General features: G+C 73.2%; 54 protein-coding genes (2 of these 54 running past the window's edge). 32 read left to right on the plus strand and 22 right to left on the minus strand.

What is annotated here, in order from left to right:
• On the minus strand, positions 1–346 hold the 5' portion of the coding sequence (locus AB0B66_RS20255) for a response regulator transcription factor (protein ID WP_360531701.1). The gene continues 311 nt to the left of window position 1, outside the view; 346 of the gene's 657 nt are visible here — the first part of the coding sequence; it begins with the start codon at positions 344–346; its stop codon lies beyond the left edge, outside the window.
• Positions 343–1,527: a histidine kinase gene (locus AB0B66_RS20260; RefSeq protein WP_360531704.1), complete on the minus strand. Its 1,185-nt coding sequence runs from the start codon at positions 1,525–1,527 to the stop codon at positions 343–345. The genes AB0B66_RS20255 and AB0B66_RS20260 overlap by 4 nt, the downstream gene beginning before the upstream one ends.
• Positions 1,528–1,658: 131 nt before the next feature.
• Here AB0B66_RS20260 and AB0B66_RS20265 point away from each other — a divergent pair, with 131 nt between their 5' ends.
• The 3 genes from AB0B66_RS20265 (at position 1,659) to AB0B66_RS20275 (ending at position 4,490) form a co-directional block, all read left to right on the plus strand.
• Complete coding sequence (locus AB0B66_RS20265; RefSeq protein ID WP_360531706.1) at positions 1,659–2,222, plus strand: hypothetical protein; 564 nt, start codon at positions 1,659–1,661, stop codon at positions 2,220–2,222.
• A gap of 138 nt (positions 2,223–2,360) precedes the next feature.
• Positions 2,361–3,797, plus strand: coding sequence for a protein kinase (locus AB0B66_RS20270; protein WP_360531709.1), 1,437 nt, complete (start codon positions 2,361–2,363; stop codon positions 3,795–3,797).
• An 18-nt stretch (positions 3,798–3,815) separates the two neighbouring features.
• On the plus strand, positions 3,816–4,490 hold the full coding sequence (locus AB0B66_RS20275) for a hypothetical protein (RefSeq protein ID WP_360531712.1): 675 nt from the start codon (positions 3,816–3,818) through the stop codon (positions 4,488–4,490).
• 128 nt (positions 4,491–4,618) lie between these two features.
• Here the strand turns inward: AB0B66_RS20275 and AB0B66_RS20280 are convergent, their stop codons facing one another.
• Positions 4,619–5,170, minus strand: coding sequence for a TetR/AcrR family transcriptional regulator (locus AB0B66_RS20280; protein WP_360531715.1), 552 nt, complete (start codon positions 5,168–5,170; stop codon positions 4,619–4,621).
• 105 nt (positions 5,171–5,275) lie between these two features.
• On the opposite strand from AB0B66_RS20280, the gene AB0B66_RS20285 reads away from it, so the two are divergent.
• Positions 5,276–5,794 carry a hypothetical protein gene (locus AB0B66_RS20285; RefSeq protein ID WP_360531718.1) on the plus strand — a complete coding sequence of 173 codons (519 nt, stop codon included), beginning with the start codon at positions 5,276–5,278 and terminating at the stop codon, positions 5,792–5,794.
• A gap of 30 nt (positions 5,795–5,824) precedes the next feature.
• On the opposite strand, the gene AB0B66_RS20290 is transcribed toward AB0B66_RS20285, so the two are convergent.
• Entirely contained in the window at positions 5,825–6,364 is a 540-nt protein-coding gene (locus AB0B66_RS20290) for a hypothetical protein (protein ID WP_360531721.1), read from the minus strand.
• A 313-nt stretch (positions 6,365–6,677) separates the two neighbouring features.
• Between AB0B66_RS20290 and AB0B66_RS20295 the strand changes: the two genes are divergently transcribed.
• Positions 6,678–7,265 (plus strand): TMEM165/GDT1 family protein, encoded by a 588-nt coding sequence (locus AB0B66_RS20295; RefSeq protein WP_360531724.1) that lies wholly within the window; start codon positions 6,678–6,680, stop codon positions 7,263–7,265.
• Between the two features lie 51 nt (positions 7,266–7,316).
• Here the strand turns inward: AB0B66_RS20295 and AB0B66_RS20300 are convergent, their stop codons facing one another.
• Genes AB0B66_RS20300 through AB0B66_RS20310 form a run of 3 tightly spaced genes read right to left on the minus strand, consistent with a single transcriptional unit; the run spans position 7,317 to position 8,584 of the window.
• Entirely contained in the window at positions 7,317–7,679 is a 363-nt protein-coding gene (locus AB0B66_RS20300; RefSeq protein ID WP_360531727.1) for a hypothetical protein, read from the minus strand.
• A gap of 31 nt (positions 7,680–7,710) precedes the next feature.
• Positions 7,711–8,190, minus strand: coding sequence for an SRPBCC family protein (locus AB0B66_RS20305; protein ID WP_360531730.1), 480 nt, complete (start codon positions 8,188–8,190; stop codon positions 7,711–7,713).
• A gap of 19 nt (positions 8,191–8,209) precedes the next feature.
• Complete coding sequence (locus AB0B66_RS20310; protein WP_360531733.1) at positions 8,210–8,584, minus strand: helix-turn-helix domain-containing protein; 375 nt, start codon at positions 8,582–8,584, stop codon at positions 8,210–8,212.
• Between the two features lie 129 nt (positions 8,585–8,713).
• Here AB0B66_RS20310 and AB0B66_RS20315 point away from each other — a divergent pair, with 129 nt between their 5' ends.
• Positions 8,714–9,079: a DoxX family protein gene (locus tag AB0B66_RS20315; RefSeq protein ID WP_360531736.1), complete on the plus strand. Its 366-nt coding sequence runs from the start codon at positions 8,714–8,716 to the stop codon at positions 9,077–9,079.
• Between the two features lie 56 nt (positions 9,080–9,135).
• Here AB0B66_RS20315 and AB0B66_RS20320 read toward each other — a convergent pair whose 3' ends face one another.
• The 5 genes from AB0B66_RS20320 to AB0B66_RS20340 form a co-directional block, all read right to left on the minus strand.
• Positions 9,136–9,756 carry a hypothetical protein gene (locus AB0B66_RS20320; protein ID WP_360531739.1) on the minus strand — a complete coding sequence of 207 codons (621 nt, stop codon included), beginning with the start codon at positions 9,754–9,756 and terminating at the stop codon, positions 9,136–9,138.
• Positions 9,757–10,062: 306 nt separating this feature from the next.
• Complete coding sequence (locus tag AB0B66_RS20325; RefSeq protein WP_360531742.1) at positions 10,063–12,348, minus strand: glycoside hydrolase family 3 N-terminal domain-containing protein; 2,286 nt, start codon at positions 12,346–12,348, stop codon at positions 10,063–10,065.
• A gap of 65 nt (positions 12,349–12,413) precedes the next feature.
• Positions 12,414–13,475 (minus strand): LacI family DNA-binding transcriptional regulator, encoded by a 1,062-nt coding sequence (locus AB0B66_RS20330; RefSeq protein WP_360531745.1) that lies wholly within the window; start codon positions 13,473–13,475, stop codon positions 12,414–12,416.
• A gap of 146 nt (positions 13,476–13,621) precedes the next feature.
• A complete protein-coding gene (locus AB0B66_RS20335) occupies positions 13,622–14,146 on the minus strand; it encodes a hypothetical protein (RefSeq protein WP_360531748.1) in 525 nt (174 codons plus the stop codon).
• Positions 14,147–14,164: 18 nt separating this feature from the next.
• Positions 14,165–14,752: a DUF998 domain-containing protein gene (locus tag AB0B66_RS20340; protein ID WP_360531751.1), complete on the minus strand. Its 588-nt coding sequence runs from the start codon at positions 14,750–14,752 to the stop codon at positions 14,165–14,167.
• A gap of 166 nt (positions 14,753–14,918) precedes the next feature.
• Here AB0B66_RS20340 and AB0B66_RS20345 point away from each other — a divergent pair, with 166 nt between their 5' ends.
• The 4 genes from AB0B66_RS20345 to AB0B66_RS20360 all read left to right on the plus strand — a co-directional run bounded on the left by AB0B66_RS20345 (position 14,919) and on the right by AB0B66_RS20360 (position 17,480).
• The gene (locus AB0B66_RS20345) at positions 14,919–15,818 is read left to right on the plus strand and encodes a GNAT family N-acetyltransferase (RefSeq protein ID WP_360531753.1); all 900 of its coding nucleotides are present in this window, start codon (positions 14,919–14,921) and stop codon (positions 15,816–15,818) included.
• A 124-nt stretch (positions 15,819–15,942) separates the two neighbouring features.
• Positions 15,943–16,173 (plus strand): hypothetical protein, encoded by a 231-nt coding sequence (locus AB0B66_RS20350; protein ID WP_360531756.1) that lies wholly within the window; start codon positions 15,943–15,945, stop codon positions 16,171–16,173.
• Complete coding sequence (locus AB0B66_RS20355) at positions 16,148–16,669, plus strand: DUF6879 family protein (RefSeq protein ID WP_360531758.1); 522 nt, start codon at positions 16,148–16,150, stop codon at positions 16,667–16,669. Before AB0B66_RS20350 ends, AB0B66_RS20355 begins: the two co-directional genes overlap by 26 nt.
• 13 nt (positions 16,670–16,682) lie before the next feature.
• On the plus strand, positions 16,683–17,480 hold the full coding sequence (locus tag AB0B66_RS20360; RefSeq protein ID WP_360531761.1) for a helix-turn-helix transcriptional regulator: 798 nt from the start codon (positions 16,683–16,685) through the stop codon (positions 17,478–17,480).
• A gap of 89 nt (positions 17,481–17,569) precedes the next feature.
• Here the strand turns inward: AB0B66_RS20360 and AB0B66_RS20365 are convergent, their stop codons facing one another.
• Positions 17,570–17,956: a MerR family transcriptional regulator gene (locus AB0B66_RS20365; protein ID WP_360531764.1), complete on the minus strand. Its 387-nt coding sequence runs from the start codon at positions 17,954–17,956 to the stop codon at positions 17,570–17,572.
• A 60-nt stretch (positions 17,957–18,016) separates the two neighbouring features.
• On the opposite strand from AB0B66_RS20365, the gene AB0B66_RS20370 reads away from it, so the two are divergent.
• Both AB0B66_RS20370 and AB0B66_RS20375 read left to right on the plus strand, forming a co-directional pair.
• Positions 18,017–19,123: a 12-oxophytodienoate reductase gene (locus AB0B66_RS20370; protein ID WP_360531767.1), complete on the plus strand. Its 1,107-nt coding sequence runs from the start codon at positions 18,017–18,019 to the stop codon at positions 19,121–19,123.
• Between the two features lie 133 nt (positions 19,124–19,256).
• A complete protein-coding gene (locus AB0B66_RS20375; RefSeq protein ID WP_360531770.1) occupies positions 19,257–19,568 on the plus strand; it encodes a hypothetical protein in 312 nt (103 codons plus the stop codon).
• Positions 19,569–19,673: 105 nt separating this feature from the next.
• Here the strand turns inward: AB0B66_RS20375 and AB0B66_RS20380 are convergent, their stop codons facing one another.
• On the minus strand, positions 19,674–20,303 hold the full coding sequence (locus tag AB0B66_RS20380) for a TetR family transcriptional regulator C-terminal domain-containing protein (protein WP_360531773.1): 630 nt from the start codon (positions 20,301–20,303) through the stop codon (positions 19,674–19,676).
• Between the two features lie 135 nt (positions 20,304–20,438).
• Here AB0B66_RS20380 and AB0B66_RS20385 point away from each other — a divergent pair, with 135 nt between their 5' ends.
• Positions 20,439–21,347 carry an NlpC/P60 family protein gene (locus AB0B66_RS20385; RefSeq protein ID WP_360531776.1) on the plus strand — a complete coding sequence of 303 codons (909 nt, stop codon included), beginning with the start codon at positions 20,439–20,441 and terminating at the stop codon, positions 21,345–21,347.
• Positions 21,348–21,398: 51 nt separating this feature from the next.
• Here the strand turns inward: AB0B66_RS20385 and AB0B66_RS20390 are convergent, their stop codons facing one another.
• Positions 21,399–22,418 (minus strand): serine hydrolase, encoded by a 1,020-nt coding sequence (locus tag AB0B66_RS20390; RefSeq protein WP_360531779.1) that lies wholly within the window; start codon positions 22,416–22,418, stop codon positions 21,399–21,401.
• Between the two features lie 401 nt (positions 22,419–22,819).
• Between AB0B66_RS20390 and AB0B66_RS20395 the strand changes: the two genes are divergently transcribed.
• The 12 genes from AB0B66_RS20395 to AB0B66_RS20450 all read left to right on the plus strand — a co-directional run bounded on the left by AB0B66_RS20395 (position 22,820) and on the right by AB0B66_RS20450 (position 37,053).
• Complete coding sequence (locus AB0B66_RS20395) at positions 22,820–23,404, plus strand: hypothetical protein (protein WP_360531782.1); 585 nt, start codon at positions 22,820–22,822, stop codon at positions 23,402–23,404.
• A 33-nt stretch (positions 23,405–23,437) separates the two neighbouring features.
• The gene (locus AB0B66_RS20400) at positions 23,438–25,210 is read left to right on the plus strand and encodes a hypothetical protein (protein WP_360531785.1); all 1,773 of its coding nucleotides are present in this window, start codon (positions 23,438–23,440) and stop codon (positions 25,208–25,210) included.
• Positions 25,207–26,826 carry a hypothetical protein gene (locus tag AB0B66_RS20405; RefSeq protein WP_360531787.1) on the plus strand — a complete coding sequence of 540 codons (1,620 nt, stop codon included), beginning with the start codon at positions 25,207–25,209 and terminating at the stop codon, positions 26,824–26,826. Before AB0B66_RS20400 ends, AB0B66_RS20405 begins: the two co-directional genes overlap by 4 nt.
• A 23-nt stretch (positions 26,827–26,849) precedes the next feature.
• Entirely contained in the window at positions 26,850–27,863 is a 1,014-nt protein-coding gene (locus AB0B66_RS20410; RefSeq protein WP_360531790.1) for a MoxR family ATPase, read from the plus strand.
• Complete coding sequence (locus tag AB0B66_RS20415; protein WP_360531793.1) at positions 27,860–28,975, plus strand: DUF58 domain-containing protein; 1,116 nt, start codon at positions 27,860–27,862, stop codon at positions 28,973–28,975. The genes AB0B66_RS20410 and AB0B66_RS20415 overlap by 4 nt, the downstream gene beginning before the upstream one ends.
• A 77-nt stretch (positions 28,976–29,052) precedes the next feature.
• The gene (locus AB0B66_RS20420) at positions 29,053–31,275 is read left to right on the plus strand and encodes a transglutaminaseTgpA domain-containing protein (RefSeq protein ID WP_360531796.1); all 2,223 of its coding nucleotides are present in this window, start codon (positions 29,053–29,055) and stop codon (positions 31,273–31,275) included.
• A gap of 72 nt (positions 31,276–31,347) precedes the next feature.
• A complete protein-coding gene (locus AB0B66_RS20425) occupies positions 31,348–32,091 on the plus strand; it encodes a hypothetical protein (RefSeq protein WP_360531799.1) in 744 nt (247 codons plus the stop codon).
• A 124-nt stretch (positions 32,092–32,215) separates the two neighbouring features.
• Positions 32,216–33,067, plus strand: coding sequence for a trypsin-like peptidase domain-containing protein (locus AB0B66_RS20430; RefSeq protein ID WP_360531802.1), 852 nt, complete (start codon positions 32,216–32,218; stop codon positions 33,065–33,067).
• 50 nt (positions 33,068–33,117) lie between these two features.
• A complete protein-coding gene (locus tag AB0B66_RS20435) occupies positions 33,118–34,152 on the plus strand; it encodes a MoxR family ATPase (RefSeq protein WP_360531805.1) in 1,035 nt (344 codons plus the stop codon).
• A 2-nt stretch (positions 34,153–34,154) separates the two neighbouring features.
• A complete protein-coding gene (locus tag AB0B66_RS20440; RefSeq protein WP_360531808.1) occupies positions 34,155–35,039 on the plus strand; it encodes a DUF58 domain-containing protein in 885 nt (294 codons plus the stop codon).
• Complete coding sequence (locus AB0B66_RS20445; RefSeq protein ID WP_360531811.1) at positions 35,036–36,013, plus strand: VWA domain-containing protein; 978 nt, start codon at positions 35,036–35,038, stop codon at positions 36,011–36,013. Before AB0B66_RS20440 ends, AB0B66_RS20445 begins: the two co-directional genes overlap by 4 nt.
• Positions 36,013–37,053 (plus strand): VWA domain-containing protein, encoded by a 1,041-nt coding sequence (locus tag AB0B66_RS20450; protein WP_360531814.1) that lies wholly within the window; start codon positions 36,013–36,015, stop codon positions 37,051–37,053. The genes AB0B66_RS20445 and AB0B66_RS20450 overlap by 1 nt, the downstream gene beginning before the upstream one ends.
• An 85-nt stretch (positions 37,054–37,138) precedes the next feature.
• Here AB0B66_RS20450 and AB0B66_RS20455 read toward each other — a convergent pair whose 3' ends face one another.
• The gene (locus tag AB0B66_RS20455) at positions 37,139–39,148 is read right to left on the minus strand and encodes a PKD domain-containing protein (RefSeq protein ID WP_360531817.1); all 2,010 of its coding nucleotides are present in this window, start codon (positions 39,146–39,148) and stop codon (positions 37,139–37,141) included.
• 235 nt (positions 39,149–39,383) lie between these two features.
• Here AB0B66_RS20455 and AB0B66_RS20460 point away from each other — a divergent pair, with 235 nt between their 5' ends.
• Positions 39,384–40,475, plus strand: a complete 1,092-nt coding sequence (locus AB0B66_RS20460; RefSeq protein WP_360531820.1) for a winged helix DNA-binding domain-containing protein — start codon at positions 39,384–39,386, stop codon at positions 40,473–40,475.
• Between the two features lie 50 nt (positions 40,476–40,525).
• Here AB0B66_RS20460 and AB0B66_RS20465 read toward each other — a convergent pair whose 3' ends face one another.
• Positions 40,526–41,257: a hypothetical protein gene (locus tag AB0B66_RS20465; protein ID WP_360531823.1), complete on the minus strand. Its 732-nt coding sequence runs from the start codon at positions 41,255–41,257 to the stop codon at positions 40,526–40,528.
• Between the two features lie 218 nt (positions 41,258–41,475).
• Here AB0B66_RS20465 and AB0B66_RS20470 point away from each other — a divergent pair, with 218 nt between their 5' ends.
• A complete protein-coding gene (locus AB0B66_RS20470; protein ID WP_360531903.1) occupies positions 41,476–41,844 on the plus strand; it encodes a hypothetical protein in 369 nt (122 codons plus the stop codon).
• Between the two features lie 84 nt (positions 41,845–41,928).
• On the opposite strand, the gene AB0B66_RS20475 is transcribed toward AB0B66_RS20470, so the two are convergent.
• Complete coding sequence (locus tag AB0B66_RS20475) at positions 41,929–44,742, minus strand: LuxR C-terminal-related transcriptional regulator (RefSeq protein WP_360531826.1); 2,814 nt, start codon at positions 44,740–44,742, stop codon at positions 41,929–41,931.
• Positions 44,743–44,872: 130 nt separating this feature from the next.
• On the opposite strand from AB0B66_RS20475, the gene AB0B66_RS20480 reads away from it, so the two are divergent.
• Together AB0B66_RS20480 and AB0B66_RS20485 are read left to right on the plus strand one after the other, a co-directional pair.
• A complete protein-coding gene (locus tag AB0B66_RS20480) occupies positions 44,873–46,204 on the plus strand; it encodes an MFS transporter (RefSeq protein ID WP_360531829.1) in 1,332 nt (443 codons plus the stop codon).
• A 142-nt stretch (positions 46,205–46,346) separates the two neighbouring features.
• Positions 46,347–46,703, plus strand: coding sequence for a VOC family protein (locus AB0B66_RS20485; protein ID WP_360531832.1), 357 nt, complete (start codon positions 46,347–46,349; stop codon positions 46,701–46,703).
• Positions 46,704–46,765: 62 nt separating this feature from the next.
• Here the strand turns inward: AB0B66_RS20485 and AB0B66_RS20490 are convergent, their stop codons facing one another.
• Entirely contained in the window at positions 46,766–47,917 is a 1,152-nt protein-coding gene (locus tag AB0B66_RS20490; RefSeq protein ID WP_360531835.1) for an epoxide hydrolase, read from the minus strand.
• Positions 47,918–47,980: 63 nt separating this feature from the next.
• Between AB0B66_RS20490 and AB0B66_RS20495 the strand changes: the two genes are divergently transcribed.
• Both AB0B66_RS20495 and AB0B66_RS20500 read left to right on the plus strand, forming a co-directional pair.
• Positions 47,981–48,946: a YafY family protein gene (locus AB0B66_RS20495; protein ID WP_360531838.1), complete on the plus strand. Its 966-nt coding sequence runs from the start codon at positions 47,981–47,983 to the stop codon at positions 48,944–48,946.
• A 13-nt stretch (positions 48,947–48,959) separates the two neighbouring features.
• Positions 48,960–49,556 carry an HAD family phosphatase gene (locus AB0B66_RS20500; RefSeq protein ID WP_360531906.1) on the plus strand — a complete coding sequence of 199 codons (597 nt, stop codon included), beginning with the start codon at positions 48,960–48,962 and terminating at the stop codon, positions 49,554–49,556.
• 60 nt (positions 49,557–49,616) lie between these two features.
• On the opposite strand, the gene AB0B66_RS20505 is transcribed toward AB0B66_RS20500, so the two are convergent.
• Both AB0B66_RS20505 and AB0B66_RS20510 read right to left on the minus strand, forming a co-directional pair.
• Positions 49,617–52,946, minus strand: a complete 3,330-nt coding sequence (locus AB0B66_RS20505) for a S8 family serine peptidase (protein WP_360531841.1) — start codon at positions 52,944–52,946, stop codon at positions 49,617–49,619.
• 354 nt (positions 52,947–53,300) lie between these two features.
• Positions 53,301–53,753: a MarR family transcriptional regulator gene (locus AB0B66_RS20510; protein ID WP_360531844.1), complete on the minus strand. Its 453-nt coding sequence runs from the start codon at positions 53,751–53,753 to the stop codon at positions 53,301–53,303.
• 58 nt (positions 53,754–53,811) lie between these two features.
• Between AB0B66_RS20510 and AB0B66_RS20515 the strand changes: the two genes are divergently transcribed.
• Positions 53,812–54,933, plus strand: coding sequence for a hypothetical protein (locus tag AB0B66_RS20515; RefSeq protein WP_360531847.1), 1,122 nt, complete (start codon positions 53,812–53,814; stop codon positions 54,931–54,933).
• A gap of 117 nt (positions 54,934–55,050) precedes the next feature.
• On the opposite strand, the gene AB0B66_RS20520 is transcribed toward AB0B66_RS20515, so the two are convergent.
• Positions 55,051–55,827: the 3' portion of a helix-turn-helix transcriptional regulator gene (locus AB0B66_RS20520; RefSeq protein WP_360531850.1), read on the minus strand. Its footprint extends 195 nt past the window's final position; 777 of the gene's 972 nt are visible here — the last part of the coding sequence; its start codon lies off the right edge, out of view — the gene reads right to left on this strand; the stop codon is at positions 55,051–55,053.

Raw genomic sequence — 55,827 nt, forward strand, 5'->3', positions numbered from 1 at the left:
GCACCGCGTCGGCCAGCGCCCCGGCCTCGATGTCCTTGAGCAGGAAACCGGCCGCCCCGGCCCGCAGCCCGCCGAACACGTACTCGTCGAGGTCGAACGTGGTCAGGATGAGCACCTGGGCCAGCCGCTGCGTGACGATCTCGCGGGTCGCTGCGATGCCGTCTAGCACGGGCATGCGCACGTCGAGCAGGGCGACGTCGGGGCGCTCCCGGCGGCACAGCTCGACCGCCTGCGCGCCGTCGGCCGCCTCCCCGACGACCTCGAGGTCGGGATAGGCGTCCAGGATCAACACGATGCCCGACCGTACGGCGGGCTGGTCGTCGGCGACCACCACCCGGATCGTCATACCACCGCCTCCTCGGTGTGGCGCACCGGCAGCGACGCGCGCAGCCGCCAGCGCCCGTCCTCGGCTCCGGCGGTCAGCGTGCCGCCCAGCAGCGCCGCGCGTTCGCGCATGCCGATCAGGCCGTGGCCGCTGCCCGGCGACGGCCCGGCCGGGCGCAGCGCGTTGTCCGTCTCGATCAGGACCCGGTCGGCGTTGACGTCCACCCGCAGCACCGCGGTGCCCGTGCCGTGCTTCCACGCGTTCGTCAGGCTCTCGCGCACGATGCGGTGCGCGGCGAAGTCGACGCTGACCGGCAGCGCCCGGTCGAGCCCGCCGGTGTGCAGGTCGACGGCGAGCCCGTCGGCCTGTGCCTGCGCGACGAGCTGCGGCAGCGAGGCCAGCCCGGGGCGGGTGGCCGGGTCGGCCGCGCCGGGGTCGCCGTCCTCGCGCAGCAGGCCGATCATCTGGCGCATCTCGGCCAGGCCGGAGACGCTGCTCTCCCGGATCTGCTCGACGGCCCGGCGCACCAGCTGCGGGCTCGGGTCCGGTGCGGACAGCACCGCCGTGGCGTGGATGGCGATGGCGCTGAGCTGGTTGGCGACCACGTCGTGCAGCTCGCGGGCCATCCGGGCGCGCTCGTCGGCGACGGCCTGGCGGCGTTCCCAGGCGGCCAGCCGCGCGGTCTCCTCGGCCCGCAGCCGTTGGACCCGCGCCTGGTCGCGGTACTGCCGCACGCTGATGCCGGTGACCGTCGGGAGCACGGCGACCAGTGCCACGACCAGGCCGAGCACGACGCCGCGCCAGTCGCCCGACGCGATCACCCCGCCCGCGGCGGCCAGCACGGAGGCGGTGACCGAGCCGATCAGGTTGGCCCGCCACAGCCACGGCCTGCCGTACACGCACGCGTCGTAGACGACCTGGGTGAAGATCAGCGCTGTGCCGAGCGAGCCGCCGAGCATCGTGTCCGCGGCCAGCGCGACCAGGCCGACCGCCTCGCCGGTGCCCGGGGCGAGCCGCCGCAGCAGGCAGCAGGCGGCCATCACGGTCATCGGCACCAGCAGCACCCAGTGCGGGGCGTGCGCCCACGGTCCGCCGCCGAGGAACATGCGCCAGCCGCCGGCCGCGTACAGGACCAGGCCGCCGAGGAACGAGACCAGGCTGATGGCCAGGTCGGTGCGCCAGGAGGGCCAGCGTGCGGTCACCTGTCGATCACAGCACACGGCGCGGGCCGCGACGACCGGCCGGGGGCCGAGGCGGGCTACATCCTTCGGTGTACGCCGGGTTCGTGCCGCGCGCCGAGGCGGACCGCCCAGAGGCCCGACAGGATCGAGTCATGTTGCTCATCGTCATCGCCGCCTGCGAGGTCGGTTTCTGGGTCATCCTCGGCGCCGGGCTGGCCGCCCGCTACCTGCTGCGCTGGCAGCGGGTGTCGACCGTGCTGCTGGTCGGGGTTCCGGTCACCGACGTGGTGCTGCTGGCCGCGACCGCCGTGGACCTGTCGCGCGGGGCCACCGCCACCTTCGCGCACGGGCTCGCCGCGGCGTACCTGGGCTTCTCGGTGGCGTTCGGCCCGTCGATGGTGCGCTGGGCCGACGTGCGCTTCGCGCACCGCTTCGCGGGCGGACCCGCCCCGGTGCCCCCGCCCCGGTACGGCGCGGCCCGCACCCGCCACGAGTGGCGCGAGTGGGTCAAGGCGCTGGTCGCGTGGGCGATCGCGGTGGCCTTGCTCGGTGCGGCGATCCTGCTGGTCGGCGACGCCGCCCGGACGGCGGAGCTGCAGGGCTGGATCGGGCGGCTCAGCCTCGTCCTCGGCATCTGGCTGCTCGGCTGGCCGGTCTATTACACGATCTTCCCCAAACGTGACCCCGCCCTCCGCAACGGCAGTGCCACCCCCTAGCCGGCCCGCGCGAGTCGCACCTTCCCGATTCGCTCACATCTTTTTTGATGTGCCCACATCAAAATAGATGTGAGCCCTGATAGGACAATCGCCTTCCTGGCGGCGGCACGCCCGGCGGGCTTCGGTTTAATGGCGGACATGACCACGACCCAGCCCGTCCGGCTCAACGGCCGCTACCGCCTCGACCAGCGCATCGGCGCGGGCGGCATGGGCGAGGTCTGGCGGGCCACCGACGAGCTGCTCGGCCGCACCGTGGCGGTGAAGACGGTGCTGCCCGCGCTCGCCGACGACGCCGACTTCGCCCGCCGCTTCCTCGCCGAGGCGCGGGCCATGGCCGGGGTACGCCACCGCGGCGTGGTCGCCATCCACGACCTGTATCACGGACCGGAGGGCGCGTTCCTGGTCATGGAGTTCGTCGACGGCGAACCCCTGTCGCAGGTGCTGACCCGCTACGGCCGGCTCGCCCCGCCGCCCGCGCTGCACCTGGTCGGGCAGGCCGCCGACGCGCTGCACGCGGTGCACGGCCGCGGCATCGTGCACCGCGACGTCAAACCCGGCAACATGCTGGTACGCCCCGACGGCACGCTGCTGCTCACCGACTTCGGCATCGCCCGCCGCGACGGCGCGACCGCGCTGACCGCGACCGGCGCGGTCATCGGCACCCTGTCCTATCTCGCCCCGGAGCAGGTGCTCGGCCACCCGGCCACCCCCCGCAGCGACGTGTACGCCCTCGGGGTCGTCGCCTACGAGTGCCTGAGCGGGCGGCGGCCGTTCACCGCCGAGAACCCGTTCGCGGCCGCCATGATGCGGCTCAACCAGGCTCCCCCACCGCTCGGCCCGCACGTGCCCGCACCCGTGGCGGCGCTGGTGGAACGGGCGCTGGCCGTCGAACCGGGCGACCGCTGGGCCGACGCCGCCACGTTCGGCGCGGCGATCGCCCAGGTCGCCGCCGCCCTGCGCAACGGCGTCGCGCCCGCGACGGCCCCGGACGCCGCCGAGCAGACCGTGGTGCGCCAACGGACTCCGCTGACCCCGACGCTCGTCGAACCCGGCCTGGCCGCCACCGCGCTCGCCACACCGCACCCTGGCGCAACCCCGCTCACCGCACCCCTGCCCGGCACCGCGCCGGCCGCGCCGTACGCCGAGGCGACCGTCCTCACCCCGCGGCCGGACGGGGCTGCGCCGCTCGCCCCGGCCGTGCCGACCGGGTTCCGGGCCCGGGACGGCTACTACGTGCCCGTCGAGCCGATGTGCTGGGGCGGCCTGGTCATCCCCGGCGGCCTGGGCCGCACGCCGCGGCGTTACCCGCCGCACGAGGAGCACTACTGGGAGACCTTTGCCGCCGCGGAGCTGCCAGAAGAGGCGGTCTACCTGCGACAGGAGGAGCTGCTCGGGCATCCGGCGGTGGCCGCGGTCTGCACGGCGCGGGTGCTCGCCGCGTGCAGCCGCGACCCCGCCCGAACGGTCGGCTGGGAGCTGGAGCCGTGGCCGGTGCAGATCGGCCGGGACCGCTGGATCTTCCACTGTCTGGCCGGGCCCGGCACGGGCGAATGGCTGGGCAGCGCCTTCGCCTGAGGCGGCATACTCATCGACATGGGTCCCCTCGCACGCCGCGGCGCGGTCTTCGCCGGATTCGCCGCGGCCACCGCGCTCGCCTCGTACGCCCTGCACGACGTCAATCTCGACGCGTGGACCTGGTTCAACCCCGACCCGCAGGGTTTCGAGCAGGAGCTGTGGGCCTGGCTGACGGCTGGAGCGTTCACGGCGACCTCGGGCACGCTGGTCGCCCAGGTCGGCGCGCTCCTGTTCGGACGGTACGCCGCACGCACGGGCGCGAACCTGGCTTCGGCCCTGGCCGGAGGGCTCGGCATGGCCGTGGCGCAGCTGGCGGTCGCCGTGCCGATGGCGGTGGACCGGCTCAACGGCAAGGGCATGGCCATTGAGATGGCGCGGCACGGCCATCCGTTCGACCCGGCGTTGTGGCGGCAGCCGGCAGTGGTGACGGCAGTGCTGGCGACCACGCTGAGCTGCCTGGCCTGGGCGGCCGTCGGCCACGGTATCGGCCGGCGCACCGGACGCCTGGCGTGGGCGGTGCTCGGCGGTGCCGTCACGGTGGTCTACACGGCGGTCCAGGCCATGTTCCTGGGTGCCGGGCCGTGGTGGGCGCCGACCGTGCCCCTGCTGGTTCCGTGCGTCGCGGCAGCGTTCCTGGCCCTGCGCGGCCCCGCCGAACACCCAACCCCCACCCCGACCCCGACCCCGGCCTAACGCCCGGCAACCAAAGCGACGATCTTGCACGAACCGTGGGTACGACACGCCCCTTCCGGGCATATCGTCAACAGTTCACGCAAGATCGTCGCGATCTTGGTGTCGTCGCGACGACGTAAGTGCCGCGCTCAGCGGTCGAGGAGTCTGCGCAGTACGGGGCGGGCCGCGTCGAGCGGGTCGGTGTCCGGGGGTACGTTCAACGCGCCGGCCAGCCACAGGCTGGCGAAGCCGTGGGCGATCGACCAGCCCGCGCGCGCGGTGTTCTCGCTGCCCTCGGAGGTGGCGACCGTGCGGGCCCCCTGTGCGAGCAGCGCTCCTGCCCGGTCGCGGGCGTGCCGCACGGCGTCGTCGTCGGCGCGGTAGAGCTTCGGCTGGAACATCACGCCGAAGTGGACCGGGTGTTCGGTGGCGAAGCGCACGTAGGCGAGCCCGGCCTCCAGAAAGTCAGGGCCCGCCTCGCGCAGGGTGTCGGCGAGCAGGTCGAAGCCTTCGGCGGCCAGTGCGGTCAGCAGCCCGGCCTTGTCCCCGAAGTGGTGTGCGGGGGCGGCGTGCGAGACCCCGGCACGGCGGGCCAGTTCGCGCAGGCTCCAGCCGTCGAGCCCGGACTCGCCGATGGCGTCGACCGCCGCGTCGAGCACCGTACGCCGCAGGTCTCCGTGGTGGTATCCGATCGTCCTCACGCCCTTCCGCCGTGACCGAGGTCTCCATCTTTCCATTGACAAGTTCGCGGTGTCCAGATTACCGTCAAGCCCGAACTTGTCAATGACTAGATCAGGAGTGTCGCTATGACCACCCCCGTACTGATCATCGCTTTGCTGGTTCTCCGCGGCCTCGGCGCGCTCGGCGTGCGCAGGTTCGCGACCTGGGCCGCGAGCGGCGCGCACGCCCTCGCCGTGATGCTGGTGATGACCGCGAGCGCGCACTTCGTCCCCGCCCGCGTGACGGTGATGCCGACCCACGCCGACCTGGTCGCGATGGTGCCGCCGTTCGTGCCGGCCCCAGGCCTGATGGTGTACGCCACCGGCGTGCTGGAACTGCTCGGCGCGATCGGGCTCGTGCTCACCCGGACCCGCCGCGTCGCCGGATTCGGCCTGGCGGTGCTGTTCCTGCTGCTCCTGCCCGCCAACGTGTACGCCGCGGTCGCCGACGTGCCCTTCCACGGCGAAGCCGCCTCGCCGCTGTGGCAGCGCATCTCCGAGCAGGTGCTCTACATCGGCGTCGCGCTCGCCGCAGCGCTGTCGGCACCGGCCCGCGAGTCCGCCGCGACCCGGCAAACCGAGCCGGTCACCACTGCCCGGCCGTGACCGGCCGGGCGGTGCCGCCGCCGGTTCGCGTCAGCGTGCAGCCTCGACCTGCGGCCGGGGCTGCAGCGAACCGGCGGCGCTGAAGCCCAGCAGCGCGACGCCGGCCAGCACGCCGGTCCAGGGTGACGCGGCCTGCGCGACGGTCAGGGCGAGCACTCCCCCGACGAGCGCCAAGCCGATCATGGTCCAGCCGAGGCGGGCGAAGACCGGCGCGTGGAAGGCGCTCGCGAACGGCAGGAAGTGCGCGCCGACCACCAGGACCACCCACGGCACCGTCAGTAGCGGCCGGTGCAGGACGTTGTTGATGAGATTCGCGCCGATCGGGATGCCCAGCGCCATCGCCGTCACCGAGAATCCGTAGACGCGGATCGCCTGCCGCGACGGCGGTCCGGCCGGGCCCTGCGCGCCCGACGGGCGGATCACGGCGAACCACACCACAGCAGCGAAAGCCAGCACTCCCACGACCCGCGCCAACGTGCTCACGGGCGCGGACAGCTCTCCCGCGTTGACGAGGATGAAGACAAGGCCGCCGATGGAGCCGATCATCGCTCCGATACGTTCTCCGCGCATCGCCCCATCCAACCATGATCACTCACGGTGAGACACGGCGGCACGAATCAGGCGGGTGCGCAGAACGCCGACGCCGCAAGGCGTGTGTCCCCCGCCACTCGACCCGGCGCGACCGGGCGGCCTGCGGTAGCGTCGGCGGCGCGAAGGGGAGTAGCTCCCGAACGTGGTGGTCGACATACTGGCCCGCTCCGGCGGGCCCGGCCACCCGACCTGGCTCCGGCCAGGTGAGCGAGACCTTCGACCAGGCAGTCCATGCCGGGTCGAGGTCGTCGCGCGCGTCTTCCACCCGGTGAACACGTCCCGGGAGGACACAGTGGAAGGTTTCCTCGCCGCTCTGGCGATCAGTTTCGGCGTAATCTTCGTGGCCGAGCTGGGTGACAAGTCGCAGCTGATGGCGATGACGTTCGCGACCCGCTACCGCACCGGCATCGTGCTGGCCGGCATCACCATCGCCACCGCCGTGGTGCACCTGGTGTCGGTCGGGGTCGGCGTCGGGCTCGGCAGCGCGCTGCCGACCGGCTGGATCGCGCTGGCGGCGGGCCTGGCGTTCCTGGCGTTCGCCGCCTGGACGCTGCGCGGCGACAGCCTCACCGAGGAGGAGAAGTCGAAGGCCCAGCGCGGCGGCAAGTCGGCGCTGTGGGCCGTGGGCGGGGCGTTCTTCCTCGCCGAACTCGGCGACAAGACGATGCTGGCCACCATCACCCTGGCCACCCAGCACGGCTGGTTCGGCACGTGGATCGGCTCGACGGTGGGCATGGTGGCCGCGGATGCGCTGGCCATCCTGGTCGGCCGCTGGCTGGGCCGCAGCCTGCCGGAACGGGCCGTGAAGTACGGCGCGGCCGCGCTGTTCGTCCTGTTCGGACTGTGGCTGCTGGTCGACGCCTACGGCCAGCTCACCTGAGCAGGCCCGGGGCGGCGTGCGGGTGCGCGCCGCCCCGGTTCACGAGTCGGGTCAGCCCAGGTCGCGGCCGAGCTTCACCAGGAACTCGGTGTCGTTGTGGTGGCCCTCGAAATCGGCGAACTCGCCGGCCACGAAGGTCCAGCCGCCCTCAGCGATGATCGCCCGAAGCTTGTCCATCGGCAGCCGCACCGCCTCCACGGGCATCTCCCACTCGCCGACGATGACCTCCTCGGCGCGCTCGCGCAGCTCGTCGAACGTGGCGAACTCGTCCGGCTCCTCGTCGGCGACCTCCAGCCACTCCCCCTGCGCGGCGCGGCGCAGCAACTCGGCCTCCATCGCCTCGACCCCTTCGATGGACTCGTCCCAGTCGTGTTCGAAGAACGAGAAGCGCAGCAGCACACTGTGGTCGGTCATCGGCGGATCGTACGGCGGCCCGGCGACGGATTCAGCCGCCGTCGACCGCCGCCAGCACCGCCGGGTCCTGGCAGCCGCGCGCGAAGCCCGCGATCCGGCGGCGGATGTCGCGCCCGAGCAGCCACACCCCGATCCGGTCGGCCACCGGGCGCAGCAGCGCGGGCCGGGTGCGGAAGTGGTATCGCCAGGTGGCGACCGTGTGCCCCGGCTCGGCCGCCGAGGCGAAGCGCCAGCCTCCGGCCATCATCTCGAAGAACCACGGCCCGCGGACCATCTTCATGCCTACGTTGGTCGGCGGGGCGTAGGAGACGTACTCGCTGACCATGGTCAGGCCGTGCCGCGAGCGGGTGAACGTGCGCACCCCCTTGCCGGGGCGGGCCGCGCCGTCGAGCAGGCGCTGCTCGCGTACGAACGGGTCCCAGCGGTAGCGGGTCTCACCCGTGGTCTGCGACACCGCGAACGCGACGGCGGGCGGGACGGGGACGATCGCGACGGCCTCCACGACGGGCATCGGGCCATCCTGCCACGGCTCACCCGTTGCGCGCCTGGTACGCGGCCCGGCTGGCCTCGATGTGCGGGACGTGTTCGATGGCCCAGCCGGCCAGGGCCAGCGCGGGCGGGATGAGGCTCTTGCCGTTGGCGGTCAGGGCGTACTCCACCCGGGGCGGCACCTCGGCGTACACGGTCCGCGACACCAGGCCGTCGCGCTCCAGGTTGCGCAGGGTCAGCGTCAGCATGCGCTGCGAGATGCCCGGGATCTGCTGGTGCAGGTCGGAGAAGCGCAGCGTGCCCTGGTCGAGGGTGGCCACGACGAGCAGCGTCCACTTGTTACATATACGGTCCAGGATCGCCCGGATCGTCTGGCCGCCGTCGCCCCGGATCAGGCACGTGTGCTCGTACTCCATGACAGCTCCCTGTGCCTCACGCACACCCGTGTGCCTTTTGTAAGCCGTCGCTCACTGACGCATGATGTGGCGACTTCCGGATGGTAACCATCCTGGTCACCGCCGCATCTCGCCACCGAGGGAGCGCTCATGGAACTCGCCTACTGGATCGTCGCGGGGTTGCTCGCGGTGTTCTACCTGTACGCCGGCGGCAAGAAGGTCGCGCAGAGCCGGGAGCAGTTGCAGCCCATGATGGGCTGGGTCGACCGGGTCCCGATGCCGCTCGTGCGGGCCATCGGGGCACTTGAGGTCCTCGGCGCGGCCGGACTGATCCTGCCGCCGCTGAGCGGCATCGCGACCTGGCTCGCCGTCGCGGCCGCGATCGGGCTCGTGCTGATCCAGGTCGGCGGCATCGCGGTCCACCTGTCCCGCGGCGAAGCCCGCCTCATCGGCCTCAACATCGCGCTGCTCGTGACCGCCGCCGCCACCGCCTGGCTCGCCACCGCCTGGCTCTGAGCAACGCACCCAGCCGACGTCGACAAAAACGGGCCGGCTCGGGAGCGCGAATCCGGTCAGGCGGGCAGGTGGGAGCCTGAGGACAGGTTGAGCGTTGCGGCGAAGGTCAGGTAGACCAGCCACAGGCCGACCAGGATGTGCAGCAGGCCGAGCACCTTCTGGCCCGGGTTGCTCGCCGGCCGGCCGTCGTGTGCGGGCTTGCCGCCGATGTTGAAGCTGGCGAAGAACTCCGCGACGTACACCAGCATCAGGCCTGTGAAGAGCAGCCCGAGGGGCCAGTCCCCGGCCTTGAAGAAGACGATCATGCCGAGGATGCCGAGCAGCACGAACGGGATCGACATGTATCCGTTGGGCCTGGCGTCCGAACCCTGCAGCCGGATCCAGCCCAGGGCGAACCAGTGGATGCCGTACGCGCTGAACGCCAGGGCGGCCATGTACAGCGTCTTGTTGGTGGTGAAGACCTCGAACCAGGTCAGCCCCACGAACAGGTAGAGCCCGACCAGGAACTGGCAGAAACCGGGCATCAGGATGCCCCACACCCCGTTGCTCCGATCGACCTGCCGGTCCCGGGGCGGATAGCCGAACAGCTCCTGCGGGCCGTAGATCAGGTACCCGGTGGCGAGCCCGAAGAAGCCCAGCGCCACCGGCACGAACATCGAGGCCGGAAGGATTTCCATGGCAGCATCCCCTCGTGGACCGACGCCGCCGTTTCCGGGCCGCACGGCCCGGCCGGGGTGGAACTGCCGGCGGCCACGATCATTTTACTGCCGCGCCACCTGCCCCGATCCGGTTTCGGAAAGGACGGCCGGGGCCGACCCCGCTGCCGGGGCGGCGACGCCGACCGGCAGCAGGATCGCCGCGGCGATCAGGAGAGGAAACCGCCTTACAGCGTGGTCTCCCCGTTGAGGCCGAAGAAGTCGTGCCACTTCGCGCCGCGGCCCCCGAAGGGAACCGCCGTTGTTCGACGAACCTCGCGACCGTCCTCAGGCGACGACCGTGAACGACGCCCGGCGCAGGTCCTCGGCCCGCGAGGACGGACCCACCCGCAGCTCGAACTCGCCGGGCTCGACCACCCGCGCGCCCTTCGCGTCCACGATGGCGCAGGCGGCGACCGGCAGCTCCAGCTCGACCACACAGGTCTCCCCGGGCGCCACCGGCATCTGCCGGTAGGCCTTCAGCTCCTGCTCGGCCCAGGTCACCGAGGTCACCGTGTCGCTGACGTACACCTGGACCGTCTCCAGCGCCGGCCGCGACCCGGTGTTGCGCAGCTCCACCTGCGCCCGCACCGTGCCGTCGAGGTCCACGGTCGGCGTCAGCACCCGCAGGCCGGAGTACTCCACGGTGGTGTAGCTCAGCCCCTGCCCGAACGCGAACGCCGGAGCCTGCGTCAGGTCGGCGTAGCGGTGGCCGTGCTGGCCGCGGACCTGGTTGTAGTAGGTCGGTTGCTGCCCGGCGTGCCGGGCGAACGAGATCGGCAGCCGGCCGCTCGGCTCGATCAGCCCGAGCAGCAGTTCGGCGACGGCCCGGCCGCCGCGCATGCCGGGGTTGGCGGCGTACACGATCGCGGCCGCGTCGGCCACTGACGGCGGCAGCACCAGCGGCTTCGAGCTGAGCAGCACCACGACCAGCGGCTTGCCCGTCGCGGCCAGCGCGTCGAGCAGCGCCACCTGGCCGCCCATCAGCTCCAGCGTGGCCGTCGAGCGGTACTCGCCGACCAGCTCGATCCGGTCGCCGACGACCGCGACCACGTAGTCGGCCCGGCGCGCCTCGGCCACCGCCGCCGCGATCATCGCCTCGTCGACCGGAGCGGGCAGGGCCACGTCGGGGCGAGGCTGGCCGTCGGGGAAGAACTCGCCCTCCGGGTCGGGCCCGGTCACGACGATGTCCGCGCCGCGAGCGTGGGTGACCGTCCACCCGGCCGGGGCGACCTCGCGGAAGCCGTCGAGCACCGTGGTGATCATCTCGCGCGGGTGGCCGTCGGGCAGCCACTCGGCCTGACCGGACGCGCCCGCCCAGTCGCCGAGCTGGGTGTGCGGGTCGTCGGCGTTGGGGCCGACGATCGCGATGGTGCGGGCCGGGGCGTCCGGGGCGGCGGCGCGGCCGTCCGGCCCGGCGGTCAGGCCGCCGGCCAGCGGCAGCGTGCCGTCGTTGCGCAGCAGCACCAGCGAGCGCCGGGCGACCTCCAGGTTCAGCTCGGCGTGCGCGGACACGCCGATGACCTCGGCCTGGCGGGCGGCGTCGGGGTGCCGCGGGTTCTCGAACAGGCCCAGCTCGAACTTCAGGGTCAGGATGCGGGCGACCGCCGCATCGAGGTCGGACTCCTCCAGCAGGCCCTTGGCCACCGCGTCCTGGGCGCCGTCGAAGAAGTCGGGCGTGGTCATCACCATGTCGTTGCCCGCCTGCACCGCGGCCGCCGACGCGGCGGTGAAGTCGGGGAAGATGTGCTGCTCCCAGACCATGCGCCCGACGTTGTCCCAGTCGGTGACCAGGGTGCCCCGGTAGCCCCACTCGCCGCGCAGGACCTCGTTGAGCAGCCAGTCGTTCACGGTGACCGGCACGCCGTCCATCGACTGGTAGCCGAGCATGAAGGTGCGGCAGCCCTCGCGGGCGACCCGCTCGAACGGCGGCAGGAACCACGAGCGCAGCTTGCGCCGGGAGATGTCGGCCTCGCTGGCGTCGCGGCCGCCCTGGGTCTCGGAGTAGCCGGCGAAGTGCTTCGCGCAGGCCAGGATCGCCGTCGGGTCGGCCAGGCCGTCGCCCTGGTAGCCGCGCACCATCGCCGAGGCGAACTCGCCGATGAGGAACGGGTCCTCGCCGAACGTCTCGCTCACCCGCCCCCAGCGCAGGTCGCGGGCGATGCACAGCACGGGCGAGAAGGTCCAGTGCACGCCGGTGGCGGCGACCTCCACGGCGGTGATCCGGGCGACCTTCTCGACCAGCGCCGGGTCCCAGGTCGCGGCCATGCCGAGCTGGGTCGGGAAGATGGTCGCGCCCTCCCAGAACGAGTGGCCGTGGATGCAGTCCTCGGCGATCAGCAGCGGGATGCCCAGGCGGCTGCGCCCGGCCAGCTCCGCCGCCTCGCGCACCCGCTCGGGTGAGGCGTGCAGGATCGAGCCGACGTGGAACTCCTCGACCAGATGGCGTACGCCGTCGCGGGCGGTGAGCTGGAGCATCTGCCCGACCTTCTCGGGCAGGGTCATCCGCCCGACGAGGTCGGCGACGCGCTGCTCGGTCGGCAGCGTGGGGTCGAGGTACGGCAGGGAGGACACAGGGTTCCTTTCACGGACACCGGCGGTGTCCTGACTGGCGGGGGTGGGAAAGCGCGGCGGGTCGGTCAGCGGCGTCCGGTGAGCGCCGACGACCGGTCCAACGAACGGGCGGGCGGGATCAGCAGGGCGGCGTCGGGTCCGGTGCTGCTCCGCACGACGAGGTCGATGGCGAAGAACCGCCGCCAGTGCGGCGCGGCCGCGCCCTCCAGCAGCGCCCTGGTCGCGGCGGCGGCCATGTCCTCGACCGGCAGCCGCATGCTCGTCAGCGGCGGGCTCATGCAGGCGGCCACGACGCTGTCGTCGAACCCGACGACAGCGATGTCACCGGGCACGCGCCGGCCCGCATCGGTGATCGCCTGGACCGCGCCCGCCGCCATCTGGTCGCAGGCCGCGAAGATCCCGTCGACGTCGGGGTGCGCGGCCAGCAGCCGGGCGGTCGCCGCGTAGCCGCACTCGCGGCTGAAGCCGCCGTCGACGGCGAGGTCGGCCAGCCCCAGCTCCCGGACCGCCTCCAGGTGGCCGGCGCGGCGGCCCGCCGCGCAGGTGTTGGCTTCCGGTCCGTGGATCGCGGCGATGCGGCGGCAGCCGATCCGGTGCAGGAAGGCGACGGCGTCGTACGCCCCACGGCTGTTCTCGGGTTCGACGGCGGGCACCTGCGGCGCGGTCGCGCCGAGCGACACCACGCGCCGGCACCGCGCGTGGAACCGGGCCGCCAGCTCCGGCGGCACGTTGACCAGCACCGCGCCGGCCGTGGCCGACTGCGCGACCCGGTCGATCAGCTCCGGCGCGCCCGCCGGCTCGGTCACGTTGACGCGCAGCTGCACGTCGCCGCCGGCCAGCGCGGCCATCACCCCCGCGATGACGCGGCTGTAGTACGGCACCGCGCCGAACATGTGCGCGTCCGTGCGGCACGCGATCACGACCAGGTCGAGCACGTCGCGGCGGCCGGAGGCCAGGGCGCGGGCGGCGGCGTTGGGCCGGTAGCCGAGGTCGGCGACGACCCGGTTGACCCGGTCGCGCAGCTCCTCGGAGACGCCCCGGGCGTTGTTGAGCACCCGCGAGGCGGTGGCGCGCGACACCCCGGCCTCGTGGGCCACGTCCTCGATGGTCAGCTTCCGGTACGGCATGGGCACTCGCAATCTCGGCACGGCGGGACGTCCCCGTTGCACGTCCCGTCGGCACCATAGTTTGGAGAGCGCTCTCAACGGAACCCGGTATGACGATGCTCCACCTGCCGGGATCACGCTCTCCAGACGCGCGGCGCGGGCCTGCCCTAACTGCGGCTCCACCGGGCCAGCGAGCCCCACTCGCCGAAGCCCGGCACCGGCTCCCACTGCGTGCTGACGTCCACGCCGACCCGGTCCTCGACGGTGCGCTGCTGGGCGGTGTCGTCACTGATGACCCGGCGGGCGCTGCCGTCCTCGCGGAACTCGAACCAGGTCACGCAGGTTGCCCCGGACAGGGTCGCCGCATCGGCGTCCGGGTAGTCCCACTGCGTCATGCCGCAGAGGAAGAGCAGCTCGCCGCTGCGCCGGAAGGAGTAGTGCAGGCACTGGCGGCCGTAGGCGTCGAAGAACCAGACCCCGGCGTGCCCGTTGTCCCAGGCGATCTCGATGACCACGTCGGGCACCCCGTCGGCCGGCGCGGCCGGGACCACGGCGTACGGCTCACCGGCGGAGTCCCTGGCCTGGGCCTCGTCCGCGGACAGCGGATCGACCGGCTCGTGGCGGCGGAAGTTCCACCGTCTGCAGTAGACCGGCGGCAGCGCCGGATCGTGCCCTGCGATGTGGACGGTCACGCCGAGTCCTCCCCGTGGTCAGGCGTGACTCACGGTAGACCGGACAGGCCGCGCCGGGCAATCTCGGCGGACCCGTGCAGCGAGCAGAGCGAGCAGCACCACCTCGGCGAGCAGCAGATACCGCTCGGCCGCCCCGATCAGGAAACGGTCGGCGAGGGTCGCGCTGGCCAGCATGAGCCCCGCGAACCCGGCGGCCGTGGCGGCGGTCCAGCGGACGGCCCGGCTCACCGGGCGCAGCGTCACCGCGGCCAGCGGCAGCGCGACGAACGCCAGCATCGAGGCGTAGCGGTGCACGTAGCCGGTCGTGCTCAGCGGCCCGAGATCCGTCGGAGCCAGCGCCGCCACCGTCATGGCCGCCCCGAACAGGGCGAGCAGGACGCGGGGCGCGGTCTGGCGCAGCGCGGGCAGCAGGCACCAGGCCGACAGCCCGAACACCACCATCGCGGTGTCGGTGGCCCCGCCGCGGTCGTGCACGGCGAAGTCGCTGACCGTCAGCGAGACGTGGCTGAGCTGCGGGTCCGGGTCCACCTGGCCGACCGCGGCGAGCAGCGCGGTCAGCGCGCTGCCCGCGAGGCCCGCACCGGCGAGGACGCGTCTGTCGATCATGCGTCGACGCTATGCCCGGCCGTGCCGCCGAGGGCTCCGGTGTTCACCCTGCCCCGACCCCGAGTTGTCCGGCCGCGCGCTGCGGGTGATCCCTGAGCGGGCCATCCCTGACCGTGCCGTGATAACTCGCGCGACGGCCCGCATCGACGTCGGTAGCGTGCCGCCCATGGGACTTCGGGGGTACGCCGGGCCGGGAGACGACGAGCAGATCGAGCGCGTACGGCAGGCGGCCCTCGCGGTCGACGGCGACGTCTGGCTGCCCGGCCCCGACGGCGACCTGCCCGGCGAAGCCCGCGTGGTCGCCCAGGACGGCGGCGAGATCGTCGGGTTCGGCCGCCTCGACCGCTGGACCGAGGACGACGGCACGGAGATGTTCCTGGCCACCGGCTTCGTCCACCCCGCACACCGGGACCGGGGCCATGGCACGGCGATGCTGCGCCGCCTGGAGGCGTACGCGGGCACGCTCGGCTCGGGCGCACCGTTTCAAGTGCTCGGCGGCAACGCCGACGACAGCCAGCCGGGCTCGCGGCAGCTGCTGCTGGACCACGGCTACCGGGTCGCGTTCACCGTCGTCGACCTGAGCCGTCCCGTCGCCGCCGCCGACGAGCCCGCCGCGCCGACACCCGGCCTGGAGGTCCGCCCCGTGCTCGCCGAGCACCACCCGCGGATACACGCCGCGATCACCGAGTGCTTCACCGACAGCAGGCTCGGCTTCGTCTCGGTGGACTACGACACCTACTTCGCGGGGGTGCGCGACACCGAGCTGTGGGCGGTCGCCTGGGACGGTGACGAGATCGCCGGGCTCGTGATCAGCGAACGGGAGGGCGACGGCGTCGCCGACTCGTCGTGGGTCGCGGTCCGGCCCGCGTACCGGCGGCGCGGTCTGGCCTCGGCGCTGCTCGGCCGCAGCCTGGCGGCCATGCGCGAGCACGGTGTCGGCGTCGCCACGATCCGCACGGTGGCCGAGAACCCGAACCGGACCGTGCAGCTCTACGAGCGGGTCGGCTACCAGGTCGTGCGGCGGCAGCCCCGCTACCGCAAACCGCTGACCGCCGCTTTCACCTGAGCGGCGTACACAGATCCGCCGTCAACACTGTTGCTCGAAGTTTCTCTTGATCACACTTCGACAGATGTCGCTGTTATGGTCGGCAGTGCAGGAACATGGATCTCGGCTGCGCTGGGAGGTAGTCATGGCATTACGGTTCCTCGGGAAGGACCCCGACAGCCAGACAGACAACTCGCCGACCGTCTGGGACAACGGGGACAGCTATGTGATCCAGGGATGGCGCATCACCGACCCGGCGGTGCTTGGGGAAGTGGGTGACGTCCCCGCGCACGAGACTGTCCTGGAGATCCCCAAGCGGATGATGCAGTTCTTCCCGGAGGTAGGCGCCAGTGGCGGTGCAGCCGACATTCGCTGAACTGCTGGCCAAGTGCCAGCGCAGTGCCGTCCACCTCGAGATGCGAGACGGCTACATGCTCGACGACCCGAACTACCTCGCGTGGCGCAACGGCGAACGTCCGGTCCCCGGTTCCAGACCCGAGTGGGCTCACCCCTGGTACGAGATGGTCGGAGCCGTGATCAGTCGCGGAGGTTCGGTGCGCCGTGCCCGCATCGTCAGCGAACCCATCAGCGATTACGTCAGATTCGAGTACGACACCACCGACGTCTGCAACATCACCGCCGGTGAGGCCGTTCGCTGGCTTCCCCGCCGGCAGGCGTCTGACCTCCCGCTGCCTGGCAACGACTACTGGCTGTTCGACGACGGCATCGTGTTGTTCAACCATTTCGACGGGGAAGGTAACGCCACCTTCCGCGACACGAGCAGCGACCCGGCGGTGGTCGAACTATGCAGGCACGCGTTCGAAGCAGTCTGGCAGCGGGCCATCCCGCACCACGAGTACCGGCCGGCCTGACTCGGGACCGCACGTGGCTTCGAACACTTCCTCCAGTTCGCAGGAGGCCCTGAATGCGCTTGGCCAGCGCTTGCGTGAGGTGCGCCTGGACGCCGGACTCAGCGGCAGGGATCTTTCCCGGCTGACCGGCTGGCCCCCGTCAAAGGTCAGCAAGATAGAGAACGGCAGGCAGGCACCGTCGACCGAGGACGTCCGGCAGTGGTGCTTCCACTGTCGGGTTCCTGAGCAGATACCTGACTTCATCACCTCCCTGCGTGCGGTTGAGGGGATGTTCGTCGAGTGGCGTCGCATGGAACGCACCGGACTCAAGCAGGCGCTTGAGTCCACGGTTCCGCTCCACGAGAAGACGAAACGTTTCCGCACGTACAACGCGTGGCTGATACCGGGCATCCTGCAGACGGCCGACTACACGAAAGCGGTGCTGTCCACCATTGCCGGTCGGCGAGGTGTGCCCGACGACAGCGACGAGGCCGTCAAGGTGCGGCTGAAGCGACAGCAACTCACACGCATGGGAGACCACCGTTTCGCTGTCATCGTGGAGGAGTCCGTCCTCTACAGCAGCATATTGAGCCCTGAGCTGATGTACCGGCAGCTCGAATACGTCGTGGACATGTCCGCCCTCCAACGGGTGAGCCTTGGTGTCATCCCGAGGAGTGCCGACCGCAGCTCCATGTGGGCGGTCGAGTCCTTCTGGATCTACGACGAGGACAGGGTGACGGTGGAGCTGGTATCGGGCTTCCTGAACCTCACCCGGACTCATGAGGTACGCATGTACGCCCAGGCGTTCCTGTCGTATGCCCAGAAAAGGTAACCCGGCCAGAAGGCAGGATCAAGGACCAGTCCAGAGGTATCGAGCAGCGGGTAATCGGCCCGGCCGGGAAAGAGCATGTGCTGAGCCCGTCATGCGCTCGTCGGTGCCGCGTTCGCCGCGTGCGGGAGTTGCTCGGCGACGGCATAGTGGTCCACCAGGCCCGCGAGGACCTCGCGGGTCCGCTGCATCTCGCGGAGCTGGTCGTCGACCCGGGTCAGTTCGTCGCGCAGCCGCGCGGTCAGTGCGGGGGTGCGGATGGCCTGCTCGGTGATGCACGGCAGGACGTCGTAGATGGTGCTGCTGGACAGCCCTGCGGCCAGCAGCGAGCGGATCAGGGCGACCCGCTCGACCGCCGTCGGCGGGTAGTGTCGCTGCCCGCCGGTGCTCCGGGCGCTGCCGAGCAGCCCCTGCTCCTCGTAGTAGCGCAGCGATCGCGGGCTCGCCCCGGTCGCTTCCGCCAGTTCACCGATACGCATGCGGAGACCTGCCTCACAAGACTTGACCCTGACGTCAATGTGAGGTCCTACCTTAACCGCATGACCGACGTCATCGCACCCGCCACCGCCTCCGGCGCCCTGCTCGCACCGGCGCTCGAACCGGTCACCATGGCCGGCCTGCGACTGTCCACACGCTTCGTCATGGCCCCGATGACCCGCGCCCAGTCGCCCGGCGGGGTCCCGACACCCGCGGTCGCGGCGTACTACCGCCGCCGTGCCGAACACGGCGTCGGGCTCATCATCACCGAGGGGGTGCTGGTGGACCACCCCAGTGCCGGACACGAGGACGCCGTGCCCCGGATGGCGGCGGGTCCGGCAGAGGACGGCTGGCGGCACGTCGTGGACGAGGTCCACGCGGTCGGCGGCCGGATCGCGGCGCAGCTGTGGCACCTGGGCAGCCTGCGCGAGCCGGTCGACGGCCTGGCGGCCTGGTCGCCGTCGGCGGTGCCGGAGCCGGGGCGTCCCCTCGCCCACCCGATGTCGCTCACCGACGCCGACACGATCCTGACGGCGTACGCCGAAGCGGCCCGGGTCGCGGCACGCGCCGGATTCGACGCGATCGAGATCCACGCCGCGCACGGCTACCTGCTCGACGAGTTCCTGTGGCCGCGCACGAATCGGCGCACGGACCGGTATGGCGGGTCGGCAGCCGGCCGAGCCCGGTTCCCCGCCGAGGTCGTGCGCGCCGTGCGCGCGGCCGTCCCCGCGGACATGCCGGTGATCGTGCGGTTCTCCCAGTTCAAGGAACGCGACTTCGACGCCCGCATCGCCGACTCCCCGGCCGAACTCGCGACGATCCTGGAAGCCCTCGCCGGGGCGGGAGCCACCGTCCTGCACGCCTCCCAGCGCAGATTCTGGCAACCGGTGTTCCCCGGCTCGCCGCTCAACCTCGCGGGCTGGGCCAAGCGGATCACCGGCCTGTCGGCCATCACCGTCGGCGGGGTGGGCCTGACCCGCGACTTTCTCGAACCCGGCCGGGAGACCTCGCTGACCGGACTGGTGCAGCGCCTCACCGACGGAGAGTTCGACCTGGTCGCCCTCGGCCGCATCCTGCTCGGCAATCCCCACTGGGTGACCCTCGCCGCCGGGGGCCGGATCGAAGGCATCGAGGACTACCGCAAGGAGCACGAGCACACGTTCGCCTGAGGTACCCGGTTGGCGGTTGTCGTCTCCCACTGACACCATGCCGATCATGCGATGGGCACCGAATCAAGATCAGAATGTTTACGTGATGGTCGGGCCGTCCGGGGGTCGACCCGACTTCGAGCAGGTCCCACGCATGTCATCGACCATCTTCGCTCAGCCTGGCCACGACGTGACCCCGCCTGGCGGCATCGTGCGTCTGGTGGGCGACCTGGTCTTCTATCCGCCTGTCGCACGTATGGCCCTGCTCGGTGCCATCGGCCGCTGGATTGCCCATTGGGTGGTGTTCCGAGGTGGCTGGACGGTCTACATAGACGCGCCGGACCGAGACCCGATCAAGATCAGATGTGCCGGTCGCGCGGAAGCCCGCGTCCGCGCAGATCAGCTCGCCGTCGAGATGGAAACCCATGGCGTGGAGGCGGTGGACGGACTGGCCCGGCAACGGTAGCCGGCCACCGCGCCGGTGGATGCGGGGGTGCCGTCGATCTGACGCACAGCCGGCGGGCGCAGTGCGGAACTCCAGGAAGTTCTGACAGGCGGTCCGGCCAGGATGTCAGGAGCGGGGCGGCGTGGGCGCGGCGGCGTGCAGCGCGGTCAGGGCCGCGTCGAGCGCCGCCGACAGCGGCTCGATCGACCGGGTGGCCTGCGTCAGCAGCAGCCCGCCCTGCACCGAGGCGAACACGGCCAGGGCCAGGCGGTCGGGGTCGGCGTCGGGGCGCAGCAGGCCGCTGTCGCGCATGCGCCGCAACCCGTCGCGCAGGTATCCGCACCAGCTGTCCAGGTGCTCGGCGACCTGCGCGGCCGCCACGGGGTCGGTGCCGGTCAGCTCGCTGACCAGAGTGCCGACGGGGCATCCCCAGTGCGGCTGGGAGCCGTAGTGGGCGAGCAGCGCGTCGCGCCAGCCGTCCCAGTCCGCCCAGGTGTCGAGCGTCTCCAGGTAGGGCCGCTGCGCCTGGAGCACCCGCTCGAACTGGTACGTCGCGATGGCCATGACGAGTTCGGTCTTGCCGCCGGGGAAGTAGTGGAACAGCTGGCTCTTGCTGGTCAGCGTGCCCGCACGGACGTCGTCGAGGCTGGTGCCGCCCACCCCGCGCGCCAGCACCAGGTCCGCCGCCGCGGCGACGATCCGAGCGCGGGTGGCGGCGCCCTTGGCGGTGAGCCGGGGTGCGGTGGCGGTCGTCATCAGCACATTCTAGCGATACTGGACCACAAGGTCCAATCCTCCGCGAGGCTCCCACGCCGTGGGCGGCCCTGACCCGATGAAGAAAACTTTTGTAGGCTCCCCGGTGACATAGCTATTTCCTACAGGGGTGAGCGCATGAACGAGCCGACGCGGACCATGGCGGTGGCGGTCTCCGCCGCCGGACTCTGGACCTCCCCCGACGTCGTACGCCCCCTGGACACCCCCGCCCTGAGCACGCCCGCGGGGTTGCGCGCCTGGGCCGCGGCGCAGGGCCCCGACGAACGACGTGACCTGTGGGGCCGGCTCGACAGCCAGCTGCTGCTGGGCGAGACCGTGCTGGTCACGGAGGTCCGTGACGGCTGGGCCCGGATAAACGCCCCGCTGCAGCCCTCCCGCAAGGACCCCCGCGGCTACCCGGGCTGGCTGCCGCTGTCGCAGCTCGCCGCCCCCGCCGAGCCCACCGGCGAGCAGGTGGTGGTCACCGAGCAGGTCACCGAGCTCCGAGACGCTCCCGACGGCAGGGTGCTCGCCGACGACGTCAGCTATGCCACGGTGCTGCCCGCCCGCCGGCGGCAGGACGCGTTCACCGAGGTCGTGCTGCCCGGCGGGAGCACCGGGTGGCTGGCCGACAAGCACCTCGACACCTATCGCGCCCGCGGTCCGCTGCCGACGACCGAGCAGCTGGTTGCCGCGGGACGGCTGTTCCTCGGCCTGATGTACCTGGCCGGCGGCACCCACGGGCTGATGCTCGACTGCTCCGGGCTGCCCCACCTCATCTACCGCCGGTTCGGGCACAGCGTCCCGCGCGACGCCAGCGACCTGGCCCTGCTGGGCGAGCACGTCGAGGTGGCCGAGCTGGCCCCCGGCGACCTCGCGGTGTTCCAGAACGACGAGACCGGCGACGTCTACCACACCGGCATCTGCACGGGCGGCGAGCAGCAGGTGCTGCACGTCTCCCAGCCCGACTGGGCCTGCCTGGACGGCGCGCTCAGCGAGCGCCGCCGCCGCCACCTCGTGTCGGGCCGCCGCCTGCGGTCGGAGTAGCGCGCCCGCTCCCGCGCGGGCCGGCGGCGGCCCGCGCGGGAAGGGTCGGCGTCAGCCGCCGTTGACCGGCTGGAACGGGGTCAGGTCGACGGTCGGCCGGGTCGTGCGGGCCGTGACCGCGGCGACCGGGGCCGGGATCGAGTCGAACAGCTGCCGGCCCAGCACCGCGTGCGCCTCGACGGCCGGGTGGGTGGCGCCGTAGTTGTCCAGCCCGCCGAGCGAGTCGGCGAAGAAGGCGAACGTCAGCGCGGGCGCGCCCGAGCTGTCGAACATGATGCCCACCTCGTGGCGGCCCGCGCCCAGGGTGTTGAAGTCGGCGCCGTACTTGACGGCCACCCGGCTGCGCTCGTTGGACGACATGTTGCGGCGGATGCCGTCGTGGTAGCCGTTGACCCAGCGCATGATGCCCAGCAGGAAGTCGCAGGACTTCGGGGACAGCAGGGTCTTGTTCGCCAGCCGCCACAGCAGGTCGTGCATCTCGGCGGGCGTGGTCTTGCCGAGGAAGAAGCGGTTGGGGTTGGCCACCGGGATGACCCGGGTGTTGACGAAGCCCTTGGCCGCGAGGATCTGGTTGATCTCCAGTGCGGGCACGACCCGGCCGCACATGCGCACCGCGGTGTTGTCGGAGACCAGCAGCAGCGCGGTGAGGAAGTTCGCGACGGTGATGTCGTCGCCCCACACGGTGTGCAGGTGGTAGATGCCGCTGCCGCCGAGGATGATGTCGGCCTGCAGGTCGAGCTTCTGGTTGAGCTGCAGCTCGCCGCGGTCGATCTTGTCCATCACGGCCACGGCCACGGCGACCTTCTGGACGCTGTAGCCGTCGACGATCGCATCGACGTCGTCGGCGATGATCGTCTCCAGCACCCCGGCCGCGTTCACCGCGGCGACGTGCGAGTGCCAGACGCCACCGGCCTTGGTCTTCTGTCGCTGGTACACCCGGCGCAGGTGGCCCGGGCCGGTGCCGCGCTCGTCCTCGGCGGCCGACGCCGGCGCGGCTACCCCGAACGTCGCCGCCGCGGCGCCGAGGCCGAGGCCGCCGATGGCGGCGCGGCGGGAGAGAGGTGTGGACACAGGGGTTCCCCGTTCGTCGTCAAAGGATGGTCCGGTCGATCCTAGGCACGCCCACGTACGGTTGCCGACCCGTCGCCGCCGCGGCCTGCACAGACATCCATCAGGGCGCATGCGGGCGGCGATCGGTCCCTCCACTCTCGACTGTCGGCGACCGCGTGAGCAGCGCCGGTCGCCGGACGTGCGAACCCGATCGGGTGACTGTCACCAAAGCGACACGCCCGCCACGGTACGCGAGCCGCCCTCACGACCTCGGCTGCCTGGCCATACGCATGATCCATCTGCCGTGACATCGATCCCTGACGCTCATTCAGGTTTGCGGGCAACTCGGCCGGTGTCGGGCGCTTCGCCGGGAGTGCTACCTAGGGACTCTTCCCAGGATTCGGCAGAGGAGACGGACCGGCGTGCTCGCGGACGATGACACCAGGCAGTGGGCGCAACGCCTCGCGGCGGCGACCGCACCGCAGGAGACCGGCATAGCCGACGGCGTCGTCGAGGCGTACCTCGCCGGCGGAGCCCAGCGTGAGGCGATCCTGCGCCCCGGCCGCACCGGCTCCGGTTCGGCGGGCGTCGAGCTGGTCACCGCGCTCGCCGCGGTGCTGCAGGCCGTCGACGTCGCCGGCGTGCACCTGAAGGCGCTGCTGGACGCCGAGGCCACCGGCAACGCACTGAACCTGCTCGCGCTCATCGTCGGGATCAAGGCGTACCGCACCTCGAAGGCGAACCGGCCGCCGCAGGACCCGCCCGTCGACCCCGAGCTCGCCGCGCGGGCCAGGGCCGCGGTGGACCGGATGCAGACCTCCCTGGAGAAGTCGGGGCTGCCCCCCGACGAGGCGCACGAACGCGCCGTCCTGGTCATCAAGGAGCTGCTGGCGGCCCCCGCCTCCGCCGCCGCGTTCGTCCGCCGGGTCAGCGCCGAGGCCGCCAGGGAACCCGGCTCCGGGCCGCCCAACAGTTCGCGCCGCTGGTTCCGCCGCGGCGGCAACTGAGATGGGCCCGCACCGGCCGCGGCGACCGGCCCGATGACCGCCACCGCACCAGCGCCGGCCGTCGCGCCCCCGCTGCCACGCCCGCTCGCGCCGCCCTGGCTGTGGCTGTTCTTCGCGCTGTGCCTGCTCAGCACGGCATGGAACCTGCCGAGCCTGCTCGCCGATCCGGTGGCGGCGGCGCGCGCGGTGTTCGACCGCGGCTCGCACGCCGACCCGACGGTGACCGCCATGCTCGCTGTGCTGGCCGTCTGCTCGGCACTGCCCACCCTGCTGATCGGCCTGGCGCTGGGCGCGGTGCTGCTGCCGCGGCTGCGCGGGCGGCTGGTGGAGCGGCGGCTCGTGCCCCCCGGCGCGCTGCCGGTGCGCGCCGCGTCGGCCGTCGCGCAGATGCAGTCCTTCGTGGACACCGTCCATCACGGGGTGGTCGTCCGGCTGTCGGCCGCGCCCGGCAACGGCGGCGCGCAGGTTTACGCCGCCGGCTGGCGCGCGCCACGCATCCTGGCGTACCCGCCGCTGGTCGCGCTCTGGGAGCAGGACCCCGCCGCCGCCCGCGCGATCCTGGTGCACGAGCTGGGCCACATCCGCAACGGCGAGCACCTGCTCGTCGGGCGGCTCGGCCCGTTCGCGCTGTTGGCCCGCGCCTGGGCGCCGGTATACCTGGCGCTGCTCGCCGCGCCGCCGCTGCTGCTGCCGCTCGCCGACGAGCAGGCGTTCGAGGTGGCGAGCTCGCTGCTCGGCGGAGCGGTGACCGCCGCGCCGTCCGGGCTGATCGCACCCGTGCTCGCGCTGTGGGTGGCCGAGCTGACCGCCGACCGGGTCGCCGCCGAGGACGGCCGGGCGCAGCCGCTGGCCGGCACGCTGTCGCGGGGCCGACGCGTGTTCGGCCGCCTGCTCACCCACCCGCCGCGCTGGCTGCGCCGGGCGCTGCTGCGCCGCCCCGACCCGGCGACCGTGGCGGTGCTCGCGGCGTGGCCGCTGACCTTCCTCGGCGAGCTGGCGCTGCTCGGCGCGGCGGCCCTGGTCGCATCGGCCGGTGAGCGGTGGACGCTGGCGCAGGCCTGGCACCACTACACCGGCGCGGGCTACGGGTTCGCCTCGGCCGGGCTGCGCACCTGCCTGGTCGCGGGCCTGCTGCTGCTGTGCTGGCCGTGGCTGAGCGGCGGGTGGCCCGCGCTGTGGACCCGCGGGCGCGCACCCGTACGGCCGCGCACCGGCACCGCGCTGCACGTGGCCGCGGCGCTGATCCCGCTCGCCGCCGCCGGGGCCGTGTTCGCCGTCCGGCCGGTGCCGCCGGCGCAGCTGTGGAGCCTGGACTACCCGGCCCGGCTGACCGCCGAGCTGAGCGGCGTCGGCCCGGCCACGACGCCGCAGCCCGGACCCGACCTGCCCGACGGCACGGGACCCGGCTGGACGGGCGGCCCGATCACCTACCCCGTGCGGCTGCGGACCGTCGCCGTGGTGTCGCTGACCCGCCTGGGCGGCAGCGACGGCCGCACCGCCGAGGCGAACGCGATCCTGCTCGACAGCGTCTGGGAGTTCACCGCGGACGGCCGGGTCGTGTGCCGGCCCTCCGGCGGCCGCAAACCCGTGGGCGGCACGTTCACCGCGGACGGGCCCTGGCACCTGTCGGTGGGCGCGTTCCCGGCCGACTTCACCGACCCCGTCGCCGACAGCATCGTCGGCCGGTTCGACCTCGCCGTCAGCCCGCCGCGGGCCGAGCTGCAGTGGTCCGCCGGCTGGTCCGCCGACGGCGACAGCAGCCAGTACCGGACCGTCGTCACGCTGATCCCGCAGGACACGCCATGAGACCACTGCCGTCCCTCGCCCGCTTCTACCGCCGCCACCTGCGGATCAGCGGCACCGTGAGCACCCTGCTGCTGGTCGCCGGGCTGGCCACCGCCGCGCTGCTGCCCGCCCCGCCCGCAGCCCGGCCCGCGCTGGACATGACCCGGGCGAGCGCGTGGTTGGAGAGCACCGCCATCGGTGCGGTGTCGCTGGTCAGCGCCACGGCCGGCCGCGTCGTGACGGTCACCGCCGTGCCCGGCGCGGCCGGCCACCGGATGTCGGTGCAGCAGGACGGGCCCGATCCGTACGTGTCCGATCTCGACGCGAACACGATCACCCGGATCGACGGCGCACGCCTGACCGCCGACCCGGCGGTGGCGTTCCCCGCCCCGGTCGACCTCGTCACGGCAGGTGGCGACCTGTACGCGGTCTCCATGACCGCGGGCTCGGTCACCGCCGTCGACCCGGTGACCCTGACCGAGACCGGGGTCCCGCTCGGCCTGCCGCATCCGCCGCTGAGCGCGGTGCTCGCCGGGCCCGACGGCACCCTGTGGGCGCACATGACCCTCAACGGCACACTGGTCGGCGTCCGCGACGGCGCCGTCCGGACCAGCGCGCCGTCGGCGTTCTTCGCCGAGCAGGTCGCCCTGGCCGAGGTCGACGGCACGGTGGTGCTGGCCAACCTCGCCAAGGGCATCGTCGTCGCGCTGGACGAGCGCGGCGTGCCCGCGCAGCGCTGGGCGGCGCTGCCCGCCACCGGGCCGACCGCGCTCGTCGCCGCCCGGGGCGCGGACGGCGTCCTGCCGGTCGTCCTGCCCGGCCGGGGCGAACTCGTGCTCAGCCGCCCCGGCGGGGCCCCGGCCGACATCGTCGACCTGCGCGCCGGTTCCGCCGCACGCCTGGGCAGGCCGGTGCAGGCGGGCGGCGTGGTGTACGTGCCCGACGACGCCACCGGCCGGGTGCTGCGCTACGCGCCGGGACGAGGGCTGCTCGCGCCGCTGTGGGTCACCGCGGGCCAGGCGAGCCTGCGGGTCATCGCCCGCGACGGCCTCGTCTGGGCGCACGACGCGGACGGCCCGCAAGCGGTCGTGGTCGACGGCGACACGGTCCGCAGCCTGCTCAAGTACACCGTGCCGAGTCCGAGCGCCGTCCCGTCGGCCGCACCGCCGAGCGCCGCCGCGCCGCCCTCGCCCGGCCCGTCCCCCGTGCCGCGCCGCGACCCGGTGCTGCGCCTGCCGATCACCTACCGGGCCGTGTCCATCGCGTCGTTCACACAGCTGCAGGGCCAGCCCGCGTGGGTGCCCGCGATCAAGGACCGCCTGCTGTCCGGGACCTGGCGGCTGACCAAGTCGGGCTCGATCTCGTATACCGCGCAGGGCATGGCCGCCAACATGCAGCCGGTGCGCGGCACGTTCTCGGTGTCGGGCAGCCGCGTCGGCTTCCGCGGCACCAAGACCTACCGGGACTCGGTCGCGAACAACTCGCTGACCATGTCCGGCACCATCACCGCCGGTCCACGGCCGGTCATGACGATCACCTTCAACTCACGCAACGAGACCGTCGCGATCGTCAACGGGCAGACGTTCCGGACCGTCGTCGTCTCCCGCTACCGCGCCACGCTCCGGCTCACCGCCTGATGAACCCCTCGGAAAGGACACATATGACCGACCTGCGCAACGGCACCGTCCTGGCCCAGCAACCCCCGCCGCCTCCGCCGGACGTGGCGGCGTTCGCCCGCAGCTTCCGCGGCCTCACCGGCGTCGTCGAGCAGACCGTGCACGGCCAGGCCGAACACGTCGCGCTCGCGGCGACCTGCCTGCTCGCCGAGGGCCACCTGCTCATCGAGGACGTGCCGGGGGTCGGCAAGACGTCGCTGGCCACCGCGCTGGCCGCGGCGTTCGGCGGGCGGTTCCGGCGCATCCAGTTCACCGCCGACCTGCTCCCCGGCGACATCACCGGCGTCACCGTGTACGACCAGCGGCGCAACGAGTTCACCCTGCACAAGGGCCCGGTCTTCGCGAACGTGGTGCTCGCCGACGAGATCAACCGGGCGTCGCCGAAGACCCAGTCGGCGCTGCTGGAGGTGATGAGCGAGCAGCAGGTCACCATCGACGGCACCCGCCACCAGCTGGAGTCGCCGTTCCTGGTCGTCGCCACGCAGAACCCGGTCGACCACGACGGCACGTACCCGCTGCCCGAGGCGCAGCTCGACCGCTTCCTGATGCGGCTGGAGCTGGGCTACCCCGACCACGGCGCGGAGCGGCAGATCCTCGCCGGACACCGGGGCGGGGCCGCGACCAGGCCGCGCCCGGTCACCGCGCTCACCCCCGAGCAGGTGCGGGACATGGCCGCGACGGCCCGCTCGGTGCACGTCGACGACCAGGTCGCCGACTACATGATCCGGATCGCCGCGGCGACCCGGGCGGCGGAGCAGACCCGGCTCGGCGTCAGCCCCCGCGGCACGGTGGCGCTGCAGCGCGCGGCGCAGGTGTGGGCGGCCGCGTTCGGGCGGGAGTTCGTCACCCCCGACGACGTCGTCGCGCTGGCCCCGTGGGTGCTCACGCACCGGATCCTGCTGACCGCCGACGCCGAGTTCGCCGGAGCCACCGCGTCCGGTGTGGTGCAGGCGGCGCTGGACGCGGTCCCGGTGCCCCGCCAGCCGGTGCGGCCGTGACGGCGTCCGGGCTCACCCGCCCCGGCTGGGGGGTGGCCGCCGTCGCGGTCGCCGCACCGGCCGGCGGATACCTGCTCGGGTACGCCGAACTGCTGCTCATCGGTGTCGCCGCGGTGCTCGCGCTGGCCGTTGCCGGGATCTCGGTGTACGGCGCGCTGCCCGCCGCGGCGGACCTCGACCAACTGCCCGCCCGCGCGCAGCGCCACACGCCGACGTCCGGCCGACTGGTGGTACGCGCGCCCTCGCGCCGCCGCAGCCGCGCGTGCACGGTCCACCTCCAGGTCGGCGACGCCCTGGCGGCCGTGACCGTGCCCGCACTGGCGGCGGGGCGGGACTGGAGCGGCCCGGTGCCGCTGCCCACCGGCCGCCGCGGCGTCGTCACCGTGTCCGCGCCGCGGCTGTCCCTGGTGGACGCGCTCGGCCTGTGCCGCCGCGAACGCATCGGGCAGGGCGGCGGCAGCATGTGCGTGCACCCGGTGGTGGCCGCCGGGCTGCCGGCCGGGCGCTCGCCCGCCGGGGACGGGCACCCCGCCGGCCAGCCGTCACCGGCCGGCCTGACCCACTGGGGGCTGCGCGACTACCAGCCCGGCGACGACCTGCGCCGGGTGCACTGGCCGTCCAGCGCGCACACCGGACGCCTGCTGGTACGCCAGTTCGAGCAGGACCTGCAGCCCGGGCTGACCCTGCTGATCGACAACCGTCCCGACGCCGACCCCGACGGATTCGAACTGGCCCTCGACGTGGCCGCGACCCTCGCCGTCGCCTGCCTGTCGGCGGGAGCGGGCTGCGAAGTGCGGTTCACGGCCGCACCCGGCTGGCGGCCCGCGAACCCCGCGACCGCCCGCGCGGGCCTGCTCGACCTGCTCAGCCGCACCGCCGTCGCCACGTCCGGGCAGCTCACCCCCGCCCGGCGCGGCGGCGCGGCGGCGCTGGCCGTCGCGGTCACCGCCCGGCCCGAAGGGGCCGACCCGGCGCTGCTGGCGCACCTGTCGGGGCTGGGCCGACCGGTCCTGGTGCACACCGGCCCCGCGGCGGCGGTCACGTCCCTGGCCGGGTTCACCGCCGCCTGGCCCCGGCTCGCCGCGACGGCCCGCTCCCGGGCACGCCGATGACGGCCCCGGTCACGGCATCGCGGGGCGCTGTCCCCGCACCGGCGACGCCCGACCGCGGGCCGCTGGGCGGAGCGGCCATGACCACCTGGCTCGCCGCGGCGGCGGCCGGGGTCTGCGCGGCGGCCGGCTGGCTGCGCGTCCTGCCCGGCACCCGGATGGCGGTGCTGCTGGCCCTGGCCGCCACCGCGCCACTCCTGCTCGCCGCGACAGCCCGGCTGCTGCGGCGCACGGCGTCCACGCACGACACGGGACAGGACGGCGACCGACGTCCGACCACCGCCCCGCCGCCGGTGTCCGCGCCTGGGCCTACACCTGCCTCCATGCCCGTGCCTGCCTCGATGCCCGTGCCTGCGTCCATGCCCGTGCCGGCGTCCATGCCGGTGCCGGTGCCGGTGACGTTGGGGCTGTCGCTGGCGGTCGCGGTCACCATCGCGGCGGCGACGTTCTGGGGGTCACCGGCGAGGGTCGCGCAGGCCGCGGCGGCCGCCGTCGACGGCTGGGCGCACCTGCTGGCGACCACGGTGCCGGCCGGCCCGGCTCCGCTCCTGGCGACCGGGCCGTTCCTGCTGGTCTGGCTGGCGGCCGCGGTCACCGGCGAGCTGCTGGCCCGCACCACACGCACCGCCTGGGCCGTGGTGCCCGCCGCCGTCGTCTTCGGAGCCTCGTCCGCGCTGGCCGGGGGCGTCGCCTACGCGGTCGCCGCGGCGGTCGGGTTCACCCTCAGCGGCGTGCTGCTGCTCCGTGCGCGGGCCCGTGACCTGCGTGGCCCCGCCCTCGCGCGGCGGTCGGCGCGGGTGGCTCAGGTGGCGCGGGCCGCGGTGGCGGTTGTCGCGGCCGTGGCGGTGGCCGTCCTGGTCGTCCCGCACCTGCCCGCACGGCCTCGGCTGGACCCCCGTGACCACGTGACCGTGCCCGACACGGCGCTGACCGGGGTCAACCCGCTGGACCGGGTGACACCGTGGCTGTCCGCCCCGGACACCGAACTGTTCCGGGTCACCGGAGACGGGCCGCTGCCACAGCGCCTGGCGCTGGTCGCGCTCGACGCGTACGACGGCCGCACCTGGACCTCGACGGCGCGCTACCGGCCCGCCGGGTCGGCTGTGCCCGCGGCCCCGTCCGGTGGGCGGCGGCTGAGCGTCGAGGTCGCCGTCACGGGGCTGGGCGGCGTCGCGCTGCCCACCGTCGAGCGACCGGTGCGGCTGGACGGCCCGGCCACGCTCGCCGTGGACCCGAACACCGGCCTGCTGCTGGACACCGGCGGTCTGGCCCCCGGGCTGCGATACGCGATGACGAGCCTGGTGCCCACGCCGCCGCAGCCCGCCGACGTCGACGCCGCTCCGCGCGATCCGGCCCCGGCGGCGGCGCTGCCACCCGGCGTACCCGCCGAGATCGACGCGCTGGCCCGCGCCGCGGTCGGCGGCGAGACACGCCCCGGGGCGCAGGCCCGGCTGCTGGCCGCGTACCTGTGGGCCAGGGTCCGCAACGACCCGGGCAGCGCCCCCGGCCACGGCTACGGCCGGCTGGCGGCCGTGGCGGCGACCGGCGTCGGCGGCGCCGAGCAGATCGCCGCCCTGTACGCCGTCGCCGCGCGCGGCCTCGGCCTGCCGGTACGGCTGATCGTCGGGTTCACCGTGCCGGAAGGCACGAACGGGCTGGTGCGCTCCGGTGACGTCGCCGTATGGCCGCAGGTGCGCCTCGGCGGGCTGGGCTGGGTCTCGTTCGGCCCCACCGCGCGGGCCGCGCCCGGCTGGCAGCCGGCTGCCCCGCCCACGGCGGCACCGCTGCCGTCGACGCCGCCCCGCCTCGTGCCGGGCGCGGGCGCACCTACCCCAGGTGACCAGCTCGCGGCGGACGGGCCGCTGCCCGTGCGCCGCCCGGACTGGCCGCTGATCGCGCTGATCGCCGCCGCGGTGCTGGCCACGGCGTGGCTGTCGCCGCAGGTGGCCCGCGCCCTGCGCCGCCGACGACGGCGGACCCGCCGGGACCCCGCCGAGCGGGTGGCGGCCGCGTTCCAGGAGGTCGTGGACACCGCCGCGCGCGCCGGAACACCCGTCGCGCACAGCGCCACCGTGCAGCAGGCGCTCGACCGGGTCGACACCGCCATCGACCGCCGCCGGCCGCCCGACACCGACTTCGCTGCCCGCCAGGTCGACCTGCACGTGCTGCGGGAGCTGACCGAACGCGCCGTCTACGGCGCGCGGCCGCTCACCACCGCCGAGGCCGACGACGCCTGGGCCCGCGCCGACCGGCTGCGGCGCAGGCTGCGCCGGCCCGTCCCACGGCGGCGACGCCGCCCCTGAACGCGGGCCCCGGCGCACCTCCGGGGCCCGTCCGGACCATCCATCCATTCCCGACCGGAGGAACCACCCCCGATGAGAACCTTCGTTTCCGTACGATCGCTGGCGGCCCTGGCCGCGGGCGTGGCCCTGGCCGTCACCGGCGGCCTGCCCGCGTCGGCCGCGCCTGCCGAGGAGCCGACCATCGTGCTCAGGCTCGACGACGCGTTCGCGGCCAAGACGGCCGCCCAGCAGAACCCCGCCCTGCGCGGCTGCGCCGGGATTCCGGGCGGGTCCGCGCAGGGCGTCGACGGCTGGGTGTTCAACCAGCCCGTGCCGACCACCGCGAAGGCCGTCTACCTGATCAGCTACCAGAGCGCCGACCTGAGCGAGGCGTACCTGCTCGGCGTCAACGACGCCGGGGTCACCCGGCTCACCCCCGACGGCGAGCCGCCGGTGCCGGCCACCCCGCCGGCCGGGGTCGCGGGCGGGCTCATCGGGCCGAGCGGCGTCGGCGGCGTATGGCTGCAGACGCCGTCCGGCTGGCACCTGGTCGAGGGCCTGATGCGGACGTACGTCGCCGAAGCCGAGCGGACCACGTTCGACCTGGTGAAGGTGTGCCGGGTCGGTGAGGAGCAGCCCCCGGCCAGCCCGTCGGCGAGCGCGTCGCCACGGCCCGGTTCCGCGTCGCCGGTGCCGGGCACGGGCGGCGGCCTGCCGGTGACCGGCCCGCAGGTGTGGTTGCTCGGCGGTGTGGGAGCCGCCCTGGTCGTGGCCGGTGGTCTGCTGCTGCTGGTCCGCCGTCGCCGGGTGAACATGGACGATTCCCTCGCGTCCTGACCACTGCCGGATCCCCGCGGGCGCGCGCTCGCGGGGATCCGCGTGTTTGGGCGGCCGGACCGCGTTGCCCGATCTCCGACAACACTCTGATTGAACATTCAGCTTTCGGCCCTAGGCTCAAAGGATGCTGAGTCGCGCCGGAAAACTCGACCGCCTCCCGGACGCGCCACCCGCTGCCGCACCGGTGGAGGCCGAGCCCTCGCCGACGCCGCCGGCCCGGTGGCGGCTCGACCGGCGTGCGCTGGTCGCGGCCGGTGTCGCGACGGCGCTGGCGGTCACCGCGGTGGTCGCGTTCCGGTGGGGCGCCGCGGGATCCGACAGCCCCGCCGTCGTCACGCCGACACCGTCGCCGTCGGACGACGGGGTGCTCACCGTGGCCGAGGTCTACCAGGTCTTGCTCCCGTCGGTGGTGTCCATCCGGACCACCGGCGCGGGGCGCGACGCGGCGTCGGCGTCGGGCACCGGGGTGCTGGCCAACGCCGACGGCACCATCCTGACCGCGCTGCACGTGGTCAAGGGCGCGGCCGCGATCGAAATCACCTATGCCGACGGCAGCACGACCCCGGCGACCGTCGCGGCGTCCGACCCGGCCAAGGACATCGCCGCGCTGACCCCCAAAGACCTGCCCGCCGTACTGGTCCCGGCGGTGCTCGGCGGCACGCCCGGCATCGGCGAGCAGGTCGTCGCGATCGGCGACCAGCTCGGCCTGACCGGCTCGGCGACCACCGGCGTGGTGTCCGGCCTGGAGCGGTCGGTCACCGTCGCCGACGTGGGCAAACTCGGCGGCCTCATCCAGTTCGACGCCGCGGTCAACCCGGGCAGCTCCGGGGGGCCGCTGGTGAACATGCGCGGCGAGACCGTCGGCATCGTGGTCGCGCTGGCCAATCCGACCGACGCCGGCACCTTCATCGGCGTCGGGTTCGCCGTGCCGATCGTGACGGCCGCGGCCGCCGGCGGCCCACCGCCGCCCCTGTGACGTCCCCCGACCACACCCGCAACGACCCTCGATCCGAACAGGACGGTTCCATGAACACACCCGCTTCCGGCAACGGCCACCGGCAACCCTCCCGCCCGGGCGGGCCGTCGCCGGCCGCCGGCCAGAGCACCGTGGAACAGGTGCTCTACGAGGTCAAGAAGGTCATCGTCGGGCAGGATCTGCTGCTGGAGCGGCTGATGGTCGCGCTGCTGGCGCGCGGGCACATCCTCGTCGAGGGCGTGCCCGGCCTGGCCAAGACGCTGGCCGTGAAGTCGCTCGCGGAGGCCGTCGGCGGGCAGTTCCACCGGGTGCAGTTCACCCCCGACCTGGTCCCCGCCGACATCACCGGCACCCGCACCTACCACCAGCACAGCGGCGAGTTCCAGGTGTCGCTCGGGCCGGTGTTCACGAACCTGCTGCTCGCCGACGAGATCAACCGGGCGCCCGCGAAGGTGCAGAGCGCGCTGCTGGAGGTGATGCAGGAGCACCAGGTCACCATCGGCCGGGAGACGCACCACGTGCCGGAGCCGTTCCTGGTGCTGGCCACCCAGAACCCGATCGAGTCCGACGGCACCTATCCGCTGCCCGAGGCGCAGGTGGACCGGTTCATGATGAAGGTGCTGGTGGGCTACCCGACGGCCACCGAGGAGTTCGTGATCGTCGAGCGGGCGGTCAGCCCCGGCGCGGCGATCCAGCGCATCATCGACCCCGCGCAGCTGATCGAGTTGCAGCAGCAGGCCGACCGGGTCTACGTCGACCCGTCGCTGATCGAGTACGCGGTCCGCCTCACCGCCGCGACCCGCGATCCGGGCCTGGTCGGCCAGCCGCAACTGGCCCGCTACGTCACCTACGGCGCGAGCCCCCGCGCGTCGATCAACCTGGTGCTGGCCGGGCGGGCGCTGGCGTTCCTGCGCGGGCGGGAGTACGCGCTGCCCCAGGACCTCACCGACCTGGCCCTGGACGTGCTGCGCCACCGGCTGGTCATGTCGTACGAGGCGCTGGCCGACGAGGTGAGCGCGGACGCGGTGCTGGACCGGATCATGTCCGCCCTGCCCGTGCCGGAACTCGCCATGCAGGGCCGCTAGACATGACGCACGCATCCGACCGGTTGCTGCGTCGGCTGGAGTGGCAGGTGCTGCGCCGTCTCGACGGGCGGCTGCAGGGCGGGCACCGTACGGTGTGGCGCGGCGCCGGGCTCGACTTCAGCGACGTACGCGCGTACACGCCCGAGGACGACGTCCGGCACATCGACTGGAACGTCACCGCGCGCATGGACGAGCCGTTCGTGCGCCAGTACACCGAGGACCGCGACCTCACCGCGTGGCTGGTGCTGGACCGGTCCGCGTCGATGCGCGGCACCGGCCGCCAGGGCAAGGACGCGACACTCAACGAGCTGGCCGTGTGCCTGGCCCGGCTGCTGACCTACCGCGGCAACCGGGTCGGCGCGATCCTGTTCGACAACCGGCACCAGCGGGTGATCCCACCGCGCACCGGCCGCGACCAGGTGCTGCGGCTGACCCACGAACTCGACGCGCCCGCGCCGCGCACCGCGGCGGGGGCCACCACGGACCTGTCGGCGATGCTGCGGCTGGCCGCCGCCACCGCCCGGCGACGCAGCCTGGTGCTGGTGCTGTCGGACTTCATCGGCGACCCCGGCTGGGAGCGGGCGCTGGCGCTGCTGTCGCACCGGCACGAGGTCGTCGCCGTACGCATCGTCGATCCGGCCGAACTCGACCTGCCCGACCTCGGCATGATCTTCGTCGAGGACGCCGAGACCGGTGAGCAGCTGCTCGTCGACAGCGGTGACCCGCTGCTGCGCCGCAGGCTGGAGGCCGAGGTGCAGGCCCGGGAGAGCGGGCTGGCCGACACGATGAACCGGGCCGGCGTCATGGCCCATCGCGTCACCACCGACACCGACCTCGTCGACGCCCTGGTCGACATGGTGCGCAGGACGAGGCGGAGAGTCCGATGACCGTGCAGTATCCGTTCCTGATCGCCCTGGCCGTGGTCGGCACCGGTGCCGCGGTGCTGGCGTACCTGCGGCTGCAGCGGCGGCGCACCGCCGTGCTGCGCGGCGCGGGACTCGGCCTGACCGCCGCGGGCGGCCGGGGTGCGGTTCGCCGGCACCTGCCGTACGTGCTGTTCCTGGCCGCGCTGCCGATGCTGCTGGTCGGCCTGGCCCGCCCGCACGCGGAGCTGCCCGTGCCGCGGGTGTCGGGCACGGTGATGCTGGTGTTCGACGTGTCGAACAGCATGGCCGCCACCGACGTCGAACCGTCCCGCCTGGCCGCCGCGCAGTCCGCCGCGCAGGGTTTCGTCGACCAACAGCCGTCCACCGTGGACATCGGGGTGGTCATCTTCGGCCAGGGCGGCCTGCTGACGCAGACCCCGACCGACGACCGGGCCGCCGTCAAGAACGCCATCACCCGCCTGTCCACCAGCGGCAGCACCTCGCTGCGCCAGGCGATCCTGACCGCCCTGTCGGCGATCGTCGGCGAGCCCGTCGAGCTGCCGGCGGAGGAGGACGCCGCCCCGCCCGACCTCGGCTACTGGGGTTCGGCGACGATCATCGTGTTCTCCGACGGGCAGGAGACCGAGAGCCCCGAGCAGGCGCAGGCGGCCGCGGCGCTGGCCGGTGCGGCCGGGGTGCGCATCGAGACCGTCGGCATCGGCACCCCCGAGGGCGCCACCGTCGAGGTCGAAGGCTTCCAGGTCGCCACCGCGCTGGACGAGCAGCTGCTCACCGACCTCGCCGCGGTCACCGGCGGCACGTACCACCCGGCCCGTGACGCGGCCGCGCTCAACGACATCCACCGGTCCATCGACCTGCGCATCACCACCGAGCCCGAGCACATCGAGCTCACCGCGCTGTTCGCGGGCTCCGCGCTGCTGCTGCTGACCCTCGGCGGACTGCTGATGATCCGCTGGTACGGAAGGATCGTCTGATGTCGCTCGCCTGGCCGTGGGCGCTGGCCGCCCTGCTCGTGGTCCCGCTGCTGCTGCTCGCCCGCTGGTGGCTGAACCGCCGCCGGCGCAAGGTCGCCGTGCGGGTGTCCAGCATCGCGCTGATCCGGGCCGCGCTGCCCGGCCGGTCGCGCTGGCAGCGGCGCATCCCCGCGGCGCTGTTCGCGCTGGGCATGCTCGCGCTGGGGCTCGCCGTCGCCCGGCCGCAGGCGTCGCTGGCCGTGCCGCAGGACTCCACGTCGATCCTGCTGGCGATGGACGTGTCGCAGTCGATGTGCTCCACCGACGTGCCGCCGAACCGGCTGGCCGCGGCCCGGGACGCGGCGCGGGAGTTCGTGCTGGCCCAGGACGACGGGACGCGGATCGGGCTGGTCGCCTTCTCCGGCATCTCCGGCCTGCTGGTCGAGCCGACCGACGACAAGCAGGCGCTGCTCACCGCGATCGACAACCTGCGCACCTCCCGCGGCACCGCCATCGGCCAGGCCATCCTCACCTCCATCGACGCGATCGCCGAGATCAACCCGGCGGTCCCGCCGACCGGGGTGGAGCTCGGCTCACCGGACGCCCCCGCCCCCGGCTCGTACGTCGCCGACACGATCGTGGTGCTGACCGACGGCGCGAACACCCAGGGCGTCGACCCGGTCACCGCGGCGCAGGAGGCCAAGGCGCGCGGGCTGCGGGTGTACACCATCGGTTTCGGCACCACCGAGCCCGCGCCGCTGATCTGCAGCCCCGACCAGATGACCGCGGGCTCGGGCGCGCGACCGGAGTGGCGGGGCGGCGGTGGCGGCCGGCGCGCGCAGCTGATCGACGAGGAGACCCTCGGCGAGGTCGCGGAGCTGACCGGCGGGGAGTACTTCCGGGCGCAGGACGCCGAGCAGCTCGTGGACGTGCTCACGGACCTGCCCGGCACGATCGTCGTGCAGAAGCGGGACGTCGAGATGACGGTCTGGTTCGTGCTCGCCGGAGCACTGCTGGCGGGCACGGGTGTGGGGCTGTCGCTGCGCTGGAACCGCTCCTGAGCGGCCGAACCGCGTCCATCTGCCGCACACGGAACGACGGCCCCGACGATCATCCGCCGGGGCCGTCCGCTGTCCGCTGTGCCGGTCAGGCCGGCGGGAGGACCACGCTCCAGGCGATGGCGCGGGCCGAGGCGACCGTGCTCGTTGCCGTCACCGCGGCCCACGTACCTGCCGCCACGCCGCCGGTGTCGGCGGCGACCACCACGAGCCGGCCGCCGCCGCTGCCCGTGGTCGTGGTGCGGGAGGTGACCGTGGCGGGCACCGACCAGGTCGCGGTGTCGCTGACCTTCTGCACCCAGTAGCTGACCACAGTCGACCCGGCCGACATGACGGTGACCGCCGCCGTCGGGTGCGTGGTCTTGCTGGCGGTGTCCTCGAACGCGGCGGCGGTGACCGGGCCCGCGCCGGAGTACGCCATGACGACCAGGCTCGCCTTGGTGATCGCGTCGAACGTGGTGGTCACCGACGAGCCCGCCGTGCCGGCGACCGCGGTGCGGGTGAACAGCCACGACACCATGTCGGTGCCGTCGGTCTTCGTGCTCAGCAGCGTCCACCCGGCCGGGGTGGTGGCCGTCGCGCCCCGGTTGGCGGAGACGAACAGCAGCAGCGTGTCGCCGGTCTGCACCGCGGCGGGCACGGTAACGGCGGGCCGCATCACGTTGGCGTCGACGCCGGTGGCGGCCCGGTAGGTCACGGTGCCGCCGGTCGGCGGGGTGGTCGCGGTGACGGTCCGGGTGAGGGTGTCGGTGGCGCCGTCGTCGTCGGTGACGGTGAGGGTCACGGAGTAGGTGCCCGCGGCCGCGTACGTGTGCGACGGGTTCGGCCCGGTGCCGGTGCCGCCGTCGCCGAACGTCCACGCGTGCCCGGTCACGTCGCCGTCCGGGTCGGCCGAGCCGGTGCCGTCGAAAGTGCAGGCCAGCAGCGTGCACGAGGAGCCGAACGCGGCAACCGGGTCCTGGTTGGACGGCGGGTTGCCGCCGTCGGGGACCAGCACGACCGAGTACGCCTGGCCGCCGCCCCCGGCGACGGTGACGCCGGAGATGCCCGGCACCGTGATCGCGGTGGGACGGCTCGTCGTGGTCCCGTCGCCGAGCTGCCCGTCGGCGTTGTAGCCCCACGTCTTCACGGAGCCGTCGGCCATCGCGGCGATGCCGTGGTCGCGGCCCGACGCGATCGACACGGCAGAGGTCACCCCGGTCACCGACACCGGCCGGGTGCGGTTGGTGCTCGTGCCGTCGCCCAGCTCGTTGCGGTAGTTGCGGCCCCAGGACAGCACCTGGCCGTCGGAGCGCAGCGCGTACGAGTGGTGCGCGCCCGCGATGATGTCGGCGATACCGGACGCGAAGATCTGCACGGGCGTGGTCCGGTTGGTGAGCGTGCCGTCGCCGACCTGGCCGTACGCGTTCCAGCCCCACGCCCACAGCGAGCCGTCGGCCAGCCGGGCCAGCCCGTGGTCGCGCCCGCCGGCGAGCTTCTCGACGTTGGTGAGCGTGCCGACCCGCACCGGCGAGGTGCGCCGGGTGGTCGTGCCGTCGCCCAGCTCGCCGTTGGTGTTCTGGCCCCAGCCGTAGGCGAATCCGTTGGCCCGGATGGCGTAGCTCATGTCCCGCCCGGCGGCCAGCGATACGGCGTCGGTGAGGCCGGTGACCGCGACCGGCGAGAGCCGGTTGGTGGTCGAGCCGTCGCCGATCTGCCCGGTGGTGTTCAGGCCCCACGTGTAGACCGAGCCCGACGCGGTGCGCGCCATCGAGTGGTCGTGCCCGGACGCCACCTCGACGATGCCGGTCAGGCCGGGCAGCATCACCGGCGACAGGCGGGTGGTCGTGTTGCCCGTGCCGAGCTGGCCGAACGCGTTGCCGCCCCAGGTCCACACGCGACCGTTCGCGTCGAGCGCGACGACGTGGTCGCGGCCGCCCGCGATCTGCACGATGTCGGTCAGCCCCGGCACGGTGCCGGGGGTGCGGCGGGCCGTGGTGGTGCCGTTGCCGAGCTGCCCCAGCCCGTTGCCGCCCCAGGTCCAGGCGGTGTGCGTGACGTCGGCGGCCGCGGTGACGGCCGGCGTCGCGACCACCACCAGCAGGGTCGCCAGTGCCACGCCAATGTGCTTTACCGACACGCGCATCCGCGAACTCCCGACTCAGTGTGGTCTGCGCGAACCTAACGTCTGGGACAAGCCTCGCGGCAGGGCCGGTTCAGCCATTTCCGGGTCATGATTCCGACCGGCCGCACCGCCGAGCCGACCCCACGGACTGCCCGATCCGGCGAATCCGAAAGGACGTCGGCGGCACGCGGCCCAGGTGGCTGTCGGACGACGTGGATACGCTTGACCGATGATCGACCGGCAGCAGGTGTTGAACTTCCGGGTCCACGCCCAGCAGCTCGACCGGACGGCGGGCGCGCTCGCCGACACCGCCGTGCTCGATCTCGGTGTGCAGGACACCGGGCCCGACGGCGCGGCGTGGGCGCTGGCGATCCGCGGCGTCGACGTCGCCGCACTGTCCGAGCAGGACACGGTCATGCTGTGGACGGTCCGGGGCGCTCCGCACCTGTACCGCCGGGCCGACGTGGGCCGGATCGCGGCGGCGGTCGAGCCGTTCTCCGACGCCGACGCCGGCAAGCGCATCTACGACGCGTCCAAGCCGCTCAAAGCCGCCGGCATCGCGAACCTGGCCGCCCTCGACGAGGTGGCCGCCCGGATGCGCAAGATCGTGACCACGCCGACGGTCAAGGGCGACGTGTCGGGAGCCGTCGCGAAGCTCCTGCCGGAGCCCTACCTACGCTTCTGCCGCCCCTGCGACTCCATCCACCTGTACGAGATGCCGTTCCGGCTGGCCGCCCTGCGCGCCGGCCTGGAACTGGGCCCCGGCACCTCTCCCCCGGTCCTGCGGCGCATCACCGGCTTCCGCAAGGCCGCCGCGCCGGGCGAACAATTCGACGTGGTACGGGCGTACCTGCGGCTGCTCGGCCCGGCCACGCCGAAGCACGTCGCCGACTACCTCGACGCGCCGGTCAAGGACGTGCAGGCGCACTGGCCCAAGGACGTGGTCTCGGTCGAGATCGGCGGTGAGCGCCGCTGGCTGCTGGCCGCCGACGAGCCCGCTCTGGCCTCGGCCCCCGCTGAGGCGACCCGGCTGCTCGGTCCGTACGACCTGTTCCTGCAGGCCAAGGACCGGGCGACGCTGGTCGCCGACGAGGCCCGCGCCAAGCAGCTGTGGCCCGTGCTGGGCCGGCCGGGTGCGGTGCTGTCCGGCGGTGAGCTGGTCGGCGTCTGGCGTCCCCGCAAGTCGGGCAAGAAGTTCACGGTCGCCGTCGAGCCGTGGGGCACGATGCCCGCCCGGGTCCGGCAGGCGGTCACCGAGCAGGCCGAACGGCTCGCCGCGCACCGCCAGGTCGAACTCACCGGCGTCGAGTTCGCGAGCTGATCACGCCGACCAGCCCGCGGCCCCCGATGCCGCAGGTCGGGGCGCACGGATCACAGAGAGGCGTACGGGCAGGCGTCGACGCCGTAGGAGACCGGCTGCCACCAGCCCTGCTCCTCGCGGGCGCTCAACCGGTCGGCCTCGCGGGCAGCGAGCACCAGCTGGCGTGTCGTGCGCGGCACGGCGGCCAGGAACACCGCCCCGACGTGCCGGCAGAGCAAGGGGCCGTGCCCCAGGGTCCGCATCGGTTCGCCGGCGATGAAGGCCAGATCCTCCAGGCGCCAGCCCAGCGGCCCGCCGAGGTGCTGCATCTCGTTCAGCCCGCGCCAGCCGCCGCCCAGCATGGCGCGGATGGTGCTGTCCGACAGCCCGACGAACGGCAACTCCCGCAGGCCCAGGCCGCGGTTGCGCATGATCCCGTCCAGCACGGCCGGGAACGGCCCGGGATCGGCCGCGTCGCGGGGCGGGCGGGACTCGGGTGCCGCGCCCTCGTCCGGCATGCTCGACAGGAGTTCGCACAGGGCGGCGAGCTGCGGATGGCCGCAGAACGAAACCCGGTAGCCGAACTCGCGCAGGACCTCGAGGTCGCGCTGCGGCGGCAGCAGCCGTCCCGGGATCGGATGGCCGGCCAGCAGGAGCACGTCGGCCAGAGGCAGGCCGAGCTCGACCGCGACCGCCTCCAACCGAGGCGTGTCATGATCCCGGCCGTTCTCCAGCAGATCCCGCAGCGCCTGGGCCCGAGCCGAGCCGTTCGTCTGCTCCGCTTCCTGGATTTCCTCGTCCACGTCGGCCATTCTGGCGGCCCAGGCGCAATCCGCAATGGTCTGCCAGCACTGAGGAAGGCGCGGGGAGGAAAGACTGTCCGCCCTGCGGTTACATCTTTTTTGATGTGGCCACATCAAAAAAGATGTAACCGCAGACGGTGCTGGCTGTTGCCGCGGGGCGTGACAGAGAGTGAGGGCGATCAACCATTGCCGTTGATATGGTCGCCCACGTGGATGGCATGCCCCGTGTCGACCGGGCCGACTTCCGGGAGACCGACGACGAATCCACGCTGATCCTGTCCGCGGGCAGTCTGCACGTCGTGCTGATCCGCCTGCGCTACGGCGGCAGGTGGGGCGAGACGGACGAAGTCATCAACAGCGCCGGTGATGTGGCGACCGGGGCGGTGAGTTCGTGGACGCTCATCGGGCAGGTGCTGACGCTGGAGTTGGACCGGCGAGCTGCGGCGCGGCTGGGCTTCCCCCGCGACTACCGGGTGCGCCTCGACCTGACCCCCGAGGCGTTCTCGCTGGCGCGGGCCAGCCTGCTGGAGATCCTTTACGCGGAGTGCTTCGTGGTGGACACACCGGAGGGCCGCGTGACCAGCTGATCCACGCTCGCCCACCGGGCACGCCGTACATCTCACGTGCGCCGGTCGCCTCGCCTGCTCCAGGCACGCCCGGAACGGGTCCGTTCATCGCCTCGCAGGCCGGGCGGGAGCCATCGGGGCCAGGCCGAATGCCGTGACGGCGGCCGCGCCCCGGGCCGCGTCACCGCCGCCGGCCAGCACCAGGGTGCGGGCGGACTGGTAGCGGGAGCCGGCGGCGTCGAAGGCGTCCACGGTGGCGAGCAGCCGCTGCCGATCGCCGTCGAGCAGCGCCTGCGCCCGTTCCACGATCGCCTCGGCGACCGGGTTGCCGGCCACGACCGTCCGCGCCGCGGCCACTCGCTCTGCGGCGTCCGGGCTTCCGGCGAGCACCGAAGCTTCGGCGCGCAGGGCCACGTACCAGTGGTGCCAGATCCAGGTGACCCACTTCCACACGTCGGCGGGTTCGGGTGCCATGCGCCGCAGCGCCAGGTCGGGCTGGCCCTCGTGGAGCAGGCCGAGCGCGTCGAAGACCGCCCCGTAGCCGTAGGTGTGCTCCGGCGGGGTGCCGAGCTGCCGCAGGATCGCGTTCCAGTCGCGCCGGGCCTCGTGGTCGTCGCGAAGGCCGTGGACCATCGCGACGGCGGCCACGGCGGGGCCGAGCACGGACCGGGCGGGGCTTCCGGCGCGCTGCCAGGCCTCCAGGAAGCGCTCGCTGACCGCGCGCACCTCGTCGACGTCGCCCGCCAGCGCGTCGACGACGAGCAGCCAGCTCGTGGCCCGGTGCCCGACTTCGGCCAGCAGCGGATGCTCGGCCAGCCGCCGGCCCCAGCGCCGCGCCGCGGGCAGGTCGCCCGCGCCGAGCGCGGCCTCGGTGGCCATGCCGAGGGCGTCGAGCAGTTCGTGGGTCGCGGCGGGGGTGTCCGGTAGCGGTGACAGCAGCGAGACCCTGCGCCGGGCGGTGGCCGCGGCGGCGAACGCGTCACCGGCCCAGCTCTGCGCGCCGGTGAGCGCGTCGAGGGCGGCGGACTCGGCGAGCGGGTCGCCGGTGCGGGCGGCGAGTTCGACGGCCAGTTCGGTACGCGCGGTCGTGTCGTCCACGGCGTTGTCGGCCGGGCCCTGGGCCGCGCCGAACGCGTCGGCGAGCACCCCGGCCTCGGCCAGCGCCACGGCGGCCTGGGCGGCCGGGTCGTCGCCGGCCAGGTCACGGGCCTGGGCGACGAGGCCGATGGTCTCCTCGTGCGGCGGGAGCTGCTCGAACTTGCTCCAGAACCGGTGCGCGTTGGTCGCGGCGGTGGCCAGGTCACGGGCTGCCCCCGCGGTGTCCCCGGCCTGGCGGGCGGCGTCGGCGGCGGCACGGTGCAGGCGGTACATGTCCTCCCCGCGCATGCGGCAGCCGGCCACCGCGGCGGCGGCGCGCAGCAGCTCCGCGGCCGTGGCGGGGTCGTCGGCGAGCGCGGCAGCCTGCTCGTAGCGCAGCTGCGACTCGCCGACGTAGGTCCGGGTGAAGCACAGCTCGGCCATATGCCGGGCGAGGTGGTGCACGTCCGTACGCTGCTCCGGCCGGTCGGCGGCCCAGGCCAGCGCGGCGCGCAGGTCGTCGGCGGTGGCGTCGAACCGGGCCCGCAGGTCGGTGCGCGCCGCGGCCATGTCGGCGGCCTGGGCCAGGCACCAACGCAGGTGCCGGGCGCGGGCGTCGTCGAGTTCACCGGCCTCGGCGAGCCGCTCGATGCCGTACTGGCGGATGGTCTCCAGCGCCCGGTACTCGGTGCGGTTCGCCGTCGCGGTGACCGCGAGCAGGCTCTGCTCGGCCAGCCGGGCCAGCCCGTCGGCGACGACCGGCGGATCGAGGTCGGCCACCCGCGCCGCCGCGTCGACGGTGAACGGGGCGACGAACACGGCCATCCGGCGCAGCAGTGCCTGGTCGGCCGGGTCGAGCAGGGCGTGGCTCCAGTCCAGGGCGGCCCGTACGGAACGGTGCCGCTCGTCGGTCCGGGAACCGCCGGACAGCAGCCGCAACTGGTCGGACAGTCCCGCCGTGAGGCCGTCGAGTCCGAGTGTGGGCCAGCGGGCGGCGGCCAGCTCGATCGCCAGCGCCACCCCGTCCAGCCGCTCGCAGACCGACGCGATGTGCTCGCGGAGCACGGTGTCGGGCGGCCAGCGCAGCTCGCTGACCCGGTCGAGGAACAGCGCGACCGCGTCGGATTCGCCGTCGCCGGCCAGCGACATCGGCGGGACCTGGTACACCCGCTCGAACGGCACCATCAGCCGGGCGCGGCTGGTGGTCAGCACGGTCAGCCGGGGGCAGGCGGCGAGCAGCCGCTCCAGGAACGGCGCGACGCCGTCGCGGACGTGTTCGCAGTTGTCGAGCACCAGCAGGGCCTGCCGGTCGGCGAGCGCGGCGTACACGGACTCGTCCATGGCACGGCCGGGCTGCTCGCCGAGGCCGAGGGCGGTGGCGACCGCGCCCGCGACGGCACCCGCGCCCGGGTCGGTGACGGGGACCAGGTCGACGAACCACACGCCGTCGGCGAACTCGCCGGCCACGTCGGCGGCCACCGCCAGCGCGAGCCGGGTCTTGCCGACGCCGCCAGGGCCGAGCGCGGTCACCTGCCGCTGCGTCTTGAGCAGGCCGGCCAGGTCGGCGCGTTCCTGCGCGCGGCCGACGAACGAGGTCAGCGGCGTCGGCAGGACCGGAGTCGGTTGGGCCCGGTCGGCGGCGCGGGTCAGCTCGGACGCCCGGTGGGCCAGCGCCCGCCGGTCCGGGGCCTCGACCTTGCGCAGCAGCGAGGACACGTGGCTCTCCACGGTCCGCACCGAGATGAACAGCCGCGCCCCGATCTCGGCGTTGCTGAGGTGCTCGCCCAGCAGCGCCAGCACTTCGGACTCCCGGGCCGAGATGTCCACCGTCGTCGCCGTCATGGAGCCCATTCTGGCGCACCGCTGCGTGGCGCGATTCCGAGGTGCTTTCCGTGGTCGGCACCGATGCCCTCGCGGCGCGTCGCGACGACGCTGCGAGCAGGCACACGGGAACTCGGAAACGGAGCACGAGATGAAGCAACTGCGAAACGGCGCGCGGTCCTGGATCGGCTCCGTCGGGCGGCTGGGCAGGCATCCGGCACTGCGCTGGATCCTGCCCGCGCAGCTGGTCTCGGCCCTCGGCGACGGCATGAGCATGGTCGCGGTGGCGTGGCTCGCGGTGCAGATCGCCCCGGACGGGCAGGCCGGTGTCTGGACCGGGATGGCGGTCGCGGCGTATGCGCTACCGGCCCCGCTCGGCGCGGCCCTGCTCGCCCCGCTGATGCGGCGGCTGCGGGCCGCGCAGCTGGTCGCGGCGGACGCCTCGGTGCGCGCGGTGACGCTGGGCGCGGTCGCGGCGCTGGCGGTGACCGGCCTGCTGGAACCGGTCGTGTTCGTCGCGCTGCTGGCGGTGTCGTCGCTGCTGCACGCCTGGGGCAGCGCCGGGGTGTACACGCTGGTCGCGGAGCTGCTTCCGGAGGACGACCAGGTCACCGGTAACGCGCTGCTGTCGACGTTCGCGCAGTCGGCGTTCGTCGTCGGCCCGGGGCTGGCCGGCGGCCTGACGGCGCTGACGGGGCCGGGCTGGGTGATCGGCGTGGACGCGGTGAGTTTCGCCGTGCTGGCGGTCGCCGCGTGGACGCTCGCCGCGCGGCAGGCGACCACGGCCGCCGGCACTGCGGACCTGCCAGACGCACCGGAGACCAGCAGCTGGAGCGCCATCCTCGACCGGCCGCGCCTGCTCGGGCTGCTCGCCGTCACCTGCGTGTTCTTCTTCCTGTACGGCCCGGTCGAGGTCGCCCTGCCGGTGCACGTCGCGCACGGCCTGCACGGCTCACCCGGCCTGCTCGGCCTGTACTGGACCGTGTTCGGGATCGGGGCCACGGCCGGCTCGCTCGCCACGGTGCTGCTGCGCCACCTTCCGCCCTGGCGGGTCGTGGTCGCCGTCATCGTCGGCTGGGGCGCCGCCCTGCTGCCGCTCGGGTTGACCGACGCCGTCGTGCCCGGGCTGGTCGGGTTCGCTTTCGGTGGCCTGATCTACGGCCCGTTCACCGCGATCTCCACCGCCCTGTTCCAGCGCGGCACTCCGCCGCAGGTGCTCAGCCGTGTGCTCGCCGCCCGGTCCGCGCTGACCACCCCCGCCACGGGGCTGGGCACGCTGCTCGGCGGGCCGGTCGTCACGGCGCTCGGCGGCCGGACCACCCTGCTGATCTCCGCGCTGCTCACGATCGCGCTGGGCCTGGCCGTCGCGGCCGCGCTGCGGTTCGGCCGGCGCGGGGCGGCCGCCGCACCGGCCCCGGTCCGGGCCGTGGCGCAGGGCGTTCCACTGGCCGCCGTCGGGGCAGCGTCGTTGCAGGGGTCCTAACCGCTGCGCACTGGCGTTCCGTGCTCGGTTCCGTGGTCGCCACGGATGCCCGCATCCCTCGAAGACGACAAGCTTTGACCAGTTCCCACCGGCAGACAGCCCACCGAACGGGCCGAGACGGCCCACGACCATAGGAGTGATCATGACCGCCTCTTCCACCTACGGCGTCCAGACCGTGCTGCACCCCGTGTCCGACCTCGCCGCCGCGAAGGCCGTGTACGGCGCCCTGCTCGGCGTGCCGCCGCAGACCGACTCGGCTTACTACGTCGGTTTCGACGCCGCCGGCCAGCAGATCGGCCTCGTGCCCGCGGGCGGACCGTACGGCCTGACCTCGCCGGTGACGTACTGGCACGTGCCGGACATCGAGGCGAAGCTCGCCGAGGTCACCGCCGCGGGTGCGACCGTGCGGCAGCCCGCGCAGGACGTCGGCGGCGGCCGTCTCGTGGCCACCGTCACCGACCCCGACGGCAACGTGCTCGGCCTGATCCAGGACCGGTGACCCGCGCACCGCGACCTCGCCGACAGGGCGGCCCGAATCGGCCGGGCCGCCCTGGCCTTGTCCTAGCGGTCCGCCGGCACGCACACCTTGGCGAAGAAGGCGCGGATGTCGGCCGCGTGCGCCGCGGGCTGCTCCATCGCCACGAAGTGGTTGCCGGGGTTGCCCTGCGGCCAGTGCACGATGGTGTTGTCGCGTTCGGCGAGCCGCCGCATCAGCGCCGAACCGCCGCCGTACACCCCCGACGGCACCTCCCGCTGACCCTGCGGCCAGGCGAACCCGCCGTCGTCGGCCAGGGTCAGCAGGTCGTACATCGGCCACGACGACGACCCTGAGGTGCCGGTGAACCAGTAGAGGCTCACGTTGGTGAGCAGCTGGTCCCGGTCGATGACCTGGTCCGGGGTGTCGGCCATGAACGCGAACTCCTTGAACTTCTGTGTCAGCCAGGCCAGCAGCCCGACCGGGGAGTCGTGCCAGGCGTACGCGAAGGTCTGCGGCGCGGCCCGCAGCAGCGCGTGATGATCCACGCCGCCGCTCATCCACTGCTGCATCTGCGCCCACTCGGCACGTTCGGCCTCGCTCATCCCCGGCACGTCGGCCGCGGTGGGGAACCCGAAGCCGCCGTCGATGTGCACGCCGACCACGTGCTCCGGCGCGACCTTCGCCACCGCCGGGGCCACGTATGCGCCCAGGTCGCCGCCCTGCGTGCCGTAGCGGTCGTAACCGAGGCGGCGCATGAGCTCGGCCCACATCCGGGCGAGGCGGCCGACCGTGAAACCGCTCTGCTGCGGTGCCTGGGAGAACCCGAACCCGGGCACCGACGGCACCACCACGTGGAAGGCCTGCGCGGGGTCCGCGCCAAACGCCCGCGGGTCGGTCAGCGGCCCGATCAGCTCGGTGAACTCGACGATCGAGTTCGGCCAGCCGTGCGTCAGGATCAGCGGCAGCGCGTCCGGCTCCGGCGAGCGCACGTGCAGGAAATGCACGTCCAGGCCGTCGATCTCGGTGATGAACTGCGGGAACTCGTTCAACCGCGCCTCGTGCGCACGCCAGTCGTAGCCGCTCGCCCAGTACTCGGCCAGCTCCCGCAGGTAGTCCAGGGGCACGCCGCGGCTCCAGCCGTCCCCGGGCGTCTGCCGGGGCCAGCGGGTCCGGGCCAGCCGGTCGCGCAGGTCGTCTAGGTCGGCTTGGGGAACGTCGATCCGAAAAGGCGTCATGGCAGACACGCTATGACCGATGTAGGTCAGGTTCTGTCACACATGACCGGCATTCTTGACTCCATGTCCGACACCCCCGCACGGCTGCTGACGTTGCTGTCGCTGCTGCAGACCCCGCGCGAATGGCCCGGCAGCGAACTGGCCGCCCGGCTGGAGGTCAGCGTGCGCACCATCCGGCGCGACGTGGACCGGCTGCGCGACCTCGGCTACCCGGTGCGGGCGACGATGGGCGCGGTGGGCGGTTACCGCCTCGTCGCCGGCAAGGCGATGCCGCCGCTGCTGCTCGACGACGACGAGGCGGTGGCGATCACCGTCGGCCTGCGCACCGCGGCTGTGCACGCGGTGACCGGGATCGACGAGGCCTCCGTGCGCGCGCTGGCCAAACTGGAACAGGTGCTGCCGTCGCGGCTGCGGCACCGGGTCGGCGTGCTCGGCCGGGCCACCATGCCGATGACCGGCTGGGACGGCCCGACGGTCGACCCGGAGCACCTGACCGCGCTGGCCGCGGCGGTCGGCGACCGGGAACGGCTGCGCTTCGGCTACCGGCGGCGCGACGGCACGGACAGCGAGCGGCTGGTCGAGCCGCATCAGCTGGTGTCCGCGGGCCGCCGCTGGTATCTGGTCGCCTACGACGCCGACCGCGCCGACTGGCGCATGTTCCGGGTGGACCGGATCAGCGCGTTGCGGCCGACCGGGCAGCGCTGCGCGCCGCGAGCCCTGCCGGCCGCCGACGCCGCCGCATACGTGACGGGCAAACTGACCGAGCTCGCGCCGGTGTACCGGGCGGTGGCGACCCTGCATGCGCCGCTGGAGCAGGTGGCCGGACGGATCGGCGACTCCCCCGCCGACCTGGTGCCGATCGACACGACCAGTTGCCGGCTGACCAGCCATACTGAGCCGCTGGAGTGGCTGGCCTGGCGGCTGCTGATGCTCGGCTGCGAGATCGAGGTGCACGAGCCACCGGAGCTGCTCACCTACCTGCGCGAGATCGCCGGGCGGGCCGCCCGCGCGGCCGAGGCCCACGGGTAGCCTGCTGCGGGTGATGCTGCCGCTGCCGCCCGGGGAGTTCCGGGCCTACCTGTTCGATTGCGACGGCACCGTCGCCGACTCGATGCCGCTGCACTACCGTGCCTGGTCGCAGGCGGTCGGCGAGTGGGGCTGCGACTTCCCGGAGGACCTGTTCTACGCGTGGGGCGGCCGCACGGTGCCCGACATCATCGCCGACCTGAACGCCACCCGTGGCCTGGCGATGCCGGTGGCCGAGGTCGACGAGCGCCGCGAGGGCCTGTACCAGCAGCTGCTGCCGCAGCTGACCGCGGTGCCGGAGGTACTGGCGCACATCGAGGACGCCTATGGGCGGATCCCGTTCGCGGTGGTCTCCGGGGGCGCCCGCGCGTCGGTGAGCGCGTCGCTGACCACGCTGGGCCTGCTGGACCGCTTCGACCTGATGGTGTGTGCGGAGGACTACACCCGGGCCAAGCCGGACCCGGAGGCGTTCCTGCTGGCCGCTGCGGGGCTCGGGGTCGCACCGGAGCACTGCGTGGTGTTCGAGGACACCGACCTGGGCGTGGCCGCGGCGACCGCGGCGGGCATGGCGTGGGTACGCGTGCCGCCGCCCCGGCAGCGCGCGACCGCCTGACCCAGGCGGCGAAAAGCCGGGGTGCGCAGGTTCGCGCACCCCGGCTTCAGTTCACTGCGATCAGGGCTGCTGCCCGGCGGTGCCGGGCTTCTGCACGACCACGGCGGAGCCGACCACGGTGACACCCGGCACGGTCGAGGCGGTCATCTCAGTGGTGAGAGCGCCGAAACCGGTCTGGATGCCGCGGACGTTGATCGTGTACGACACCGAGCCGCCCGGGGCGGGGTCGGTGCTGGTGACGACCAGGTCCTCGGTCGGCAGGGTGCCGACGGGGAGCTGCTCGCCGCCGGTGCCGTCAGCGCTCTCCGCGCCCACGATGTACGCCTGACCACCCGGGTCGGCGGGCAGCGCGGCCGCGTCGTACGCGTACGAGATGTCCTGCGTGCCGTTGACGCCGATCCAGATCTGGAAGTGGCGGTTGGAGTTGGTGCCCCACACGTCCACCTGCCACTCGATGACCAGCCAGGTGCTGACGCCGTCGGTCAGCGTCGCGACCCGCAGGCCCTCGTCGTTGGTGCCGTCGAGGTCGGTCCAGAACGGTGCCAGCACGTTGTTCGGGCGGGCGGTGTCCGGGATCTGGGTCAGGGCGCAGCAGTTGTTGTCCTCGCTGGTGGCGCCGCCGACGACGGCGTAACCGTTGGAGAGGATGCCGATCGACGTGTACGTGATGCCGTTGTACACGTAGGGCGGCACGTTGTAGTTGATGACGGACTCGTCACCGAGCGGGTCCGGCGTGATGCCGAACGCCGCCAGCGGGATGTAGCCCGCCGGTCCCGCACCCGGGGCGATCGACGGCACGCCCGGCTTGGCGCCGGTCAGCGCGACGTTGTTCTTGGTGACCTGCCACGGCGTGTCCAGGGTGGCACCGGTGACGCCGGTGGCCTTGAGCTTGCCGTTGAGCACCGTCTTGAGGTCGACGTCGGCGTCGGCGAACGCGTTGTTGGTCGCGGTCACCGTGCAGGTGGTGTTGCCCGACAGCGGGATCGAGCCCGCGGCGCAGGTGCTGGTCAGGCTGACGTTGCCCTGCTGCGGCACGAAGGCCACCGGCAGGTGCAGGGTCGGCATGCCGGCCCGGGTCGCGTCCAGGTCGATCTGGCCGAAGTACTGCCCGGTGGGCGCGTTCGACTCGATGGTGACCTTCAGCTTCACGGACTTGCCCGGGTTCAGCGTGAACGTCGCCGGCGCCACGGTGATCTTGCTCCCGGCCGGAGCCGACGTGGTGACCTTGTAGGTCTGCGCCTTGTTGCTCACGTTGGTCGCGGTGCGATACGTCGAGACCCGGCCCGGCAGGGTCGGCACGTTGATCGACGGCAGGTTCAGGTGCACCGCCGCGAGCGGGTCGTTGCCCAGCGCGAACATGCGCTCGGCGGTCTCGTCGAAGGTGATGCCCGGGTTGGACGCCTTCGTCAGGTCCAGGCGGCCCGAACCGTGGTCGAACGGGTCGGCCGGGGTGACCGTGTCCTCCTTGACGACCGACGTCTTCGCCGTGGTCATCATGGCGGACTTGATCTGGCCGGGCGTCCACGTCGGGTGCGCGGCCTTGAGCAGCACGGCCGCGCCCGCGATGTGCGGGGCGGACATGGACGTGCCGGCGATGGCCTGGAAGTACTCGCCCGCCGGGCCGCCCTCGACGGCGTCCGGGGTGGGCGTGTTGCCCGCCAGGATCTGCACGCCCGGGGCGGTGATGTCGGGCTTGATGCCCAGCCCGCCCGGGCCGCGCGACGAGAACGCCGCCATCACGTCGGCCTGGCCGTTCTGCTTCTGCCCGGCCGTGAACGACGCGGTGATGCCGGCCGGGTGGGCCGCCACGAACGCGTTGAACTGCGTGCCGTCGGCCAGGTGCACCGTCGGCAGGTAGTGGTTGTCGGTCTCGATGTCGGCCAGTGCGGCGTTGAACAGGATCATGCCTGCCGCGCCGCCCGCCTTGACGTGGTAGCCCTTCTCCACACGCGCGTTGACGCCGCGCTGGCACGCCACGATCTTCCCGGCGACCGAGGCGGGGGCGTCGGCCTGGCACAGCGGGTCGCCGTACGACGACGCCATCACCACGGGCAGCTCGGCGACACCGGCGGTGATCGACGCGCCGTGCAGCACCACGGTGTCCGCACCCGACTTGAGGGTCAGGGTGGACACGAACTCACGGACCTGGGTCGACGCCGCGACCGTGGTGACCCACGGCGACACGTGGTCGGTGGTCGCCGAGCCGGGGCCCGAGTTGCCGGCCGAGGCCGACACGAACACGCCCGCCGCGTACGCGTCGAGGAACGTGAGCTCCACGGCGTCGGTGAACGGGTTGCTGCCGCCCGAGATCGAGTAGTTGATCACCGACACGCCGTCGAGGATCGCCTGCTGCGCGGCGGCGGCCAGGTCGGAGCTGTAGCCGCCCTGCGGGCCGAGGGCCTTGTACACCGACACCCACGCACCCGGGGCGACGCCGTTCAGAGGACCGCGCTCGACGCCGAACACCGTCGCCGAGGTGAGCTTGTTGCCGGCCGCGGTGGACGCGGTGTGCGTGCCGTGGCCGCCGCTGTCGCGCGCCGACGGGTACATGTCGTCGCCGGTCTGCGCGTCGTAGGTGTCCAGGAACTTGGCACCGCCGATGAGCTTCTTGTTGCAGACGAAGACGTCGGTGGCGGGGGTCAGCGGGTTGTCGCCGAAGTCGCACTCGCGCGGCGTGCCGTCGGCCTTGGCCGGCGGGGTGCCGAGGTTGCCCTGGTCGGCGAAGGACGGGTGCTCCGGCCACGCACCGGTGTCGATGACACCGATGATGATGCCCTTGCCCGCGTTGGCGGTGCCGCCCAGACCCGGGTAGAGCGAGGTCGCGCCGATGAACGGGGCGCTGGCGTCGGTGAGCGTCTTGCGCAGCTCGTCCTTCTGCACCGCGGACACGCCCGGGATCTTCAGCACGTCGGCGATCTTGTTGGCGGGAACGACCGCCGCGACACCGCCGTACACGGTGCGCAGCCGCTGCCCGGCCTTGGCGCCCTTGACGTTGCCGAGGGCCTTGACGAACGCGTCCTCACGCTGGGCGAGGTAGCCCTCGTAACGCTTCTCCGCGGCGTTGCCCGACAGCTTCTTGCCGGTGACGCGCGGGCTGGTCGCGGCGTAGCCGTCGATGCCGCCGGCGTAGGTCGCCACGGCGTCGACGTCGAGCTTCACCAGCACCGGCACCAGGGCGGTGTCGGTGCGGCCGAGCAGCGACGGGTCGGTCTGCGCGAGGCGGCTGCTGGGGGTCTTGTCCGCCGTGATGTGCGACGTCGCCGTCACCTTGTTCGCCTTGAAGGGCGAGGGCTGCGGAGCCGCCATTCCGGGAGTGGTCCACGTCGCGCCAGTCAGCGGCACGACGAGAACCCCCACGAACGCAGCTCGTAGCCACCTGGGTGTTCTCATCCGGACACCTTTCTAGGGCCTGAGCGGAGGTGGCGGCGCACGGAGCCGCAGAGCGGTCCGGAACAGGAGAGCGCCGCTAGGGGGAATGCGAAGGGATCGTTGCACAAGAAGGCAATCCGGCACCAGAGTCTCAACGGTCAGAACGTCGTCAATCAGTGTCCGAACAGGATCCAAACGATGCGCACAAGAAGCCGAACCGATGACATCGACGCAGGTCGCAGCCGCGCGGATGGCGCAATCAACCGACGCGGTGCGAACCCGGCCGTTTCACCGACGCATTTCGATCCGGGTGGGCGAGGCCGCGAAGCGACGCGGACGCCCTTCGCTCTTTCCGGACATTCTTTGTATGGCCGGTCAACGCGAACCGTCGGCGGGAGCCTTTCCGGCGGCAAGGTGGCTCAGCACCCGGTGGAAGACGGCCCAGTCCCGCGCGCCGACCTCGCCGCGCCAGCGGTTCTCGGTCTCGGCGAGGATCTCCAGGATGCGCGCCTGCAGGCGCAGGCCCTTGGCGGTGGGGCGGACGATGCGGGCGCGCCGGTCGGCGGGATCCGGGTCGACGTGCAGGAAACCGGCCTGCTGCATGGTGGCGACGAACTCGCCGAGGGACTGCTTGGTCATGCCGACGCGGGCGGCGAGTTCGGTGGGGCGCAGCCCTTCGGCGGGGGTCATCGAGAGCAGTCGCAGATGCGAGCCGCGCAGGTGGTGCGGTTCATCGGCGACCTCGGCCTCCATGCCCCGCCGGCCGGCGGTCAGCGCCTGCCCCAGCAGGTCGAACACGTGCGGGGGATCGCCGTTGACCGAACTCATCAGGCTACCTTACTATCTCCCCAGGTCGTCAGGTAGCCTTACTATCCCGGAGCCGGTGATGGAACTGTCCGCAACGGAAGTGGCCGAGGTCGCCAAGCTCGTGCTCGGCACGGACACCGACCCCGGCCCCTGGCACGTCGAGCCGATCGCCTACCAGTCCGGCTCCCCCGCCACCGGTGGCCTGGCCCGCGTACGCGGCGCGGGCGACGGCCGCCCGTGGAGCGTCTTCGTCAAACTGGTGCACCACCCGCGGCACTGGCCGCTGCTGCACCTGGTGCCCGAGCAGTTCCGGGACGAGCTGTGCCGGACCCTGCCGTGGCGGCAGGAGCTGGCGATGTGGAAGCAGCCGTTCGCCGGACACCTGCCGGAGGGGCTGCGCGTCCCCGTCCTGTACCGGATCACCGAACTGGACGACGAGCGTCTGCTGCTGTGGATGGAGGACGTCGACGCCATCGCCGATGCCGAGTGGACCCTCGACCACTACCGGCGCGCCGCCACGGCGCTCGGCGGGCTCGCCGCCCTGCGCAGCACCCCGGAGCTGCTCGCCGGCGCGGGCGAACCGGGGTGGGCGCTGCGGATGCTGGTCGGCAACCGGGTCATGCGCGGCTCGGTCCCCGCCCTCGACGAGGACGGGATCTGGGCCCATCCCCTGGTCGTGTCCACGGTCGACGCCCGCTTGCGCGACGATCTGCGCCGCATCGCCGCGGCCGTGCCCGAGATCCTGGACCGGCTCGACGCGCTGCCGCAGGCGCTGGCGCACGGCGACGCGAGCCCCCAGAACCTGCTGGTCCCGCGCGGCGAACCGGACGTGTTCGTGGCCATCGACGTCGCGTTCCAGTGCCCGCTGGCGATCGGCTTCGACCTCGGCCAGCTGCTGGTCGGCCTGGCTCATGCCGGACATGTGGACGCTGCCGCACTGCCGGCGATCCACGACATGATCGTGCCGGCCTACCTCGAGGGCATGCGCACCAACGGCGTCGACCCCGACCCGGACGCGGTCACTTACGGTTACGTCGGGGGCCTGGCCGCCCGCGCCGCCCTCACCTCGCTGCCGTACGAGACGCTGGGCGCGCCGCCGACCGAGCAGCTCACCACTGTGTGGCGGCAACGGACCGCACTGACCCGCTTCCTCGCCGACCTCACCCTCAACCTGCTCGAGCCTGCCGTCGCCAAGGGCTGACCGACAACACCGAGCACCGGGTCACTTCACAGCGGGCGGCCCCCAGCCGCGACCGGGCTCACCCGGGCAAGCGGCGCGAGCATCCGACCGGCCGCAGGCGCAGGCGCACCGTGCTGATCACAGCCAGCCCCGCCGACCCGCTTCCAGGCCGGCCTGGAAGCGGCTGCGCGCGCCGAGGCGATCCATGAGGTCTGCGGCCATCCGACGTACGGTGCGCAGCGACACGCCGAGCTTGCGGGCTGCCATCTCGTCGGTCTGCCCATCGGCCAGCAGCTGGATCAGCTGCTTCGACTGCGAGTCGAGGCCGTTGGCGTCGGTGGGGGCGGCTTGCCCGAAAGCCACCGCGCCGGCCCAGATCTGCTCGAACAACGCGTGGACGGCGGCTACCACCCCCGGACTGCGGACCTCGACCGCGCCGAGCCTGCTATTGCCGGGGTCGAGAGGCAGCATGGCGATCTCGCGGTCGTAGATGATGGCGAGCATCGGGACGGTGGACGTCGTTCGCAGGCCGCCACCCAGACCCGTCAACCAGCGGGCATAGGTGACCAGGGCAGGATCGTTGCGGTAGCTCTCCTGGTAGATGCACCGCAGCCGCACCCCGCGCTCGATCATCTGCTGGTTCAGGGGAGTGCTGGCGGCCTTGGCGTCGGCAGTCTGCGCGCTGCGCGGGTTGAGTGACAGGCACTCGCTGCGCACGACGCGCGAAAGCTCGGCGATACGTGCGCGGACGGCATCGACACCCTCGTGGCGCACCGCGTTGTCGCGCTCGGCATGCCTCGCCTGTTCGAGCGCGATCGCCGCAACCGCCTCGCGGGTAGCGGCGATCTGCCGCTGGCGTTCCAGCATCTCGGACTCGGCTCGAGCGAGCAGGGCGTTGAGGCCGACCGACGGGCC

The organism is Catellatospora sp. NPDC049111 (assembly GCF_040648615.1).
GTDB lineage: Bacteria > Actinomycetota > Actinomycetes > Mycobacteriales > Micromonosporaceae > Catellatospora > Catellatospora aurea.

Coding starts and splice junctions, on each gene's coding strand:
- AB0B66_RS20500 (WP_360531906.1), top strand. CDS start 48,960: ATGCTGCCGCTGCCGCCCGGGGAGTTCCGGGCCTACCTGTTCGATTGC.
- AB0B66_RS20405 (WP_360531787.1), top strand. CDS start 25,207: ATGAGACCACTGCCGTCCCTCGCCCGCTTCTACCGCCGCCACCTGCGG.
- AB0B66_RS20515 (WP_360531847.1), top strand. CDS start 53,812: ATGGAACTGTCCGCAACGGAAGTGGCCGAGGTCGCCAAGCTCGTGCTC.
- AB0B66_RS20490 (WP_360531835.1), bottom strand. CDS start 47,917: ATGACGCCTTTTCGGATCGACGTTCCCCAAGCCGACCTAGACGACCTG.
- AB0B66_RS20345 (WP_360531753.1), top strand. CDS start 14,919: ATGGGACTTCGGGGGTACGCCGGGCCGGGAGACGACGAGCAGATCGAG.
- AB0B66_RS20370 (WP_360531767.1), top strand. CDS start 18,017: ATGACCGACGTCATCGCACCCGCCACCGCCTCCGGCGCCCTGCTCGCA.
- AB0B66_RS20480 (WP_360531829.1), top strand. CDS start 44,873: ATGAAGCAACTGCGAAACGGCGCGCGGTCCTGGATCGGCTCCGTCGGG.
- AB0B66_RS20265 (WP_360531706.1), top strand. CDS start 1,659: ATGTTGCTCATCGTCATCGCCGCCTGCGAGGTCGGTTTCTGGGTCATC.
- AB0B66_RS20485 (WP_360531832.1), top strand. CDS start 46,347: ATGACCGCCTCTTCCACCTACGGCGTCCAGACCGTGCTGCACCCCGTG.
- AB0B66_RS20300 (WP_360531727.1), bottom strand. CDS start 7,679: ATGACCGACCACAGTGTGCTGCTGCGCTTCTCGTTCTTCGAACACGAC.
- AB0B66_RS20445 (WP_360531811.1), top strand. CDS start 35,036: ATGACCGTGCAGTATCCGTTCCTGATCGCCCTGGCCGTGGTCGGCACC.
- AB0B66_RS20365 (WP_360531764.1), bottom strand. CDS start 17,956: ATGCGTATCGGTGAACTGGCGGAAGCGACCGGGGCGAGCCCGCGATCG.
- AB0B66_RS20450 (WP_360531814.1), top strand. CDS start 36,013: ATGTCGCTCGCCTGGCCGTGGGCGCTGGCCGCCCTGCTCGTGGTCCCG.
- AB0B66_RS20460 (WP_360531820.1), top strand. CDS start 39,384: ATGATCGACCGGCAGCAGGTGTTGAACTTCCGGGTCCACGCCCAGCAG.
- AB0B66_RS20270 (WP_360531709.1), top strand. CDS start 2,361: ATGACCACGACCCAGCCCGTCCGGCTCAACGGCCGCTACCGCCTCGAC.
- AB0B66_RS20315 (WP_360531736.1), top strand. CDS start 8,714: ATGGAACTCGCCTACTGGATCGTCGCGGGGTTGCTCGCGGTGTTCTAC.
- AB0B66_RS20505 (WP_360531841.1), bottom strand. CDS start 52,946: ATGAGAACACCCAGGTGGCTACGAGCTGCGTTCGTGGGGGTTCTCGTC.
- AB0B66_RS20375 (WP_360531770.1), top strand. CDS start 19,257: ATGTCATCGACCATCTTCGCTCAGCCTGGCCACGACGTGACCCCGCCT.
- AB0B66_RS20320 (WP_360531739.1), bottom strand. CDS start 9,756: ATGGAAATCCTTCCGGCCTCGATGTTCGTGCCGGTGGCGCTGGGCTTC.
- AB0B66_RS20285 (WP_360531718.1), top strand. CDS start 5,276: ATGACCACCCCCGTACTGATCATCGCTTTGCTGGTTCTCCGCGGCCTC.
- AB0B66_RS20305 (WP_360531730.1), bottom strand. CDS start 8,190: ATGCCCGTCGTGGAGGCCGTCGCGATCGTCCCCGTCCCGCCCGCCGTC.
- AB0B66_RS20330 (WP_360531745.1), bottom strand. CDS start 13,475: ATGCCGTACCGGAAGCTGACCATCGAGGACGTGGCCCACGAGGCCGGG.
- AB0B66_RS20440 (WP_360531808.1), top strand. CDS start 34,155: ATGACGCACGCATCCGACCGGTTGCTGCGTCGGCTGGAGTGGCAGGTG.
- AB0B66_RS20470 (WP_360531903.1), top strand. CDS start 41,476: ATGCCCCGTGTCGACCGGGCCGACTTCCGGGAGACCGACGACGAATCC.
- AB0B66_RS20385 (WP_360531776.1), top strand. CDS start 20,439: ATGAACGAGCCGACGCGGACCATGGCGGTGGCGGTCTCCGCCGCCGGA.
- AB0B66_RS20475 (WP_360531826.1), bottom strand. CDS start 44,742: ATGACGGCGACGACGGTGGACATCTCGGCCCGGGAGTCCGAAGTGCTG.
- AB0B66_RS20435 (WP_360531805.1), top strand. CDS start 33,118: ATGAACACACCCGCTTCCGGCAACGGCCACCGGCAACCCTCCCGCCCG.
- AB0B66_RS20400 (WP_360531785.1), top strand. CDS start 23,438: ATGACCGCCACCGCACCAGCGCCGGCCGTCGCGCCCCCGCTGCCACGC.
- AB0B66_RS20510 (WP_360531844.1), bottom strand. CDS start 53,753: ATGAGTTCGGTCAACGGCGATCCCCCGCACGTGTTCGACCTGCTGGGG.
- AB0B66_RS20290 (WP_360531721.1), bottom strand. CDS start 6,364: ATGCGCGGAGAACGTATCGGAGCGATGATCGGCTCCATCGGCGGCCTT.
- AB0B66_RS20410 (WP_360531790.1), top strand. CDS start 26,850: ATGACCGACCTGCGCAACGGCACCGTCCTGGCCCAGCAACCCCCGCCG.
- AB0B66_RS20310 (WP_360531733.1), bottom strand. CDS start 8,584: ATGGAGTACGAGCACACGTGCCTGATCCGGGGCGACGGCGGCCAGACG.
- AB0B66_RS20380 (WP_360531773.1), bottom strand. CDS start 20,303: ATGACGACCGCCACCGCACCCCGGCTCACCGCCAAGGGCGCCGCCACC.
- AB0B66_RS20430 (WP_360531802.1), top strand. CDS start 32,216: ATGCTGAGTCGCGCCGGAAAACTCGACCGCCTCCCGGACGCGCCACCC.
- AB0B66_RS20350 (WP_360531756.1), top strand. CDS start 15,943: ATGGCATTACGGTTCCTCGGGAAGGACCCCGACAGCCAGACAGACAAC.
- AB0B66_RS20495 (WP_360531838.1), top strand. CDS start 47,981: ATGTCCGACACCCCCGCACGGCTGCTGACGTTGCTGTCGCTGCTGCAG.
- AB0B66_RS20275 (WP_360531712.1), top strand. CDS start 3,816: ATGGGTCCCCTCGCACGCCGCGGCGCGGTCTTCGCCGGATTCGCCGCG.
- AB0B66_RS20340 (WP_360531751.1), bottom strand. CDS start 14,752: ATGATCGACAGACGCGTCCTCGCCGGTGCGGGCCTCGCGGGCAGCGCG.
- AB0B66_RS20425 (WP_360531799.1), top strand. CDS start 31,348: ATGAGAACCTTCGTTTCCGTACGATCGCTGGCGGCCCTGGCCGCGGGC.
- AB0B66_RS20420 (WP_360531796.1), top strand. CDS start 29,053: ATGACCACCTGGCTCGCCGCGGCGGCGGCCGGGGTCTGCGCGGCGGCC.